The sequence below is a fragment of the Rhodospirillum rubrum ATCC 11170 genome, from assembly GCF_000013085.1.
Lineage (GTDB): Bacteria > Pseudomonadota > Alphaproteobacteria > Rhodospirillales > Rhodospirillaceae > Rhodospirillum > Rhodospirillum rubrum.
This window is the reverse complement of record NC_007643.1, coordinates 2,400,037-2,457,707: the sequence shown is the minus strand read 5'-3', so window position 1 is coordinate 2,457,707 and position 57,671 is coordinate 2,400,037. Positions and strand designations below refer to the sequence as shown.

Genomic DNA, 57,671 nt, shown 5'->3' with positions numbered 1-57,671 from the left:
TGACCGACGCCATGAACGCCCAGATCAAGGACGTTCCCTTCCATGGCCTGCGCTATGAGGGCGCGCGCTATGACTGCGGCGACAAGGTGGGCTTCCTGCAGGCCAATATCGCCTTCGCCCTGGAGCGGCCCGATATGCGCGACGCCGTGAAGGCCGTTCTCGCCGATTTCGCCAAGACCATCTGATCTCTCTTCCGGGCGGCGGGTTCCGCCGCCCGTTTCGCTGTTCAAGGGGAGCCTCCCATGCGTATCGCGATGATCGGCACCGGCTATGTGGGTTTGGTGTCGGGCGCCTGTTTTTCCGAATTCGGCGTTGATGTGGTCTGCGTCGACAAGGACGTCCGCAAGATCGACGGTCTGCGCGAGCGCGGCGAGATCCCCATCTACGAGCCGGGTCTTGATGCCCTGGTGGCATCCAACACCGCCGCTGGACGGCTGTCGTTCACCACCGACCTCAAGGAGGCGATGGCCGGAGCGGACGCGGTGTTCATCGCCGTGGGAACGCCAAGCCGGCGCGGCGATGGTCACGCCGATCTGTCCTATGTCTATAACGCCGCCCGCGAAGTCGCCGAGCATATGGACCGCTACACGGTGGTGGTGACCAAATCGACGGTGCCGGTGGGTACCGGGCGCGAAGTGGCGCGGATCATCCGCGAAGCCAATCCCGCGGCCGATTTCGACGTGGTCTCCAATCCCGAATTCCTGCGCGAGGGCTCGGCGATCAACGATTTCATGCGCCCCGACCGCGTGGTCATCGGCGCCGAGACCGAACGCGCCCAGGCGGTGATGCGCCAGCTTTACCGGGTGCTCTATCTGATCGAAACGCCGATCCTGTTCACGGCGCTTGAAACCTCGGAACTGATCAAATACGCCGCCAATACCTTCCTCGCCACCAAGATCACCTTCATCAACGAGATCGCCGATCTGTGCGAGAAGGTCGGGGCCGACGTTCATGACGTCGCCCGCGGCATCGGTCTGGATGGGCGGATCGGCCGCAAGTTCCTGCATGCCGGCCCGGGCTATGGCGGGTCGTGCTTCCCCAAGGATACCCTGGCGCTGGTCAAGACCGCCCAGGATTTCGGCGCGCCGCTGCGCATCATTGAAACCGTGGTCTCGATCAACGACCAGCGCAAGAAGGCGATGGCGGACAAGGTGGTCCAGTTCCTGGGCGGCGACGTCACGGGCAAGACCATCGCCGTCCTCGGGCTGACCTTCAAGCCCAATACGGACGACATGCGCGACAGCCCCAGCCTGGACATCGTTCCCGCCCTGCAGCGGGCCGGCGCCACCATCCGCGCCTTCGATCCCGAGGGCATGCACGAGGCGGCCAAGCATTTCACCGATGTTCTGTATGCCGAAAGCGCCTATGACTGCATGGCCGGCGCCGATGCCCTGGTGATTTTGACCGAATGGAACGAGTTCCGCGCCCTTGATCTCGACCGGGTCAAGACCCTGCTCAAGGCGCCGGTGCTGATCGATCTGCGCAACATCTATAACCCCGACGACATGGAGGCCCAGGGCTTCCGCTATAGCCCGATCGGCCGCCGCTCGGTGGGCTGATCCGTCGGGAAGCCTGTCTTTTCCAGGGGGAGTGCTGTTCCATGACCGTCACGGTTCTGGAGGTTCCAACCACGCCGTTCGCCGGGCAGAAACCCGGAACCTCGGGTCTGCGCAAGAAGGTCGGCGTTTTTCGCCAGCCCCATTATCTCGAGAACTTCGTCCAGGCGGTCTTTGATAGCCTGGACGGCTTCCAGGGCCAGACCCTGGTGGTGGGCGGCGACGGGCGCTTCCATAACCGCGAGGCGGTGCAGACCATCTTGAAGATGGCGGCGGCCAACGGCTTTGGCCGGGTGCTGGTCGGCCGCGACGGTCTGCTGTCGACGCCGGCGGCCTCTTGCGTGATCCGCGCCCATAAGGCCTTTGGCGGCATCATCTTGTCGGCCAGCCATAATCCCGGCGGGCCCGAGGGCGATTTCGGCATCAAATACAACATCGGCGCCGGCGGACCGGCCCCCGAAAAGATCACCGACGCCATCTTCGCCGCCACCGCCTCGCTCTCGCGTTATCGGACGCTGGAGAATGCTCCCGAGGTCGATCTTGGCCGGATCGGCGAGACGGATCTGGGCGGGATGCGGGTGGTCGTCATCGATCCGGTGGCCGATTACGCGGCGCTGATGGAAACCTTGTTCGACATGGAGGCCATTCGCCGCCTGTTCCGCGACGGCTTCACCATGTGTTTTGACGCCATGCACGCCGTCACCGGCCCTTACGCCCACGCCATCTTGGAAGGCCGGCTGGGCGCGCCGGCGGGAACCGTCATCAACGGCACGCCGCTTGAGGATTTCGGCGGTGGCCATCCCGATCCCAATCTGACCTATGCCAAGGATCTGGCCGATCTGATGATGGGCGACCGGGCGCCCGATTTCGGCGCCGCCAGCGATGGCGACGGCGATCGCAACATGATTTTGGGCCGGGGCGTCTTCGTCAATCCCTCCGACAGTCTGGCCGTTCTCGCCGCCAATGCCGAACTGATTCCGGGCTATCGCGGCCGGATGACCGGGGTCGCCCGCTCGATGCCGACCAGCCGGGCCGTTGACCGGGTGGCGGCCAAGCGCGGCTGGGAATGCCACGAGACGCCGACCGGCTGGAAATTCTTCGGCACCCTGCTCGATGCCGGGCGGGCGACGCTGTGCGGCGAGGAAAGCTTCGGCACCGGTTCGGACCATGTGCGCGAAAAGGATGGGCTGTGGGCGGTGCTCGCTTGGCTCAACATCATCGCCGCGCGCGCTCAGACCGTTCGTCAGATCCTGGCCGACCATTGGGGCAATTACGGCCGCACCTTCTATTCCCGCCACGACCACGAGGGGCTGGACGCGGCCAAGGCCGAGGCGCTGATGGCCGATCTGCGCGCAGCCCCGCTGCTTGGCCAGACCCTTGGCGGGCGCAAGGTCGCCCTTCACGATGATTTCGCCTATACCGATCCCATCGACGGGTCGACCAGTCAGGGGCAGGGTATCCGCATCGAGTTTGAAGATGGGGCGCGCATTGTCGTCCGGCTTTCGGGAACGGGAACGGAAGGCGCCACCTTGCGGCTATACCTCGAGCGCTTCGAGCCCGATCCCGCCGCCCATGATCAGGATGCCCAAGTCGCCCTGGCCGATCTGATCGCCACCATCCGCGACCTGACCCGCCTCAAGGACCGCTTCGGATCGGAAGATCCGACGGTCATCACCTGATCCCTTTCGGATCTTGATTTGATCCCTTTGGGATCTTTGGCAAGGTCGCCCTTTCGGAAGCAGTACGCCCGTGACGCCAAACGCTCCCCCCCGCCCATCGACCGTTGTTTTTGGGGGGGGGCGCGATTGGGCGGCGCTGGCCGCCCTGGCCGCCGTGCCGCTGACGGCGGCGCTGACCCATAGCCAATTGGTCATCCCCGTTGGGCTGATCGCCCTGCTTGGTCTGGTGACGGTCGCTCTGGAAGATCGGCCGCTATCGGCCCGTCTGCCGCTGCGCTCGCCCTTTCTCGCCCTTGGCGCCCTGATCGCCCTATGGGGTCTGCTCAGCCTGGGATGGACGCCGACGGGCAAGGCGGCGCCGCGCGACGCCTGGACGGTGGTGGCGATCGTTCTCGGCACGCCGCTGTGCGCCCGCCTGCTCGCCCGCCCGGTTGGGGAGGGGCCCTGGGGGCTGATGCCACGGGTGATGGCCACCGTTCTTGGCCTCTGCGCCCTACTGGTCTTCATCGAAACCTACAGCCTGTGGGGTCCGCAGGTGCTGATCCAAGGCGCCGATGCGCCGGTCGCCAAACGCGTTCTGGCGATGAACGGCGTGATGTCGGTGCTGAGCTTGCTGGTTTGGCCGACGGCTTTGGCGCTGTGGATCCAGGGACGGCGGCGGTGGGCGATCGGGCTGGCTGTGGTCGTCGCCCTGGCGGTGGCGCGCGGCACCTCGGAAGCCTCGCTGCTCGGGCTGTGTGTCGGCGGTCTGGCCTTCGCCCTGGCCCTGCTGGCGCCGGTGCTGGTGGTTCGGCTGGTGAGCTGGGGCATGGCGGTGGTGATGGTGGCCTCGCCTTTGGTGATCAAGGCCGTTTTCGCCAGTGGCCTGTTCACCCTGATCGCCCCCCATCTGGGCTTCTCGGTGCAGCATCGCTTGCTGATCTGGCGCTTCATCGCCGACCGTCTGGCGGAAAAACCGTGGATGGGCTGGGGGATCGCCGCCAGCCGCAGTTTCCAGGATTTGCGGGTGCCGACGGCGTTTCACGACGGCGCGCTGGGCTGGGTGGTGCGCGATCTGCAGATCGTGCCGATCCATCCCCATAACATGCCGCTGCAGCTGTGGTTCGAACTGGGCGTGGTTGGGGTGGTGCCGGTGCTGATCGGCCTGGGGCTGCTGGGCTGGCGCCTGGGCAAGCTGGCCGACGGCCGCTTGGCAACGGCGACGGTCGCCGGGCTGCTGGCCAGCGGTCTGACCATGGCCATGGGCACCTATAACCTGTGGCAGGGCTGGGTGCTCTGCGCCGCCGCCGTCGCCGGCTGCCTGATGGCCGGCGCCCTGGCGACCGGGCGCCAGGGCCGGTGTTAGGGGCCGGCGCCAGAGTTCGGGGGCGCTATTTCTGCGGGGCGACGACCAGACAGGAATGGTCGTTGCGGACGAGGGTGGCGCAGGCGGTGCGGGCCGCCGCCTCGTTGGACAATCCGGTCAGCCGTGCCCGATAAATGGTCCCAGATCCGCTTTTGCGCTGAACGACGACGGGCGAAACCTGCCTGCGGGCCTCGGCGGCGAGAAGGCCGATGGCCTTATTGGCCGCCGCCGTCGCCGCCGCCGATTTGGCATAGGCGCCAACCTGAATGCCCCAGTCCCCCTTGGCCGCGCCCTTGCTTGGGACGGGCGTCGTGCGGGCGATGGGGGTTGGCCGGGGGCCGGGGGCGCTCTTGGCCGAGGGAGCGGGCGAGGAGCGCATTGGGGTGGCCAGGGCCATCTGCTGGGTCCGTCCGCCGCTGACCGAGGCGGTCAGCGAGCCGGGCTTGTAGGCCGGGGGCATCGGCGCGTCGTCGGCCGAGCCCATATCGGCGGCCGGCGGTTCCTTGGCTTTGATGATCGAGGCGATGGCATCGGGTTTGCGCTTGGCCTGAACGACGCTGCCGCCTTCGCGGGCCAGGGTGGCGAAGCCCTCGTCCAGCAGGGCCATCATCTGGGTGTCGCGGGCCCGCGCCGTCTGTCCGCCGAAGACCACGGCGACCAGACGACGGCCATTGCGCACCGCCGAGGAGGCGACATTGAAGCCCGAGGCCTGGATATAGCCGGTCTTCAGGCCATCGGCCCCGGGGTATTCGCGCACGACATGGTTATGGGTGGTGATCGTCCGGTTGCCAAAGCGGAAGGACTGGGTGGCGAAGAAGCGGTAATGGTTGGGAAAATGGCGGATCAGCGCCATCGACAGCACCGCCATGTCACGGGCGGTGGTCATCTGGCCGTTGTTGGGCAGGCCCGAGGCGTTGCGAAAGGTGGTCTGGCTCATGCCGAGCGCCGCCGCCTTGCGGGTCATCAGGGCCGAGAAATTGGCTTCGGTGCCGCCCAGGGCCTCGGCGATAACCACGGCCACGTCATTGGCCGATTTGGTGACCAGGGCCTTGATCGCGTGTTCAACCTTGATGCCGGTCCCCGCGGCCACCCCCAGCTTGGACGGCGCCTGATTGGCCGCCCATTTCGACACGGGCAGCCGGCTTTCCAGGGTGTATTTGCCGTTGTCGATCGCCTCGAACAGCAGATAAAGGGTCATCATCTTGGTCAGCGAGGCGGGGTAGTTGCGCATATCGGCGTTGCGCGCCTGCAAAACCCGGCCCGTCGACGCGTCAACGACGATCGAGGCGTAGCCGGCGAAGGCCTGGGTGGGCAGGCCGAGCAGCAGGAAAACAACGGCAAGCATCGCCAGGATCCGAAGGCGCCCCGCCGCCGGCTCCGTCGCGCCAGAGCCGGCACGGCCGGATGACGGAAGTTCCGGCAAATGGTTCATCGCTACCCCATGATCAGTGTTGAACGCGGCGTCGTTCGGGTAAGAATGGATGGATAGAATATGGCAAGGACGAGTCGGTGTCCACGCTTGAAGCCCGAATTATGCCATGGAATTCGCGTTGTTTCGATGGGTTTTGACGTAAATCCTCACCTGATTGGCGAGTAAAGGAACCATTAAAATGTCAAGGGCGAAACGTTTCCTCTGTGTGTTGGCGCTTGGACTCGTTACGGGTTGCGCCTCTTCCGGGGACGTCACCAATCCGCTTGTGCGCAAGACCAGTTGGTACTCTTTCCTCAATGGCGACGATCTTCGGGCCTCGTGCATGGCCGGCGCCCCTGATCGTATGAGGTTGGTGTTCAACGCCGTCTACTCGGAACAGGTGCGGGTTTATGACGTCGCCCGTCCCGACTCGGCAAAAGGCGCGACGCTGTCGGCCCAGGTCTTCGGCGAGGGGGATCTACTGGAACTGCGCCACGTCACCGGGGTTGACTCCCTGCTTGATCCTTGGCGCGGCCGCAAGGCGGTGACCGAACTGACGGCCGACCAATGGGCCACGCTGCTTGCCACCCTGCGTCAGGACGGCTTGGATCAGCCGCCGCCCCAGGGCATGGAACTGGACTCCACCGATTTCTATTGGGTCGCCACCGGCTGCCTGGGGGGCAAGACGGTGTTCAACGCCTGGCAACGGCGCTCGCCGCGCTACGAGGCTCTGAAGGTCGATGACCTGCTGTTTGCGTGGGATGCCACGGGCGTGCCGGTGGCCCGCTGGCAGGCGGTTCAGCGCGGCAGCTTCGAGGCGATGCGCCGCGAGCAGTTTCGCTTCGCCCTGCGCGTCGGTCCCACCGGGTTGATCGATGGTCCGGCCCTGGGCGGCCTGGGGCAGGGCTTTTGATCGCCCTGCGACGGCGCTGAAGGGGGCGTTGAAGGAAGGGGTGTCTATATTACAGGTTGTTCCTTTCCTTTAACTTGACTTGAACGGGCTCGGCTCTCATCCTGGTTTTGTTGCGGTGCGGTATTATAAGGCGGGGATCCGGGCCGTGGTCCGTATCCCTCCTCCTGTCCATGTCTTTTGGGGGCACAACCAGAAGCGGAAAAGGAGCGAGAGCAATGACGACCCCCCCTAAGAAAAAAGCCGGAGACGATCCGGATCTTCCCGACGACCCGTCGTCGGTCGACCCATCCTTGGCGACGCGGTCTGAAGGTTCGAGCCGTGAGAGCCGATCTGCCACCGACGAGACGGCGGAACGCCGCGCGTCGGAGAAGTCCTCCGATGACGACCCCGCGATTCAGCGGGCGCGAAAAGTGCTTGAAGATCCCATCCCCTTTTCCCTCGCCGCCTTCGAAGAAGTCCTGGCGGCGAGCCGGATCGGCGTGGAAGGGGCGGTGACGGCCAGTATCCGCTCGCTGGGGATCTTTTTCTCCCTGGCTGAATCCGTGTTCGACGCCGCCAGCGCCACCTTCGATCAAACCTACGGCACCCTGGCTTCGGCCTCGGCCAACCGCAGGGGTGTCGATGGTCGCGGGCCCGACGAGAAGAACCGCGACGCCGCCGCCATTGATCGGGCGGGCGAGGAGGGCCGCGAACGCGTCGCCGAGGTGCGCAGCGTGGTCGGCCGAACTTGGGGGGCCTTGGGAGAAAGCGCCTCGGAAGCCCTGCGCGGCTTCCAGGACGTGGCCTTCCTTGGCTTCGATCTGATCGAACAGAACGCCCGTGACAGCGCCAATCTGACCCGGGCCCTGGCGGCCAAAACGCGGCGCATCGCCACCGAGGTCGATGGCAAGACGGGCGCTCACCACCTGCTTGACGTCGAAGACCTTCAGAACCTGGAACAGGAGGCCGCCGAACAACAGGCCGAACTGCTGGGCACCATCGCCAGCCGGGTGGCCGAAACCTCGAGCGTCGGCATCGAGCGATCGTGGAAGGCGGCGGAAGGGGCCCTGACCCCGCTCGCCCGTCAGGCGGAAGCGGCGGCGCGTCTGTTCACCCGCCGGGGTGATGGAGCGGGCGCCGGCGCCGCCGGTTAGGGGCCTTTCCCCGTAAGGGGCGGGCACTTGGCCGGGCACGACCTTCGGTCGAAAAAGGCTTCCCCAGGGCCTCCTGTGGGAAGCCTTTCCCTTTTCTCGCTCCCGCTTGCTGGCCGTCTTGCCGGGCCTTGCGGGACGACCCGCCGATTTGGCCCTTTATCGCCGGCAAAAATTACCAATATGATGCAGAGACGATCCCAGGGATATGAACACCGAAAGCCAAAGCGCAAAGATGACCACACGCGATCATGACATGGCTCCCCGCCTCGGGCAGGGCGGGGACGATCAAAACGACGACGACCGCGGTGGCCAGGGTCCTGGTCAACCGGGAACGGGCGTGGTCGTCAAGGCCAAGCCGAAGACGAAGAAGCCCTCGATGTATAGGGTTTTGATGCTCAACGACGATTACACGCCGATGGAATTCGTCGTGCATGTCCTCGAACGGTTCTTTGGCAAGACCCACGAGGAAGCGACCAATATCATGCTCCACGTTCATCAGCGCGGGGTGGGACTTTGTGGGGTTTATACCTATGAAGTCGCTGAGACCAAGGTCAGTCAGGTCATGGATCTGGCCCGGCGGTCCCAGCATCCCCTTCAATGCACGCTGGAAAAGGAATAGGCCGCGCCTTGTGGTCGGTCAAAAGGCGGTGCCTTTGGGCCGGTTAGGGTCCGGGGCGCCGCGGCCCGGTCGGGGATGGATCGGGACCTAAGTTTGAGCCTTGCGTTTCCAAGATGAAATCCGCTCGCGGGGGGCGTTGTCGCCGGAGAGATCCGGCATCCGGGTGGCGGTCCGGCACCAACCTCAGATCGCGGCCCGTCCTGGTCGTGGTCGAAACCGGTTTAAGAAAGGAGCGGGCATGCTGTCGCGTAATCTGGAACAGACTCTCCACCGGGCCCTCGCTCTCGCGTCCCAACGTCGACATGAGTATGCGACTCTCGAACATCTTCTTCTTGCCCTGGTCGATGATCAGGACGCGGTTTCCGTGCTCAAGGCCTGCTCGGTGGATGTCGAGAAACTGCGCAAACAGCTTGCCGAGTTCGTCGAACACGAATTGACCGGTCTGGTCGTCGCCGCCCCGGAAGGGGATCCCAAGCCGACCGCCGGCTTCCAGCGGGTGGTCCAGCGCGCCGCCATTCACGTTCAGTCGTCGGGGCGCGAGCAGGTGACCGGCGCCAATATTCTTGTCGCCCTGTTTAGCGAACGGGAAAGCCACGCGGTCTATTTCCTGCAAATGCAGGATATGACCCGGCTCGATGCCGTCAATTACATCAGCCATGGCATCGCCAAGGCCCCCGGCCACGGCCAAGCCCGCGCTCCGCGCGGCGCCGACGAGGAAACCAAATCCGAGGAGACGGCGACGGTGAAAAAAGGCCGGGAGGCACTCGATGCCTATTGCGTCAATCTCAACGAGAAGGCCGCCGAGGGAAAGATCGACCCGCTGATCGGTCGCGATCAGGAAGTCGAGCGGACGATCCAGATCCTCTGCCGTCGCAACAAGAACAACCCGCTGCTGGTTGGCGACCCCGGGGTTGGCAAGACGGCCATCGTCGAAGGGCTGGCCCGGCGCATCGTCCACAAGGAGGTGCCCGAGGTTCTGCACAACGCCACGATCTTTTCGCTTGATATGGGCGCCCTGCTTGCCGGAACCCGCTATCGCGGCGATTTCGAAGAGCGGCTGAAGGCCGTGGTCGGCGAATTGGAGGCCTATGAGGGCGCGGTGCTGTTCATCGACGAGATCCACACGGTGATCGGCGCCGGCGCCACCTCGGGCGGCTCGATGGACGCCTCCAATCTGCTCAAGCCGGCCCTGGCCCAGGGTCTGCTGCGCTGTGTCGGCTCGACCACCTATAAGGAATTCCGCAACCACTTCGAAAAGGACCGGGCGCTGGTCCGCCGTTTTCAGAAGATCGACGTCAACGAGCCCAGCGTCGAGGATACGGTCAAGATCCTGCGCGGCATCAAGTCCTATTACGAAGATCACCACAAGGTGCGTTACACCAACGACGCCGTGCGCGCCGCCGTCGAGCTATCGAACAAATACATCAATGATCGCAAGCTGCCCGACAAGGCGATCGACGTCATCGACGAGGTCGGCGCCGCCCGCATGCTGTTGCCCGAAAGCCGTCGGCGCAAGACGGTGACCGTGCGCGATATCGAAGAGATCGTCGCCAAGATCGCCCGCATCCCGCCGAAATCGGTGTCGCGCGACGATCAGGCGGTTCTCAAATCCCTGGAGCGCGACCTCAAGACCATGGTCTTCGGTCAGGATCAGGCCATCGAGGCTTTGGCCAGCGCCATCAAGCTGGCCCGGGCCGGCTTGCGCGAACCGACCAAACCGATCGGCAATTATCTGTTTAGCGGCCCGACCGGCGTTGGCAAGACCGAGGTGGCCCGCCAGCTCGCCCGCATCCTGGGCATCGAACTGGTCCGCTTCGACATGTCCGAATACATGGAGCGCCATTCCGTTTCGCGGCTGATCGGCGCCCCGCCGGGCTATGTCGGCTTCGACCAGGGCGGCCTGCTGACCGACGCGGTGGACCAGCAGCCCCATTGCGTGCTGTTGCTTGATGAAATCGAAAAGGCCCATCCCGACCTTTTCAATATTCTTCTTCAGGTCATGGATCACGGCAAGCTGACCGATCACAATGGCAAGCACGTCGACTTCCGCAATGTCATCTTGATCATGACGACCAACGCGGGGGCCCAGATGCTGGCCAAGAACGCCATGGGCTTTGGCCGCGAAACCCGCTCGGGCGATGACACCGAGGAAATCGAGCGCTCGTTCTCGCCCGAATTCCGCAACCGGCTTGATGCCATCATTCCCTTTGCCAATCTGGCGGCGGAAACCGTGGGCATGGTGGTCGACAAATTCGTCATGGAACTGGAAGCCCAACTCGCCGACCGCAATGTCACGATCGAGCTGACCGACAAGGCGCGCAGCTGGTTGGCCGAAAAGGGCTACGACCGCCGCATGGGGGCGCGGCCCTTGGCGCGGATCATTCAGGAAACGATCAAGAAACCTTTGGCCGAAGAGCTGTTGTTTGGAAAACTGACCAAGGGCGGCAGGGTCAAGGTTGGCGTCAAGGATGGAAAGCCCGATTTCGCCTTCTTCGATCTGCCGCCCAAGGACCTTCTCGAGAAAGAGGGGGAACGGGGCGATAACGACGAGTCACCCACCGAAGAGGTCGCTGACTGATCGACCTTATTGTCTCAGGGCTGCTAAGGTCTTTTCTTGAACTTGCGAGAGGCCCGTTTCTCCTAAGGAGAACGGGCCTTTTGTGCGCGAAGGGATCGGAAACTACGCGCTTGTAAAGATCTCCGATCATGAGCACTTTGTTTAAACAGCTTCTTTGCTCGTATCCGACGGGGATAGTGTGAACCGGGACCGATTGCCGACTTTCCTGTCCGATGGCGCGAGCCGCGGGGTTCTGGCCTCGGGGGTGGCCTTTGGTCTGATCATTACGCTGTTGGTCGGCTTCTGGGGTTGGATCTCCTATCGGGATTCTCTGGCCCGCGCCGCTTCGGTGACCGAAGGCTATACCCTGACCTATAAAGCCTTTTCCGAGCAGGTGTTCGGGCGGATCGCGGGAGTCGTCGACGAGGTCGACCATCGGTTCGAATCCTCCGCCGACGATCAGGCGAAGCTTGGCCATTACGTCCGCGAGCAGGCGATCCTTTTTCCGGTGCTCAGCGATGTGGTCATCCTTGATGCCCGGGGGCGGGTTCGTCTGGCCGGCAAGGCCCCCCCGCGGCTGACCGACCGGGTTTTCCCGATGGCCGATCGCCTGCTTGGCGGGCGCGATGAACCGGGCATGGTGGTCACGCCGCTTTTCCGGAGCGATACCGACGGCGGACCCTGGGTTTTCGCCGTCGGCCGCACCCTGGTCGGCGCCGACGGCACCGTGGCCGGCGCGGTGGCCGCGGTGATCGACCAGAAGCGGTTCAATGACTCCTTCGCCGTCTTGCTTGAAAACGACATGGCGACCGTTGTCCTTGCCCTTGCCGACGGCAAGATCCTGGCCCGGGCGCCCGAGGCGGGGTTCCATCCCGGCGCGGCGCTTCTCAGCGTGGCCGAACGCCAGGGCGTGGTCGTCGAGCGGCGCAGCGGCATCACCCGATCCAGCCTGGATGGGGTGATGCGCATTTTCAATGAGCGGCGGCTGTCGGGTTATCCGCTGCTTGTTATCGGTACGATCGCCAAATCCGCCGCGCTCAGCGACTGGTCCGGCTGGATGGTCCTGGGGGGATTGCTGGTGGCGACCGTGCTGATCGCCGATGGCTGGGTGACCATTCAGCTGATGCGTCAGCTTGGTCGACGGCGCACGGCCGAAGCGCGGTTGTCGCTGCAAAACGCCGTGCTCACCTCGCAGCGCGAAACCTCGCCCGATGGCATTCTGGTCGCCGATCTATCGTGGCGGCTCATCTCGTGGAATCAGCGCTTCCTTGATATCTGGCGGGTATCGGACGATCTGATGCGCCAGGCTGATGGGCGGACCCTGCTGACCCAGATCGAGCCGCTGCTGGAAGACGCGCCGGTCTTCCGCGCCGATGTCGTCGATCAGATGACCCAGGCCGCATCGCAGTTCCTGGCGGTGATGAGCCATGAGATCCGCACGCCGATGACCGGCATTCTGGGGATGGGCGACCTTCTGCTGACCTCGGGTCTGAACGAGGAACAGGAAAAATATGGGCGAACCCTGATGCGTTCGGCGCGTACCCTGCTTGGCCTGCTTGATGATGTTCTTGATTTCTCCAAGATAGAGGCTGGGCAATTGGAACTCGAGGTGGTCGACTTCAGCCCGGTCGAGGTGCTTCAGGACGTGATCGGCCTGTTCTTGCCCAAGGCCTCGGAACGCGGCCTGGTGCTGTCGTCCAGGCTGCCCGAAGGCCCCCCGCCCATTCTGCGCGGTGATCCCACCCGTTTGCGTCAGGTTCTGTTCAATCTGGTGGGCAACGCCGTCAAGTTCACCGCCCGGGGCGGGGTCGAGGTCCGCATGGATGTGGGAGAGGCGGTGGGCGACCAGATCCCCCTGACCCTGTCCATCATCGATTCCGGCGTGGGGATGGATGCCCGCCAGCGCGCCCGTCTGTTCAACCCCTTCACCCAGGCCGATGTCTCCACCACCCGGCGGTTCGGCGGCACCGGCCTGGGGCTGACCATCTGCAAGCGTCTGGTCGAGATGATGGGCGGAACCATCGAGATCGATAGCACGCTGGGCGAGGGCTCGACCTTCCGGGTGCGGGTGACGCTGACCCGGGGCGATGCCAGCAAGGTCGTCTCCCTGGAAGGCCATGGCCTGGGCCATCCTTTGGATCTGCCCGGCCCGCGACCGGCCGGGCGCCGGATCTTGCTGGTCGAGGACAACGACACCAACCGCCTGCTGATCGCCACCGTTCTCGAGCGGTCGGGCCATAACGTCGATACCGCCGCCGACGGTCGCCAGGGCGTGGACGCGGTGAGCGCCGCGACCGAGCCCTATGACCTGATCTTGATGGACATGCAGATGCCCGAAATGGATGGCCCCGATGCCACCCGGGCCATTCGCGCCCTGTCCGGCCCGGCGGCGCATACGCCGATCGTTGCCTTGACCGCCGATGTGCGGGCCGAGGATCGCGACCGCTATCTGGCAAGCGGCCTTGATGATCTGCTGACCAAGCCGGTGGACTGGACGCGCCTGCGCGAGGTTATCGAGCGCCTGACCGGGCCGGGCCAGACCAGACCCCAGGTCCGACCCGGCGGCGACGAGGTCCTTAAGCGCGCGGCCTGGGAGGAGGAGCCGGCCTTTGATGGCAGCGTCCTCGCCTCCCTGGCCGAGCAATTGGGCACCAACCGCCTGCGGCCGCTGATCACCTCGGCGATGGCCAATCTGTCGCGCCATTTCGATCTTTTGGAAAAGACCATGGCTAATGGATCGGCTCAGGATGTCAGGCGCAGCGCTCATGCGCTCAAAGGCATGGCCGGCCAGTTCGGCGCCCGTCGCGCCCAGGCCCTGTCGCTGGCGATCGAAGAGGAGGCCGACCGGCCGCAGGCGGCGCGCGCCCTGCTGCCCTTCCTGCGCATCGCCATCGAAGGGGCGCGCGGCGGCCTGGAAGCCCTGGTCGATCCAACCACCGCCCCGGGCGAAAAACGCGGCCGCGAGGCCCGGTAAAGCAAATCCCCAGCGCTCTGGAGCAGAGCGCGCCGACGGGGTGCTTGATTATCAAGATCCGAGAGCGGCCTCCCTCCCCCGAAAGGGCGGGAGGCCGGCGTCGCGCGGTCAGCCCCGGCTGAAGCGGGCGACGACCTCGACGTGGTGGGACCAGGTGAACTGGTCGACCGGGCGCACCCAGTCGATGCGATAGCCACCATCGACCAGGGCGCGGGCGTCGCGGGCGAAGCTGGCCGGGGCGCACGACACCAGGACGATGACCGAGGGGCCGGTCGCCGCCGCCGCCGGCGCTCCGCCGACGATCCCCAGAATGCTCGGCCGCACCGGGGCGCCAAGCGGGCCCGGACCGGCCGCCGCCAGGGCTTCGACCTGGGCCTTGGCTCCGGCGCGCGGCGGATCGAGAACGACCCCCGACCATCCCGCCAATTCCTCGGCGACCAGCGGTCGGCGGAAGAGGTCGCGGGTGGTGGCCTGGACCTTGCCGGCCCGGGCCGGGGCGGTGGCGCCAAGCGCGCCGATGGCCGAGCTTTCGATATCCCAGCCGCGCAGCTTGAAGCCCCGGGCGGCCAGCGGCAGGGCGAAGGTTCCCAGGCCACAGAACAGATCAGCGATCACCGCGCCGGCGGGCAAGTCCTCGAAGGCGGCAAGCACCAGATCGGTCAGGGCCCGCTCTCCGTCAACGCTGGGCTGAAGGAAGGGACCGGGCGGCGGCAGAACCGGCGTTCCGCCCAAAGTCAGCTTGGGGGCGCGGCGCAGGGCGACGGGTTCTTCCGATCCACCGGCGATGGTCAGGGTCAGCCGGGCGAGATCGGCGTCCTCGGCCAGGGCGGCCAGGGCCTCGCGCCCGGTCAGTTCGGGCGCGGTCGGCAGATCAAGGCGCAGGTCGATGCCGGTCTCGGTTTCGGTCATCAGGGCCGTGCCCTCGGCCGCCGGGGCCAGAAAACCGGGCAGGGCGCGGCGCAGGTGCTCCATCAGCGCCGCCAGCGGCGGGGTGGGCAGCAAACAGTGGGGGGTGTCGATCAGCCGGTGGCTTTCGCGGGCGAAGAAGCCGCAGACTCCGTGACGGGCGCGGCCGCGCAGGCCCACCGACAGCCGGCGCCGGGTGCCAGCGGGCAGGCTGAGCGTCTGGTCGACGGTGACCGTGCCCAGCCCGCGATGGGCCAGGGCGCGCACCACCTTGTCGCGCTTCCAGTCCGCCAGGGCGGGCGGGTCGAGGTGCTGAAGATCGCAGCCGCCACAGAGCGCGGCATGGGGGCAGGGGGGATCGACGCGCTCGGCGCTGGCCTCGATCACGGCCTCCAGCTCGGCGATCTCGCCGTCGCCCTTGCGGCCCTGGGGGCGCAGGCGAACCCGCTCGCCGGGCAGGGCCCCGGCGACATAGAACAAGCGCTCGCCGCCGCTTGCCGGACGGGCCAGACCATCGCCGCGATCCCCCAGGGCATGGACGATGGCCTCGAGGGGCGAGGAGGAGGGGCGCTTACGGGACTTACGCGGGGCGGCGGTCATTCTTGGGGAAATCCATCGACAAAAGGAGGTGATATGGCTAAAGCGGCAAGCGGAACGGCCGATGGCGGCTTTTCCGCGGGGGGTACCGCTCTAATTTATTGACTCTCGTTCAAAGTCTTGGCGCTAAAGGGTGCTCAATGAGCGCCGTTTGATCTAGCACGCTTGACCGGCGAGGGCCACCTCGGGCACCGTACCGCTCCGCTCCGTCGCGCACTATGGAGAACTCCATGCGTCCGCTTTCCGTTATCGCCGCCGCCTGTGCTCTTGCTCTGGGCTTGGCTCCCGTTTCCCAGGCCGGTGCGGCGGATGTCAAGCATGTCGCCGTGACCCAGATCGTTGAGCATCCCGCCCTTGACGCCGCCCGCGAGGGGGTTCGCGAAGCCCTGGCCGAAGCCGGCTGGAAGGTTGGCGAAAACCTGACCTGGACCTTCGAGTCCGCGCAAGGATCGGTGGGGACGGCGGCGCAGATCGCCAAGAAGTTCGTTGGTTTACAACCCGATGTGATCGTCGCCATCGCCACGCCCTCGGCGCAGACCGCCGTCGCCTCGGCCAATGGCATTCCGGTCATCTTCTCGGCGGTGACCGATCCGGTCGGGGCGCGGCTGGTGCGCTCGCTGGAAAATCCCGGCGTGCCGGTCACCGGCAGCAGCGACATGCTGCCCTTGCCGCTCCATCTGGCGATGATCCGCCGGGCCCTGCCGCAGTCCAAAACCGTCGGCGTGCTTTATAATGCCGGCGAGGCCAATTCGGTGGCCCTGGTCGAGACCCTGAAGACGGTCGCCCCCGCCCAGGGCTTCACCATCGTCGAGTCGACGGCGCCGCGGTCGAGCGACGTGCTGGGCGCCGCCCGCAATCTGGTGGGCAAGGTCGACGCCATCTATGTTCCGACCGACAATACGGTGATTTCCGCCCTCGAGGCCGTGGTCAAGGTCGGCATCGACAACAAGCTGCCGGTTTTCGCCGGCGATACGGCCTCGGTCGCCCGGGGCGCCGTGGCGGCGACCGGCTTTGACTACCACGATCTTGGCCTGCAGACCGGCCGCATGGTCGCCCGGGTGCTGGCCGGCGCTGATCCGCGCACCATGCCCGTCGAGACGATCCAAAAAACCGACCTTTACGTCAATCCGGCGATGGCCGAGCGCATGGGCCTGACCCTGCCGCCCGACATGATCGCCGACGCGGCCAAAATTATCGAGTAATCACGCCGCTTCACCATCCGTGACGGTGGATCGCGGTCTTTACCGGCCATGATCCCCCGTACCGCCGTTTGATCCGGGCGGGTCGCCGTTCCTTTTGGCAAAAGCGGCCCCTCTGGTCCTTGGGAGAGTCCCCCGGTGAGTCTTATCGCCTTTCTCGGCGCCGTCGAGTCCGGACTGATTTTCGGTCTTGTCGCGCTGGGCGTTTTCCTTTCTTTCCGCATCCTCGACTTCCCGGACCTGACGGTGGACGGCAGTTTCCCCTTGGGCGGCGCCGTTTCGGCCACTTTGATCGTTTCGGGCTGGGACCCCTTCCTGGCCACGGCGATCGCCATCGTCGCCGGGGCGATGGCCGGGGCGGTCACCGCTCTTCTTAATGTCAAGCTGCGGATCTTGCATTTGCTGGCCTCGATCCTGACGATGATCGCCCTTTATTCGGTCAATCTGCGGATCATGGGGCGGCCCAATGTCGCCTTGCTGATGGAGCCGACGGTCTTCTCGCTTGTCGAGGCGCCGGGCATGCCGTCCCGGTCCTGGATGATTCCGGCCGTTCTGCTGGTGGTCATCGTCCTCGCCCTGATCGCCTTCAACCTGTTCATGGCCTCGCGCGCCGGTCTGGCCATGCGCGCCACCGGGGCCAATGCCCGCATGGCCGGAGCGCAAGGGGTGTCGACGGCTGGCGCCATCGTGCTTGGCATGGCGATGAGCAATGGTCTGGTCGCCCTGGCCGGGGCGCTGTTCGCCCAATCCCAGGGCGGGGCGGACGTGACCATGGGCGTCGGGGTGATCGTCGTCGGTCTGGCCTCGGTGATCGGCGGCGAGGCGGTGATGCCGACGCGCACGGTGCTGCTGGCCTCGATCGCCTGCGTCATCGGCGCCATCATGTATCGTCTGGCCGTGGCCCTGGCCTTGAACGCCGATTCCATCGGGCTGCAGGCCCAGGATCTCAATTTAATCACCGCCGTGCTGGTGGCGGTGGCCATGGTGCTGCCCGGGTCGCGCGCCTCGTTGCGCCGCAACTTCCGCCGGGTGCTTGGTCTTGGCGACGGCAATGGTGGCGGAGGAGCGCGGCCATGATCATCGCCGATAATCTGCATGTGGTGTTCAACGCCGGAACGCCCCTGGAAAATCCCGCCCTGCGCGGCCTTACCCTGGATATCCCCGAAGGCCAGTGGGTGACGGTGATCGGCTCCAATGGCGCGGGCAAAAGCACCTTCTTGAACGCGCTGTCGGGCGAGATCAGCCTGTCGAGTGGGCGGATCATGATCGGCAGCGAGAACGTGACCCGCCTGCCGGTCTGGCGTCGCGCCGGTCTGGTCGCCCGCGTCTTCCAAGATCCCTTGGGCGGCACCTGCGAGCGGCTGACCGTCGAGGAGAACATGGCTCTGGCCTTGCGGCGGGGCGGTTTGCGTGGCCTGCGCCCGGCCCTGGCCCGGGGCGAACGCGCCCTGTTGCGCGAACGGCTGTCGCGCCTGGGATTGGGCCTTGAAGACCGGCTTGGCGATCGCATGGGGTTGTTGTCGGGGGGGCAGCGTCAGGCGGTCAGCCTGCTGATGGCGACCATGGCGCCTTTGCGCATCCTGCTGCTGGACGAGCACACCGCCGCCCTTGATCCGCGCACCGCCGATCTGATCTTGCGGTTGACCGAGGATCTTGTGCGCGAACAGAAGCTAACGACGCTGATGGTCACCCATTCGATGAAGCAGGCGCTCACCCATGGTGATCGCACGGTGATGCTGCACGAGGGGCGGGTAGTGCTTGATATCCAGGGGCCGGAACGGGCAGGGATGACGGTGGAAAAGCTGCTGGCCGAATTCTCGCGCCAGCGCGGCGAAGAGATCGACGACGACAAGCTGCTGCTGGGATAGGACCCTTATCTGACGGGGGAGACGATCATGCTGGGGGACGTCCTCAAGGACATGCGGGTGATCGACATGGGGCAATATATACCCGGTCCCTTCGCCTGCCTGCTGCTCTCCGACCTTGGCGCCGAGGTCATCAAGATCGAACCGCCCGGCGGCGACCCCATGCGGCTTTTCGGTCCGCTCGATCCCGATGGCGTCAGCCCGCTCTACAAGGTGCTCAATCGCAACAAGACGGTGGTGACCCTCGATCTGAAAAGCGCCGAGGGCAAGGCCGGCCTCGCCACCCTGATCGGGCGCTCCCATGGCCTGGTCGAAAGCTTTCGGCCCGGGGTGATGGAGCGGCTGGGCTTTGGCGAGGCGGCCCTGGACGGACTGAACCGGGCGTTGGTCCATGTCATGGTTTCGGGCTTCGGCCAGACCGGTCCCTGGCGCGATCGCGCCGGTCACGACATGACCTATCTGGCGCTGAGCGGCGCCTTGGCGATGAGCGGCACGGCCGATCAGCCGGTGGCGCCCTTTCCGCCGCTGGCCGATCACGCCGGGGCGATGATGGCGGTGGTCGCCATGCTCGCTGGCTTGCTGCGGCGGTTGCGCAGCGGGCGCGGCGGTCATTACGACCTGTCGCTTTATGAAAGCGCCCGCGCCCTCAACGCCATGGGGTTGGCCCTGGCGGCCCGGGGGGCGCCGACCGCCCGCGGCCACGATCTGCTCAATGGCGGCGCGGCCTATTACAAGATCTATGGCACGGCCGATGGCGGCCATCTCGCCGTCGCTCCGATCGAACCCAAGTTCTGGGCCGCCTTCTGCGCCGCCCTTGACCGGCCCGATCTGGTCGCCCGCCAGAGCGAGCCTTTGCCGCAGACGGCGCTGATCGCCGAGCTTGAGGCGCTGTTTGCCACCCGCGATCGCCAAGCCTGGATGGCCGTGCTGGGGCCGGCGGATTGCTGTGTTGAACCCGTATGCCGTCCCGACGAGGTTCTGGCCGGGGTTCTGGAGGCGCCAAGGGGCATGGTCCATAGCGGAACGGATGGACTTATAGACCTTTTGTTGCCTATTCTCCTGGCCGAGTCGGGGGCCGCGCCACGCCAACCCCTGCGCGAGGCGACGATCGACGAGGCGATCGCCCTGTGGGATCGGGTCGGGCATTAGGCGGAGCCGGCGCTAAGTCCCCGGTTGACTGTGGTTTTATCAATTTCCACCCAACCGTGTTTCCCAATCCCGTCGAAAAAGGCGCTTTTTCACGGCCTTCGCCTTGAATTCGCCTTTTCCTCTTCATACTGTCCACCGGCGCCGGGTTATCGACCAACCCTGCGTTTTCCTTTATGGATGCCCGGTAAACCAAGAAGCGAAAGCCCAAGGCTTTTGGGGACGTGTGATGATTGAACTTTTTTCGGTTGTCTTTCTGGTCGCTTTGATCATCCGCTTTCTCGAATCCCGCTTTGAGCGTCGGCAGAAGCGTCTGGACAAGGCCTTCCGCCGCGCCCGCTATTTTTCGATCTCGGGAATTTCCCGGTAAGGTTGAAGAAAAAGGCAGGGTTCGTCGGTTCGGGCAAGGTGGTATCTATATACCAAAGGCCTACAGCCCTCGACCGAAAAGGGCCCGGCCGCGGAACTCCCTTGCCCGCAGGCGGCCTATCACCCGTCCATCCCTGAAACGACTCCTAAGATCTCCCTTGGCGCGAGGCGACGATAGACGTGGCTTCGGGCGACGGCTATGGTGGACGCAACCCATGATTAGGGGGTCACGGTAAGGGATCGAAGGGTCTTTGGCGTCCATGCACCGTATCTTGATGGTGGAGGATTCGCCCTCCAACGCCGAACTTTACGCCACCTATCTGAGGGCGTCGGGGATGACCGTCACCTTGGCCGGGACGGGAGGGCAGGCCCTCGACTATCTGGTCGCCGATGCCAGCGCCTTCGATCTGGTGGTGCTCGATCTCGGTTTGCCTGATATGGACGGCCTGGAAATCCTGCGCAAGCTGGGCGGTCCGGCGGCGATGCCGCCGACTGTCGTGCTGACCGGGTCGGGATCGGTGCGCCGCGCCGTCGAGGCGATGCGCGAGGGGGCGATCGATTTCCTGGTCAAGCCCTGCGGCGCCGACAAACTGCGCACCGCCGTTGAAGAGGCTTTGGAGCGGCGCACGCCCACCGCCGAAGGCCGGGCGCCGGCCGCCGATCCGACCCGGGCCAAACGCGGCCCCTCGGGTTTTCTGGGCTCCTCACCGGCCATGTCCAACGTCTTTAGCTTGATCGAGGCGGCGGCGGCCAGCAGCACCGCCAGCGTGTTCATCACCGGCGAGACCGGGACGGGCAAGGAACTCTGCGCCAACGCCATCCATAATCTGTCGGACCGTCGCAACGGCCCCTTCGTCGCCATCAACTGCGGCGCCATTCCCCGCGAATTGATGGAAAGCGAGATCTTCGGCCATCGCAAGGGCGCCTTCACCGGGGCGATCAACGACCGCGAGGGCGCGGCCAGCCGGGCCGATGGCGGAACCCTGTTCCTTGATGAACTGTGCGAGATGGACCTCGATCTTCAGGTGAAGCTGCTGCGCTTCATCCAGACCGGCACCTATCGCAAGGTGGGCGACGGCGCCGATCGTCAGGTCAATATCCGCTTCGTCTGCGCCACCAATCGCGATCCGCTGGTCGAGGTCAAGGCCGGGCGCTTCCGCGAGGATCTGTATTACCGGCTTTATGTGGTGCCCATCCACCTGCCGCCGCTTTCGGCGCGCGGCGATGACATCATCTTGCTGGCCCGGCGGTTTCTCGCCGATTTCTCCAAGCTCGAAGGCAAGCGCTTCCAGGAGTTCTCGGCCGATGCCCTGGGGCGGATCATGGCCTATCGCTGGCCGGGCAATGTCCGCCAGCTTGAAAACGTCGTGCGCAATATCGTCGTGCTCAATGACGGGGTGACGGTCGAGCCGACCATGTTGCCACCGCCGCTTGACTGCGTCGAAGCCGTGGTCAGCCTGCCCGTCGACCCGCAAAGCGCCACCGGGGCCGTTGTTGGCGGGGGAACGCTGTCGCTTGATGAGATCCTCGCCCGCCCCTTGGCCGAACTGGAAGCCATGGCCATCGACGCCGCCTTGCGGTTGTCGGACAACAATGTGACGCGGGCGGCGCGGCTTCTTGATGTCTCGCCCTCGACCATCTATCGCAAGCATTCCGCCTATAAATCGGGCGGAACGGGCGGAAGCGCCGGGCGCTGAGGCTTGGGGCCGGTCCGGGGCTTGCAACCGGGGCGGCGTCGGGGTCTTATCGAGATCAGCCCCCCGCAAGGTCGCCACGCGCGAACCCGTCCCGGAAAGCCCGCTTATGCAGATTTACCTGCCGATCGCCGAGATGTCCGTCAACGTTCTGCTCATCCTTGGCATGGGGGGGGTCGTTGGGTTCCTATCGGGGCTGTTCGGGGTTGGCGGCGGCTTCCTGCTGACGCCGCTTTTGATCCTCTATGGTGTTCCCCCCGCCGTCGCCGTCGGCACCCAGGCCAATCAGATCGTCGCCACCTCGGTCGCCGGCGTCCTCGCCCACATGCGGCGCGGCAATGTCGACTTCAAGATGGGCTTCGTGCTGCTGATCGGCGGTCTGGCCGGATCGGTGGTCGGCGTCTGGCTGTTCGCCCTGTTGCACCGCCTGGGCCAGATCGATCTGGCGATTTCGCTAAGCTATGTGATTTTCCTGGGCGCGGTCGGCGGCTTGATGTTCGTGGAAAGCGCCACCGTGCTGATCCGCCGGCGGCGCTCGCCCGGCGTGCCCGTCGCCCGTGGGCCCGGGCGCCACACTTGGATGCATGGCCTGCCGCTCAAGATGCGCTTTCGGCGCTCCAAGCTTTACATCAGCGCCATTCTGCCGCTGACCATCGGCTTTCTGGTTGGCATCCTGGCGGCGATCATGGGCGTGGGCGGCGGCTTCGTCATGGTGCCGGCGATGATTTATCTGCTGGGCATGCCGACCCAGGTCGTGGTGGGAACCAGCCTGTTCCAGATCATTTTCGTCGCCGCCTCCACCGCCATCCTCCAGGCGGCGGTCAATCAAACGGTGGATGTCGTGCTGGCCCTGCTGCTGCTGGCCGGGGCGGTTTTTGGCGCCCAGGCCGGGGCCAAGGCCGGGGCCCGACTGCGCGGCGAGCAACTGCGCGCCCTGCTGGCGGTGATGGTTCTGCTGGTCTGCGGCAAGCTGGCTTACGACCTTATGGCGACCCCGGGCGAGATGTTCTCGTTTGGCGCCCTGCTCGATTGAGCGCTTAACCCCCGTATCCTCTGGATTTTTTTGCGACCAATCGCCCCGCTGCCGGCATCCCTCCCGCCTGTGGAACGTTGCGTTTCGGTCAAACGGGTTCCATCTTTTGTCGAGGGGGATAGCCGATGGGGCCTGCGGGCAAGGGGATTTATCGCAGTATGATAAAGGCGCGCCCGGCGACACGCGCCCTGGTGGCGGCCGCCTTTGTCGCCCTGCTCGCCCGCTCGGGCCTTGCCGCCGGTGATCCTGAACCCGGCACGAGCGAGGCCGAAAAGGCCGCCGTCAATCGCCCCGGGTCGGGGGCGGGGTTTCCCTATCGGGTCACCATCACCGTCGCCAATGATCCCGAGGACCTGACCCCCTGGCTACGCGAGGTTTCCCAACTGGCCGCCCTGGAAGGCGATCCGCCCTTTACCCGCATGGGTTTGGAGCGCCGCATCCAATCCGATCTCGATCGCTTCCATAAGGCCCTGCGCTCGCGCGGCTATTACGATGCGGACTTGAGCGCCGATGTCCGCGACTCCGCGCCCGGGCCGGCCATGGTCGAGGTTCGCGCCGATCCCGGCCCGGTTTATCAGGTCGCCAAGGTCGCCATGGACTACCGGGGGGCAAGCGATGTCGACGGCCTGCCCCAGGGGGCCGACGCCGTCGGGCTGAAGCTGGGGCAGACGGCGCGCGCCGATGACGTGCTGGCCGGCGAGAAGCGGCTGAGCGAGGACTTGCGCAAATCCGCCCGGCCGCTGGCCAAGGTGGTCGACAAGGTGGTGGTGGTCGATCACGCCGGCCGGACCATGGAGGTGACCTATGTGGTCGAGCCCGGGCCCGTCGCCGATTTCGGCGCCTTGCGGGTCAGCGGCCTTGATCGGGTGAAAGAGTCCTTCGTGCGCAAGATGGTGCCCTGGCGCGAGGGTGAGGCCTATGACGAGGACCAACTGCGCGCTCTGCGCAAGCGCCTGTCCGACAGCCGGCTGTTTGCCACCGTGCACCTGACGCCGGCGGCCGAGGTTGGCGCCGATGGCCGCATTCCCATCGATTTAACGGTCAGCGAGGGGGCGCACCGCACCATTTCCGCCGGCGTCAGCTATGCCACCGATACGGGGGCGGGGGCGACGCTGCGCTGGGAACACCGCAATCTGCTGGGGGCGGGCGAGAAGTTCCGCGCCGATGTCGTCGCCGCCCAAAAAGAGCAATCCCTCGACCTCACCTTTCGCAAACCCTATTTCCTCGATCCCCGCCAGACCTTGACCATGAACGCCAGCGTTTCGCGCGAGGATGGCGAGGCCTATAGCGGCGAGGTCGGCGAACTCGGCATGGGCCTGGAACGCGAGGTTTGGGAGCACTGGCGCCTCAGCGGCGGGTTGGCCTTTGAATACGGCCAGTTGGTCTGGGAGGCCGATCCCTCCGACGCGCGCCGCCGCCATATGCTGGCCGGCGTGCCGCTGTCGGCCATCCGCGATGGGACCGACGATCTGCTCGATCCCACCACCGGCACCCGCCTCGCCCTGGCCGCCACTCCTTTCGCCGGACAGGTCGATGGCGCCGGCACGACCTTTCTCGTGCTTGAAACCACCGGTTCGGCCTATTACCCGGCGATCGAGAACCGCCTTGTGCTGGCCGGGCGGGCCCGGCTGGCCAGCCTGACCGGGGCCGATCTCACCAATGTGCCGCCCAATCACCGCCTGTTCGCCGGTGGCGGCGGATCGGTGCGCGGCTATGGCCATAACCTGATCGGTCCGCTCAATGGCGACGACGATCCGACCGGCGGCCGCTCGGCCGCCGAAATCGGCGTCGAGGCCCGCATCAAGATCACCGAGACCATCGGCATCGTGCCCTTTCTCGATGGCGGTCTGGTAACCACCGAATCCTGGCCGAGCTTCAGCGAGGATATCCGCTGGGGCGCCGGTTTGGGGGTGCGCTACCACACCTCGTTCGGGCCGCTGCGCGCCGATGTCGCCATGCCGCTCAATCCGCGCGGATCGGACGACAGCTTCCAGGTTTATATCAGTCTCGGGCAGGCGTTCTGACATGGCGACAACCGATCCTCTTCCTCCGCCCTCCCAGGCACCGGGCGCGCAGCTGGCCCGTGGGCTGGCCTGGGGTGTTTCCGGGCTGCTTGCCCTGCTGGTGGTGATCGTTGGCGGGCTGCTCGCCCTTGGTCAGACCGATGGCGGCCGTTCGTGGCTGAAAGAGACGATCGAAAGCGCGGTCAGCGCGCCCGATGGTCTTGGCCTGCGCATCGGCGCCCTGGAAGGCGCCTTGCCCGGCCAGATCATCTTGCGCGACGTGGCGCTGAGCGATCCGCAAGGGGTGTGGTTGACCCTGGGGCGGGCCGAGGTGCTGTGGTCGCCCCTGGCCCTGCTTGGCGGCCGCCTGTCGGTCGAGGCCCTGCGGACCGAGGGGTTGGCGATCGCCCGCCCCCCCGCCTTGCCGTCCTCTCCCGAAGACCCGGACGCTGAGGGCTTTGATTACCGCCTGCTCGCCCGGCTGCGCATCGGCGAGTTGGCCGTTCCCGATCTGTCGCTGGGCGAGGCGCTGGTCGGCGAGGCGGTGCGCTTGGCCCTGACCGGGCGGCTGGAGCCTGCGGGCGCGGCGATCTCCGGGGTGTGGCTGACGCTTGATCGCACCGATGGCAAGCCGGCCCATCTCGGGCTGGTCGCCGAGGCCGGCGGCGCGCCGCTGGCCTTGAGCGTCGATCTGGCCGCCCATGAACCCGAAGGCGGGATCGTTGCCCGGCTGCTTGGCCTTGAGGAGCGGACGGCGCTGGCCCTCGATCTGAAAGGGCAGGGGCCTTTGGCCGACTGGCGGGGGCGGATCACCCTGCGGGCCGAGGATCTGCTGGCCGTCGAGGGCCCGCTGACCCTGGCGCGCGACGAAACGGGCGCCCTGGCCGCCGGCGCCGATCTTCGCTTTCGGCCTTTGGCCAAGGCGCCGCCCCGGCTGAGGGCCGCCCTCGCCCCCGAGGCGACGGTAAGCCTGCGCGCCCGCGATGATGGGAACGGCGGCAAGGCCCTTGATCACCTTGGCGCCAGCGGGCCGGGCTGGACCCTTACGGCCCAGGGCGCTGTGGGCAAGGAGGGCGCCCTTGATCTCGTCCTTGATGGCGCTCTGCACGGTGCCGGCGCCTTGGGCGGCCTCGTTCCCGACCTTGGGCTTGGCACGGCGCGGGTGAGCCTTCGGGCCGGCGGCAGCCTGGAGGCTCCGACCGCTCGGGCCGAGGCGACGATCAACGCCCTGGACCTGCCCGGCGCCGTCACGGCGAAAACCCTGGCCCTCACCGCCACCGCCCAGCCCGAGGGGGCCAAAACCGCCCTGTCGATCACCGTCGGCGGCGAAGATCTATCCCTGACCGCCGGTGGTCCGGCCCTGGCCGCCGCCCTGGGGCCTTCGCCGTCCCTGGCGATCAAGGGCCTGTTCGATGCCGAAGAAAGCCGGCTGACCCTGTCGGATCTCGTGCTGTCGGGGGCGGCGGTCGGGCTGGGGGGAACCGCCGATCTGGATCTTGATGGCGCGCAAGGCGGTGGTTTGCTGGTTCCTGCCGCCGATCTGACCCTGACCTTGCCCGATCTGGCGCCGCTCGGCGACGCGCTGGGCCGACCGCTGGCCGGGCGGCTTGACGCCCATCTGCTGGCCGAGGAGGTCTCGCTTGAGCCGCGGCGCGGTCGCCTGCGCCTGGAGGCGCGCGGCAAGGATCTGGCGTTCGGCGGGGGCCCCGCCGACCGGGTCTTCGGCCCCGCCCCGGGGTTGATCGCCGGGTTGAGCCTGGGCGAGGACGGCGCCATCACCCTTGACTCGCTCGCCCTTGACGCGCCGGGGGCGACGCTGACGGGGCAGGGCGGTCTGGCGACGGACGGCACCCTGGATGCCAGTCTTGGCGCCTCGCTCTCCGACCTTGGCGCGGTTCTTCCCGGCTTCAGCGGATCGCCCTCCCTGGAGATCACCGCCTCGGGGCCCTTGGCCGATGCGGCGCTGTCGCTGTCGCTGCGGGCCGATCGGCTGGCCGGGGCGGGGATCGAGGCCCGGGCGCTTGATCTGACCCTGGCCATGGGCGGCCTGGGGAGCGAGCCGGCCGGGGTGCTCGAAGGATCGGCCAAGCTTGGTGGCCAACCGGTGACGCTGTCGCTGCCCTTCGCCCTGAAAAACGATTTCGCCGCCCTGGAGCTGTGGCAGGCCGAGCTGGCCCTGGGATCGGCGCGGCTTGGCGGCGATCTTGCGGTTGATCTGGAAACAAAGCTGAGCGAAGGCGCGCTGACCCTGGCCGTCCCCTCGCTGGCCGTGTTGAAGGCCGTGGGGGCGCCACCGATGACCGGTTCGCTCACCGCCAAGGCCACCTTGGATCGGGCGGGCGGGCGCCAGGGGGCGGTTGTCAGCCTGCGCGCCCCGCAAGCCACCTTGGACTCCCTGGCCGTCGGCCGCCTGACCCTGGACATGAAACTGGCCGATGCCCTGGGCAAGCCGACGCTCAAAGCCGAGGCCGGGGCGAGCGGCGGAGCGGCGGGCGGCGTCGCCTGGAACCGGCTGAGCGTGAAGGCCGAGGGGGCTTTGAGCGATCTGGCGCTGACCTTGGCCCTTGATGGGTCGATGGCGCGCGCCGTTTCGGCCAAGGCCCCGCCCGCCAGATCCGCCCAGGCGCCGCCGGCCAAACTGACCAAGACGCCCCCCGTCAGCGGCCCGCGCGATCCCTTGAGCGCCCGTCTCGTCGCCCGCCTTGCCATCACCGAGGGGACGACGAAGCTGCGGCTGACGACCCTGGACGCCAGCTTGCGCGATCGCCGCCTGAGCCTGCTGGCCCCGGCCACCCTGACGATGGCCGGCGAGGATATGATCCTTGATCGCCTGCGGCTGAGCCTTGCCGGCGGCGAGCTGCAGGCGAGCGGGTCGCGGCGCGGCGGGGCGGTGAAGGCCACGCTTGACGCCCGGGCGATCCCCCTTGCCTTGGCCGATCTGGTGGCACCCGATTTGGGGCTTGAGGGCCGGCTCGATGGCCGGGTGTCTTTAAGCGGATCGGCAAGCCGCCCAACCGGCGAGGCGGCGATCACGCTGTCGCGGCTGAAAACCAAGGCCGTCCCCGACCGCGCCCTGGAGGTCCGCCTGGATGCGACGCTGGGCGCGCGCAGCCTGGATGGCACGCTGAGCGTGGCCGGGTTCGCCGGTCAGCCGCTGCGCGCCACCGCCAGCCTGCCGCGCGGCGCCGGACTGGCGATCGACCGCACCAAGCCTTTGACGGCGCGGGCCGATTGGCGTGGCGATGTGCGGGCCCTGATGGATTTCACCCCGCTGATCGACCATCGTCTGAGTGGCGCCACGGTGATCGATATCCTGGTGACGGGGTCGATCGATGCGCCGATCGTCAGCGGCGGGGTTTCCCTGAAGAACGGCGCCTATGAGAATTTGTCGACCGGCACCGTGCTGCGCGAGATCGCCCTGGCGCTGCGGGCCGATGGCGGGCGCACCGTTACCATCGATCTGGACGCCCGCGATGGCGGCAAGGGCCGGGTCAGCCTGAAGGGGCGGGTTTTACTGGTCGATTTGACCCGGCCGATCGGGCGCATCGATCTTGATATCACCCAGGCGGTGGTGGTGCGCCGCGACGATGCCGTCGCCGAGATCTCGGCCGATCTGGCCATGGTGCTGGCGGCCGATCAAATGACCGTGAGCGGCACCGTCACCACCGGCCCGGTGGAAATCCGTCTGGTCGGCGGCGGCGGTCCCAGCATTGCCGAGCTTGATGTGGTGGAGATCGGCGGCAAGGGTCAGGCGACCAGCGCCACCCAGGCGGTGGCCGATCGCGAGGCCCTGCGAATGGCCGCGCAAACGCCGATCCCGGTGCTGCTTGATATCACGGTCAGCTTGCCGCGCCGGGTTTATGTGCGCGGCCGGGGCGTCGATTCCGAATGGGAAGGCAAGCTGAACGTGGGCGGAACGGCGGCGGCGCCCAAGGTGGTGGGAACCATCACCACGTTGCGCGGGCAGGCCGATGTGCTTGGCCGCACCTTCTCCCTGCGCAAGGGCGAGGTGCGGTTTGATGGCGGCATGCCGATCGATCCGCTGCTTGATGTGGTCGCGGCCAATGATACGGGCGAGGTGGTGGCGCTGGTTTCGGTCAGCGGCACCGCCTCGGACCCGCAAATCGGCTTTTCTTCCGAACCGGCCCTGCCCAAGGACGAGGTGATTTCGCAGATTTTGTTTGGCAAGACCTCGGGCGAATTGTCGGCTTTCGAAGCCATCCAACTGGCCGAGGCGGCCAGCCAATTGGCCGGTGTCGGCGGGGGCGGCGGGGTGATCCAGTCGCTGCGGGCGATGACCGGGCTCGACGTGCTCAAGCTCGGCGAGGGGGCGACGGGCGGGACGACACTGGAAGCCGGGACGTATCTGCGCGAGAATGTCTATATTGGCGTCGAGCAGGGCCTGGGACTGCAAGACAGCGCCATCGAGGTTCAGGTGGAGCTGACCCCGTCGATCAATCTGGAAAGCAAGGTTGGGGCCACCGGGGCCAGCGAGGCCGGTGTGTTCTGGAAGAAGGATTATTGATAGGATTGAAAGGGTTTGGATCCATCCGCCAGGGAACCCTTGCAATCGCGTCCTCATTCTCGGATAACCACATGAGATTAAACACCAATATCGTCTTCGGGCGGAAAGAGTCATGAGCGCGACCAATTTGGCACCAATGCTGCGGCATCCAGAATTGAAACGCCTTTACGGCAAATGGTCCGATCTGCGCGGCGAGGGTGAAATTCCCATGGCCGTCGATCTTGACCCGGCCGTGCTACGCCCCTGGCTTTCTCACCTCGTTGTGATCAATGTCGAGGACGATGGGCGTTTCATCTATAGTTTCTACAGCACGGAATATGCCGAACTGTTCAATGGCGATCGGGTGGGGCAGTCGATCGATACCCTGCCGGCCAGCCAGCGCGATCTTCTCAAGCGCGAATATGAACAGGTCTGCCTTGAACAACTTCCGGTTTCGCGGGTCTATACCGGGAGCTTCGGCGGCGAGGAACAAATCTGGGAGCGGCTGGTGCTGCCCTTCCTGTCGCGGGACGGAGAGGTCACGAAATTGATGGTCGCTGCCTACAGGTTATCGTGATGAGCGCACAGGTGTTTCAGCCCGGCGTCGATACCGCGCCGATGACTTCGGCCCAGGGAACGAAGGCCGAGGAGTTCAATCTGTGGTGCGCCATGAACAACCGGCCCTTCGCCCTGCGCCTGTCGGGCTGGCAGGACGGGTCGCGCGAATGGTGCATCGAAGCCGATCGCGGCCGGCCGGAAGCCGCCGCCATCTGGGGAACGGGGACCGACGAGGAGGCGGTGGCCACCGCCATCGCCTATGCCTTCGTCGCCGGGATCGAATGGGCCGAAGCCGAGCGCGCCTTGCAAGACGCCGATGACGAGGCCGAAGAGGGGCGCGGCGAGCCCGAGGTCGAATGGCTTGACGAGGACGAGTTCGAAGAGCGCACCGATGCCCTGCGCGCCGGCCCGCCGCCGCTTTCCACCAAGATCGCCGGCAGCCGCGTCGCCGGACAGATCACGGTTCGTCTGCCCGAGCCCGATCGGCCCGACTTCGGCGTGACCGAGTCCTCTGTGCCCGAAGCCGAGGCGTTGGTCGTAGACGACCTTGAGCCCGCCCCCGAGGAGATCCTTGAGCCCGCCGTCGCCCAGCCGGTGATCCGCTCGCCGCTGGCCCTGGAGGCCGAACCGCTTCCCGATGCCATCTTGCCGCCCTATCACCTGCCCGCCGTCGATCTGCTGGGCGGCGGCGATCCCAAGGACGCCATCGAGGAAGAGAGCAACGAGAACGAACTGGCCGAACAGGCGGCCAAGCTTGAAACCGTTCTGCGCAATTTCCGGGTGCGCGGCGAGATCATGGAGGTCCGCCCCGGCCCCTGCGTGACGCTGTTCGAATTGGAACCGGTTCCGGGCACCAAATCCTCGACCATCATCAATCTGGCCGACGATATCGCCCGCTCGATGAGCGCGGTGACGGCGCGTATCGCCCTGGTTCCCGGCCGCAGCGTCATCGGCATCGAATTGCCCAATGCGGTGCGCGAAACGGTCTATCTCAAGGAAATCCTCGCCTCGGAAGCCTGGAAGACCTCGAAGGCCAAGCTGCCGATGGCTTTGGGCAAGAATATCGGCGGCGAGCCGGTGGTGGTCGATCTGGCCCGCATGCCCCACCTGCTGATCGCTGGCACCACCGGTTCGGGCAAATCGGTGGGCATCAACGCCATGATCTTGTCGCTGCTTTATCATCTGCCGCCCGAGCAGTGCCGGCTGATCATGGTCGATCCCAAGATGCTGGAGTTGTCGGTCTACGACGACATCCCCCATCTGCTGACCCCGGTGGTGACCGATCCGCGCAAGGCGGTGGCGGCGCTGAAGTGGGTCGTGCGCGAGATGGAAAGCCGCTACAAGGCGATGTCTCTGCTCGGCGTGCGCAATCTTGATGGCTATAACGCCCGCGTCACCGATCTGAACGCCCGGGGCGAACAGGTGACCAGCCGGGTACAGGTTGGCTTCGACAAGGAACGCCGCGAGCCGGTGTTCGAAGATCGCATCGTCACCTTGCTGCCGCTGCCCTTCATCGTCGTCGTCGTCGACGAGATGGCCGATCTGATGCTGGTCGCCGGCAAGGAAATCGAAACCCTGATCCAACGCTTGGCCCAGATGGCCAGGGCGGCGGGCATCCATCTGATCATGGCCACCCAGCGGCCTTCGGTCGATGTCATCACCGGCACGATCAAGGCCAATTTCCCGACGCGGATCAGCTTCCAGGTCACCAGCAAGATCGACAGCCGGACCATTCTCGGGGAATCGGGGGCCGAGCAACTGCTCGGGCAGGGCGATATGCTGTTCATGCAGGCCGGCGGCCGGATCAGCCGCGTCCATGGCCCCTTCGTCTCCGATCAGGAGGTCGAGGAGGTCGTGGCCCATCTGCGCACCCAGGCCCAGCCCGATTACGTCTATTCGGTGACCGAGGAGGACGACGACGAGGAGGCCGACTACCCCGGCGCCGGCGCCATTGACGAGGCGATCAGCGAAGAAGGCGACGACGGCGATCTCTATAGTCAAGCCCTGGCTGTCATCCTGCGCGAAGGCAAGGCTTCGGTCAGTTTCATCCAGCGCCACCTGCAAATCGGCTATAACCGCGCCGCCCGTCTGGTCGAAAGAATGGAAAACGAGGGGGTGATCAGTCCGCCCAACCACGTTGGCAAGCGTGAGATCCTGGTTTCGGCCCGTCAATACTTTGCCGGTCGCGGCGACGATTAAGCCGCCAGCCTTCCTGCGGCCGCATTCTTACCGTCTTGTCACTTGACGGATCCGCACCCAAAGCCGATGCGTAGAGACCAACGAGCATTGACCAAGGGCAAGGCGCCGCCTTTTTTTCGAAAAAGGCGGGCCGGGCGGAACAAAAGGAAGGGTGATGAGGATTCTGCGGCAGGCCGTTCTGGCGACCGTCCTTGTTCTGGGGGGGGGCGCGGCCTTGGTCGGGCGATCGTGGCTGATGCCCGATGCCGATGGCAAGCAGAGCGCCCCCGCCCTGCGGGCCCTGCCGGTCGAGGTGGCGGCGGTGCGGCGGGCGCGTGTGGCCGATCGGGTGGAAGCCGTGGGCACCACCCGCGCCCATCAGGCGATCGCCGTGGTCCCTTTGGCCTCGGGCCGCATCGTTGAGATGCCCTTTCCCCCCGGTCGCAAGGTCAATAAGGGCGATGTTCTCGTCCGTCTGGACGATGCCGCCCAGCGCGCCGATGTCGAGGAGGCCGAGGCGACGCTGACCCAGGTCAGCCGGGCTTTGGAGCGCGCGCGGTCGCTGCGGCGGACCCAGGCGGTGGCCCAGGCGACGGTCGATGACCTGCAAAGCAACCGCGCCGCCGCCGCCGCCCGCCTGGATCGAGCCCACAAGGATCTGGCCGACCGGGTGATCGCCGCGCCCTTCGCCGGCATCGTCGGCTTCCGCGAGCTTGATGTCGGCGCCCGGGTTTCCGAGGGCGAACGCCTGACCACCCTTGATGATCTGTCCAGCGTCGATGTCGAATTCGCCGTGCCCGAGATCCATTTCGGCCGCCTGCGCCCGGGCATGGCCATCGAGGCGACTTCGCAGGCCTTTCCCGGACGGATCTTCACCGGCGCCATTGATCGCATCGATAGTCGCATTGGCGAGGTGTCGCGGGCCTTCCGCGTGCGCGCCACCCTGCCCAACCCCCAGGGCCTGTTGCCGTCGGGGTTGTTCCTCAATGTCTCCATCGTCATCGAGGAGCGCCCGGCCCTGATGGTGCCCGAAGAGGCCATCCAAGCTGAAGCCGGGGGCAGCGTGGTCTATGTGATCCAGGGCGGCGCGGTGCGACGCCAGCCGATCGTTTTGGGCCAGCGCACCGGCACCGCCGTGGAGGTGCGCGACGGCTTGGCCGAGGGCGATCAGGTGGTGAGCCGGGGCATCCAGCGCCTGCGCGACGGCTCGCCGGTGACGGTGATCGGCTCGGCCGGTTAGAGCGATGGGCGTTAACCCTAAGTCCTCGCGCATCGCTTTAACAGACTGATATTGACTCAAATCCTTGTCGCATTCTGATGCGGAATGCTTGCGGGATTTGCTCTCATCCGACCCCAGGGGAGCGAGCGGCCATGGACGTCAGCAGCCTTTTTATCCGCCGCCCGGTTTTCGCCACCGTGCTCAGCTTGTTGCTGGTGGTCATGGGCATCGCGGCGATGACCCGGCTGGCGGTGCGCGAACTGCCCGATATCGATTCCGCCGTGGTCAGCGTCACCACCCCCTATACCGGGGCGGCGCCCGAGATCGTCGATACCGATATCACCGAGGTCATTGAAAACGCCGTCGCCGGCGTCTCGGGCATTCGCACCATCACCTCGCAAAGCCGCCGTGGCCAGGGGCGGACGGTGATCGAATTCGAAAGCGGCGTGTCGATGGACGAGGCGGTCAACGACGTGCGCGACGCCGTGGCCAAGGTGCGCGGCGATCTGCCCGACGATATCGAGGAGCCGCGCATCGCCAAAAGCGACACGGATTCCGATCCGGTGATGCGCCTCAGCCTGACCAGCCCGCGGATGACGCCGATCGAGCTGACCGATTTCGCCGATCGCTACATCGTCGACCGGCTGGCGACCATCGATGGCGTCGCCCAGGTCGATCTCTATGGCGAGCGCCGCCAGGCCATCCGCCTGTGGCTGGACCGCCGGGCGATGGCCGCCCGTCAAGTGACGGTTCAGGATGTGGAAGCGGCCCTGCGCCGGGCCAATGTCGAACTGCCCGCCGGCGAGATCGAAAGCGCCTCCCGCCTGCTGACCGTGCGGGCGGCGACCCTGTTGACCAGCCCCGAGGCCTTTGGCAGCACGGTTATCAAGGTCGTCGACGGCTATCCGCTGCGGGTGCGCGATGTCGCCCGCGTCGAACTGGGAGTGGAGAACGACGACACCACCGTGCGCGTCGAAGGCCGCGACGCCCTGACCATGGGCGTGCTGCGCCAGTCCCAGGCCAATACGGTGGCGATTTCCAATCGCATCCGCGCCGAGATCGACCGCTTGCGTCCCAGCCTGCCCGAGGGGATGAGCCTGGAGGTGTCGTCCGACGACGCCCTGTTCATCAACCGCTCGATCCACGAGGTGATCTTGACCCTCGGCCTGTCGGGGCTGATCGTCATCATCGTCAATTTCGCCTTTCTCGGCTCGATCCGCGCCACCTTGGTGCCGACGGTGACCATCCCGGTGGCGGTGATCGGCACCTTCATCGGCATTTTGCTGCTGGGCTTTTCGATCAACCTGCTGACCTTGCTCGCCTTGATCTTGTCGATCGGGCTGGTGGTCGATGACGCCATCGTCGTGCTTGAGAACATCCAGCGCCGCATCGAGGCCGGCGAGCCCAAGCTGGTGGCGGCGGCGCGCGGCACCCGGCAGGTCACTTTCGCCGTGGTCGCCACCTCGTTGACCCTGATCGCCGTCTTCGTGCCGATTTCCTTCATGGAGGGCACGGTCGGCCGGCTGTTCACCGAATTCGGTTTCGTGCTGGCCTGCGCGGTGGCGATCTCGATGCTGGTCGCCCTGACGCTCTGCCCGCCGCTGGCCGCTGGCGTGCTGGCCGAGGGCAAGGCCGAGGGCCGGCTGGCCCATGCCCTCAATTACGCCTTCGGCACCCTGAGCCGGGGCTATCAGCGGGCCCTGTCGGCGGTTCTCGGCCTGCCGATGGTCGTGTTGACGGTCGCCCTGCTCTGCGGCGGCGCGTCGTTCTGGCTCTATCAGGGGCTGCCCAAGGAATTGGTTCCGGTCGAGGATCGCGGGGTGGTGGTGGTCAGCCTCAACGGACCGCAAGGGGCCAATACGCGTTATACCGATACCCAAATCCGCGCCGTGGAGGCCGCCGTTCAGCCGGTGCTCGATCGCGGCGAGGCGGTGGGGGTTCTGGCCCAGGTCGGCCAATGGAACCGCCCCCATCGTGGCTATGTCGTCATCCGCCTGGACGATTGGGAAAACCGCGGGCGCACCGCCTCCGCCCTGGCCGAGAGCCTGCGCAAGGACCTGGGCAAGCTGGCCGGGGCGACGGCGACGCCGGTGGTGCCCGCCGGCCTGGGGCTGCGCGGCAGCCGCACCCCCTTGCAGGTGGTGATCGGCGGCCCCGATTACGCCGAGGTCGAGGTCTGGGCCAACGCCCTGCTCAAGCGGGCCGAGGAATTGCCCGGGTTGATCAATCCCGAACTCGATTTCGAACAAAACCAACCCCAGCTCAGCGTCGGCATCGACCGCGACCGCGCCGATGATCTGGGGGTCGGGGTGGAGGCCATCGGCCAAACCCTGCAGACCATGCTGGCCTCGCGCGAGGTGACGCGCTTCGTTGATCGCGGGCGCGAGTATCAGGTGGTGGTCCAGGCCCGGCCCGAGGATCGGCGGACACCCTCGGATTTGAGCAATACCTTCGTGCGCGCCGAAAAGGGCGGCGCTCTGGTGCCGCTCGATGCCCTGGTGATCCTCAAGGAAACCGCCGGCGCCCCCGATCTCAATCGCTACGCCCGCCTGCCGTCGATCACCTTGCAAAGCGCGCTGGCGCCCGGTTACGACATGGGGCAGGCGATCGACGACGTGATGGCGCTCGCCAGCCAAACCGTGCCGCCCGAAGCCCGGCTTTCCCTGGCCGGGCAATCCAAGGAATTCCTGGAAACCTCGGGGGGGGTGCTGTTCACCTTTTTGATGGCCCTGGTCATCGTCTATCTGGTGCTGGCCGCCCAGTTCGAAAGCTTCCTCCATCCTTTGATCATCATGCTGTCGGTGCCGCTGGCGGTGTCGGGGGCTTTGCTGTCGCTATGGGCGACGGGCAATTCGATCAATGTTTACAGCCAGATCGGCATCGTTTTGCTGATCGGCCTGACGGCGAAGAATGGCATCTTGATCGTGGAGTTCGCCAATCAGCTGCGCGACGAGGGGCGAAGCGTGCGCGAGGCCATCCTTGAAGCCGCCAGCCTGCGCCTGCGGCCGATCCTGATGACCGTCATCTGCACCATTCTTGGCGCGGTGCCGCTGGCCTGGTCGTCGGGGGCGGGGGCGGAAAGCCGCGAGGCGATCGGCATCGTCGTCATCGGCGGTCTGGGGCTGGCCTCGCTGCTCACCCTGTTCGTCACCCCGGTTCTCTATGATCTGCTGGCGCCCTTCACCCGCTCGGCCGGCGCCGTGGGCCAAGCCCTTGACCGCGCCCTGGCCGAAACCCCCGAGGGCGCGGGCAAGCCGGCGGAATAAGCCGGCTTTTTTAGAAAAACTCGGGCAGGTCTTTTTTGACGCAGACGATGTTTTGAAAGGCGAAGATTTCGCAGAACGAGGGGATATAGGTCTTTATCTCGATCGAGCCGTGGGGCAGCAGCCGGAAGAAGCGGTAATCGGGCAGGAAATCCCAGAAATCCTTGAAGAAGCAGCGCGAAATGACGTTCATCTCGTTGAATTCGAACTGAATGACATCGATCGCCCCGGAACGGATCAGGCGTTCGGCCCCCTGAAGGGCCGCCAGTTCGTGCCCCTCGGTGTCGATCTTCAAAAGCGCGATGTGAGGCAGGCCAAGCTCGGCGCAGACATCATCCAGGCGACGGATGGAAACGCGATGGCTGGTTGACGGGCGGTGATGGATGTCTTCGATCACCTCCTTGTAGAGCGAGGCGTGGGAACTGCCGTCCTCGTCGCGGTAATCATAGAAGTCCAGCGTTTCCTCTTTGGCGCCAATGCCGATATTCAGGGCGTGGAAGCGGTCTTCCGCGGTGTCTTTCGTAAGGTTTCCAAAGGTGATCGGGTGGGGTTCGAAGGCGTAAACCCGGGCCGAGGGAGATTCCCTGAGAATGGCCTTGGAATAGCCGCCTATATTGGCGCCGACATCAAGGATGGTTGGCGAGGATAACGAAGGAAGATATTTGCGAAGAAACGCGTTTTCTCCGCTTTCATCCATGGTTCTGTAATTCAAAATTCCAATTTTACCCAGAGAAACATAGTAATCGTCAATCACGTTCATGGGCGCAGTCATGGGATTTCCATTCTGGAAAATGAGCCGATCTCTCACTCCCCACTCTGTCGGAGGGGGCGCTCTGGGCGAAGAAAGCCAAGCCTCTCTCGCCGAAAGAGAAAACGGTAGCCCTCCGACCTCCACCCTGTCAACGCCGCCTGATTGTGCCGCCAGCGGTGGGCACCGGCCTTGCGGTGGCTGAACAGGGGTAAGCGGGCGGACCCCGGCATCCCGGTCTCCGCCCGCCGCTCCCTATAAAACCCGCCGGATCAGGATCAGGCGAAGATCGGCCGGTCGAGATGGTCGCTTAAGGAATAAGCGCGGTTTCCCCGGCTGACCAGGGTCGGCGGCGCGGTGCCGTCTTCGAAGCCAAGCCAATCGCCTTCGTTGAAAGCCCGATCCCGCGAAGCCGCCGTCAGCGGCGACTGGTCGGCCGAGAGGGGAGGGCGCTGACTGCTGGCCAGGGCGGTGCGCGGCAGGCTGCGGGGGGCGATGGCGGCGATCAGGGCGGCGGCAAAAAGATCCTGGGGCGATACCGGCATCCCGGCGCTGGCTTCTTCCGAGCGCGGGGGATCGGGAGCCAGGGGATTGGCGAGCGGGACCCAGGCGGTTGCCGAGGTCACGCCGAAGGATTTGAACAGACCGGTGCTGGCCGAAGCCAAGGGGGCCGAGGGAAGCGGGATTTCAGCCATGGCGAGTCCCTTTTTCCGTGAGCGTGGGGGAAAGGCCGGACGGGGGTCCGGCCTTATCCGCGTCAGCCGATCGGTTGACCGGGCTGGTTGGGGTAAAGCGGCGGCTTGCCCGGAGGGGCGGGGGGCATTTCGCCGGGCTGGGGAAGCGGGGTGGACCCGGGCTGCGGATTGGGCGCTTCGCCGCCATGGTCCTTGGTCAGGGCCGAGTGGGAGTCGTTCTTCTGCGCCTGATCGGTCTTGTAGAGCTGATAGAGGGCGACGACGATGCCCGCGAGCAAGGTGAGGATGGCCAGAAAGAAGATGATCGAGGATCCTGCCATGGGTCTTTTCTCCAGAACGTGTGTCTCGAAGTGAGCATGTTGAACAGTTAACGACGACCCGTGACTTCGGTTCCGCAAGTTTTCTGATTGGTTCTTCAGTACCGCACGGCGGGATAGCGCGGATAAACGGACTTTTTGGATGGTTTTTATAAGATGAAGACATAAAAAACGGGCGCCGAAGGGGGGTATCCCCTTGGCGCCCGCGTGGTAATCGGTTCTTGTCCTTGCCGGAGAGGCGCTCCGGCCTGGGAAACGCTTAGTGAACGAGGATCTTTGACAAAAACTGTTGTGCCCGGTCGCTGTGCGGGGTGTTGAAGAACGCGTCCTTGGCGCTGTCTTCAACGATCTCGCCGCGATCCATGAAGATCACCCGATGGGCGACCTTGCGGGCGAAGCCCATCTCGTGGGTGACCACCATCATCGTCATGCCCTCGCGCGCCAATTCGACCATGACGTCGAGAACCTCGTTGATCATCTCGGGATCAAGCGCCGAGGTCGGCTCGTCAAACAGCATGGCGATGGGGTCCATCGCCAGGGCGCGGGCGATCGCCACGCGCTGCTGCTGCCCGCCCGACAGCTGCCCGGGAAATTTCCGGGCATGGGCGGCGAGATCGACGCGCTTGAGCAGGGCTTCCCCCTTGGCCATGGCTTCGTCGCGGCCGCGCCCCAGCACCTTTTGTTGGGCCAGACACAGGTTGTCGAGCACCGAGAGATGGGGAAACAGCTCGAAATGCTGGAAAACCATGCCGACGCGGGCCCGCAGCTTGGGCAGCGAGATCTTGGGATCGGTGACGCGGACGCCATCGACGGTGATATCGCCCTTCTGAAAGGGCTCCAGGGCGTTGACGCATTTGATCAGGGTCGACTTCCCCGATCCGGACGGGCCGCAGACAACGACGACCTCGCCCTTGGCAACCTGGGTGGTGCAATCCTTCAGAACCTGAAAGGTCCCATACCATTTATCAACGTGGGTGATTTCGATCATCTCTGGGGCCTTCATCAGCGAATGATAGCGGTGCGCGCCTGAATGCGCTTGACCAACAGCGAGGCGGCGAACGAGATGGCGAAATAGACGACGGCGGCGAAAAGGTACATTTCGACCAGCCGGCCATCGCGCTGCGCCACTTTGCTCGCCGCACCAAGGAAATCGGTGATCGACAGCACATAGACCAGCGAGGTGTCCTGAAATAACACGATCACCTGGGTCAGAAGCACCGGCAGCATGGCACGGAACGCCTGGGGCAGCACCACATGGCCCATCGACTGGAAATAGGTGAGGCCAAGGGCCTGGGCCGCCGCCGTCTGCCCGCGCGAGACCGATTGGATGCCCGAGCGCATGATCTCGGCGAAATAGGCCGCTTCGAACAGGGTGAAGGTTAGCAGCGACGAGGTGAAGGTGCCGACCTGCATCGGCCGATCGGTTCCCAAGATCCATTGCCCCAGATAGGGGACCATGAAGTAGACCCAGAAAATCAACAGAACCAGCGGCATCGAGCGCATCAGATTGATATAGAGCGTCGCCAGATGGGGAAGAACGGGCAGGCTGGACAGCCGCAGCATGGCCAAGGCCGTGCCAAGCAGCCCGCCGGCCAGGGTGCCGAGCAAGGTCAGCCCCAGGGTGAAGGTCATCCCGTCATAGAACAGATAGCCGATCGAGCGGGCGATGACATCGAAGTCGAGGGTTGCGAACATCGGCGTTTTCCTTACTTGCCGACGTTGAAACCGGGCACCGCGACACGATGCTCGATCACACGCATGACGGCGACCACCACCACGTTGATCAGAACGTAGATCAGGGTGGCGGCGGCGAAGGCTTCGAAGACCTGGAACGAGAATTCCTGCATCGCCCGCGTTCGCGCCGTCAGTTCCATCAGGCTGATGGTCAGGGCGACCGAGGTGTTCTTGACGGTGTTGAGGAATTCCGAGGTCAGCGGTGGCAGGACGATGCGCAGGGCCATCGGCAGCAGAATATAGCGGTAGGTTTGGGGCAGGGTCAGGCCAAGGGCCGTCGAGGCCATGGCTTGTCCGCGCGGCAGGGTGGTGATCCCGGCGCGGATTTGCTCGGCGACGCGGGCCGAGGTGAAGCAGCCGATGCCGACGACCGAGGTATAGAAGGGGGCGTCGGGAATCTGCTTGAGCCACAATCCCCAGGACGGCGGCAAGAGTTCCGGCAGCACGAAGTACCAAAGGAAAAGCTGCACCAGCAGCGGGATATTGCGAAACACTTCGACATAGGCCGCGCCAAGGCGCTGCAGGCCCTTTGAAGGCAGCGTCCGCATGATGCCGATCATGCCGCCAAGCACCAGGGCCAGGGCCCAGGCGGCCAGCGCGGTCGCCATCGTCCAGTAAAGGCCCGACATCAGGGTATCGAGATAGGTGCCGTTGCCTTCGGGCGAGAGTTGCCAGAAGATCGACCAGTTCCAGGTATAATTCACGGGGTCAGTCTCCGTCGGAGCGCGGGGGCGCGCGGAGGGGGCCCACCGGGCGGGGCGCGAACCGCCCCGGTGAGCCCGGTGAGCCTTATCCTAGGGGCCTTGACCGGCTTTACGGGGCCAGATAGGCCTTGGGGTCGGCCGAATCGCTGGGATGGGCGAGGGCGTTCTTCATGGCGCCGGCCAAAGGCAGGTTGACGTTGAGGCCCTTGGGCGGAATGGGGTTCTCAAACCACTTGGCAAACAGCTTGGGGCCTTCGGGGCTGGTGTAAAGCGCCGCCGTGGCCCGATCGACCACCGCCTTGAAGGCGGGGTCATCCTTGCGCAGCATGATGCCGTAGGGCTCGGGCAGCGAGAAGGCGTCTTCCGAGATGACATAGGCCGACGGGGTCTTCGATCCGGCGACCAGGGTGGCGAGCAGGATGTCGTCCATGGCGAAGGCGACGGCGCGATCGGTTTCGACCATCAAGAAGCCCTCGGCGTGATCCTTGGCCGGGATGATCTTGATGCCGAGCCCGCGGGCGGTGTTGAGCTCGTTGACCTGCTTGATGTTGGTGGTGCCGGCGGTCGACACCACGGTCTTGCCCTTCAGGTCGTCGATCGACTTGAGATTACTGGTCTTCTTGGAAACAAAGCGGCTGGCGGTCAGGAAATGGCTGTTGGTGAAGCTGGCCTGCTGCTGGCGATCGAGGTTGTTGGTGGTCGAGCCGCATTCCAGATCGACGGTGCCATTGGCGATCAGCGGAATACGGGTGGCCGAGGTCACCGGCGTCAGCTTGACGGCCAGGGTATCGAGCTTCAGTTCGGCCTTCACCGCCTCGACGACATGGGCGCAGATGTCCATGGCATAGCCGATCGGCTTCTGATTATCGTCGAGATAGGAGAAGGGGATCGAGGAATCCCGGTGACCGATGGCGATTTCACCGGTTTCCTTGATCTTCTTCAGCGTTCCAGTCAGTTCCTCGGCGCTGGCCGAGCCGGCCAGCAGGCCGAAGGCGGCCGCCAGGGCCACAACGTGTTTGAACGACATCTTGGTCTCCTCATGCTCGTTGAAATCCGGCCACGATTGAGCGACGCGGCTCGAGACTTTGGATCGATGACAAAAATAAAGCCCCGCCGACAGGCTGCCGACGGGGCTTTATCAAAAAAGGTCGGGGCCAGGGAGGGGCGGTGACGCCCGATATCCCTGGACCCGAAAGAGCCCGATCAGACCGAGTAGTACATCTTGTATTCGATCGGGTGGGGAGCATGCTCGAGGTTGTAAACCTCTTCCCACTTCAGGGCGACATAGCCATCGATCATGTCGTCGGTGAAGACGCCACCCTTCTTCAGGAAGTCACGGTCGGCGTTCAGGCTGTCAAGCGCTTCGCGCAGAGAGCCGCAAACCGTGGGGATGCCCATCAGTTCTTCGGGGGGCAGGTCGTAGAGGTTCTTGTCCATCGGGTCGCCCGGATGGATCTTGTTCTCGATCCCGTCGATGCCGGCCATCATCATGGCGGCGAAAGCCAGATAGGGGTTGGCGGCGGCATCGGGGAAACGAACCTCGACGCGCTTGCCCTTCGGGCTCGCCACATAGGGGATACGGCAGGAGGCCGAGCGGTTGCGGGCCGAATAGGCCAGCAGAACCGGGGCTTCGAAGCCGGGGATCAGGCGCTTGTACGAGTTGGTCGACGGATTGGTGAAGGCGTTCAGCGCCTTGGCATGCTTGATGATGCCGCCGATGTAGTAAAGGGCCATTTCCGACAGGTCGGCATAGCCCGAACCGGCGAACAGCGGCTTGCCATCCTTCCAGATCGACTGATGGACGTGCATGCCCGACCCGTTGTCGCCGGCGATCGGCTTGGGCATGAAGGTCGCGGTCTTGCCATAGGCATGGGCGACCATGTGAACGACATACTTGTACTTCTGCATGTCGTCGGCGGCTTCGATCAGGGTGTTGAAGCGAACACCCAGTTCATGCTGCGACGGCGCCACTTCGTGGTGGTGCTTTTCGACGGGCATGCCGATCTCGGCCATGGTCGAGAGCATTTCGGCGCGCAGGTCCTGGGCGCTGTCCACCGGCGGAACCGGGAAATAGCCGCCCTTGATCGGCGGACGGTGGCCGTAGTTGCCCTCGTCGAAGATCTTGCCGGTGACGTAGGGGCCTTCTTCGCTGTCGACTTCGTACATGACGCGGTTCATCGACACGTCGAAGCGCACGTCGTCGAACACGAAGAACTCGGCTTCCGGGCCGAAGTACGAGGTGTCGCCGATGCCGGTCGAGGCCAGATAGGACAGGGCCTTCTTGGCGATCGAGCGCGGGCAACGCTCATAGGGCTGCCCGGTCGAGGGCTCGAGCACGTCGCAGAACAAGACGAGCTGCGGCTGAGCCGAGAACGGATCCATGAAGGCCGACTTCAGGTCGGGCTTCAGGATCATGTCGGACTCGTTGATGTCCTTCCACCCGGCGATCGACGAACCGTCGAACATGATGCCTTCGACCAGGCTTTCCTCGTCGATGGTGGTCACGTACTGGGCGGTATGCTGCCACTTGCCCTTGGGATCGGTGAAGCGGAAATCGACGAACTTAACGTCGTTTTCCTTAATCATTTCGAGAATGGTCTTAACGTCGGACATGACCTTAGTTCCCAGTTTGTCGTGCTGCCTGACTGAAAGCGGCGATCCGGTTCGTATTCGCTCCGAACCGCCGGCGAACCGGCCCGAAGGCCGGAGCCGGGCGGGCAAGCCCCCCCAGAATGACGGGCGGTGGCGCTAGATCGCGTCGCCGCCCCGCTCCCCTGTACGGATGCGGATGGCCTCTTCGATGGCGTAGACGAAGATCTTGCCGTCGCCAATGCGGCCCGTTTGCGCCGCCTGCTGGATGGCCTCGATCGCGCGTTCCACAAGCGCATCCTCGATCACCAGCTCGATCTTGACCTTGGGCAGGAAATCCACAACGTACTCCGCACCGCGGTACAGTTCCGTGTGGCCCTTTTGGCGGCCAAAGCCTTTCGCCTCGGTGACGGTGATCCCCTGCAGGCCGATTTCGTGAAGGGCTTCCTTCACCTCATCGAGCTTGAAGGGCTTGATGATCGCTTCGATCTTTTTCATGAAATCCGGTCGCTCCGGCTGGTTGGTCGGCACCCGTCCTTTGCGGGACGATGGGGATCCCTTATCACGCCTCGTGCCACTGGTTCAATGATCACCCAAGTGGCTGAAAAAATACTTCTTTTTCCCTGGGACGGACAGTCGTTTCCCCCTTGGGGGTTGCCTGGAAGGAAGGCAGTCTGCCCGAAATATAGGCATGCGCCAAGCCGCATGGCGCGCTAGTCTGGGTTCGCCTTCCCCCGCTTGGGGACTCGGATGGCGGATCTTTTCCCCGCGCCCCCGCCCGGGGCGCATCTTTCCCCACGTCCCCGCCCGGGGGGACGCCTTTCTTCCTATCATCTCTCTCAAGGACATCTTTTCGATGAAAGCGGCCAACAGCCTGTTCAGCGGCCTGGGAACGACGATCTTTTCGGTGATGTCGCACCTTGCCCAGGAGTATGGGGCGATCAACCTTGGACAGGGCTTTCCCGAAGGGCTGGAGCCGGCCGATGTGATCGCCGCCGCCGCCCGCTCGCTGGCGGCCGGCCCCCACCAATATCCGCCGATGATGGGGCTGCCGGCCCTGCGTCAGGCGCTCGCCGCCCATGAAAAGCGCTTTTATGATCTCGATATCGACTGGCAAACCGAGGTGATGGTGACCTCGGGGGCCACCGAGGCCCTGGCCGACGCCCTGTTTGGGCTGATCGAGCCCGGCGACGAGGTGGTGCTGATCGAGCCGCTCTATGACAGCTATCTGCCGATCATCCGCCGCGCCGGCGGCATTCCCCGGCTGGTCCGCCTGGAGCCGCCGCGCTGGTCGCTGCCGCGCGAGGCCCTGGCCGCGGCCTTTTCGCCGCGCACCAAGCTGATCTTGGTCAATTCGCCGATGAACCCCTGCGCCAAGGTGTTCAGCGCCGACGAGATGGCCTTCATCGGCGACCTGGCCATCGCCCATGACGCCTATATCGTTTGCGACGAGGTTTACGAGCATCTGGTTTTCGATGGTCAAAGCCACCGGCCCCTCATGGCCCAGCCCGGCCTGCGCGAGCGTTGCGTGCGCATCGGGTCGGCCGGCAAGACCTTTTCGCTGACCAACTGGAAGGTCGGCTATGTGATCGCCGCGCCCGAGGTGCTGGATCCGATCGCCAAGACCCACCAATACATCACCTTTACCACCCCCATCCCGCTGCAGCAGGCGGTGGCCGAAGGGCTGGCCAAGGATGACGCCTATTTCGCCGGCCTCGCCCACGACATGGCGGCGCGGCGCGATCGCTTGGGCGCGGGCTTGCGACGGATCGGCTTCGAGGTGCTCGACTGCGCCGGCACCTATTTCCTGACCGCCGATTTCCGCCCCCTCGGCTTTGCCGGCGACGATTTGGCCTTCTGCCGGCATATCACCTGCGAGGCCGGGGTGACCGCCGTGCCGGTCAGCGCTTTTTATCAGCCCGGGCAGGGCGGAATCCCCACCTCTTTCGCCCGGTTCTGCTTTGCCAAGCGCGACGACGCCCTCGACGAGGCGGTCGCCCGCCTGGAGCGCCATTTCGCGGGCGGCCGACGAAACGCATAAGAAAATCATTCGGGCTGACGACCTTCGACTTGACGCTGCTGTGGGGAAGCGGTAAATACCCCGCCTCCAGCGATGGCGGGCGTAGCTCAGTTGGTTAGAGCGCGTGGTTGTGGTCCATGAGGTCGTCGGTTCGATTCCGATCGCTCGCCCCACCGTTTTGAAGGCTCTCCGAGCCTTGGCTGATCAGGGGCTTTCGGGTGATTTCCTCCCCGAAAGCCCCGATTTGTTTCCCCCAAAAGTACGTGACGAAAGCTATTGAATGTGGGACGGGCTGGATTCCGCCGTGAATCCGGCCTTTTGTTCGTCTACCCTTTCTAACCTTCCATTTCGGCCTTTTCGTCAGGGGACCCCGTCATGACCGTTCGCTCGCTAGTGTTCGCCACTCTCGCCCTTGCCGCTTGGCAGGCCGCCCCGGCGGCGGCCGAGGAAATCGGCTGCGTTTCCACCGTGTTCAAGATGGTGGGACCCAACCACAAGATCTGTATCGAGGCCTTCGATGATCCCAAGGTCAAGGGGGTGACCTGCCATCTCACCCGGCCCGAAACCGGCGGGTTGTCGGGCATGGTCGGATTGGCCGAGGATCCGTCGGATAGCTCCATCGCCTGTCGGCAGGTCGGACCGATCGAAATCCTTGAGAAATTCGATGCCGGCGAGACGGTCTTTTCCGAGCGCCGCTCGGCCCTGTTCAAGAAGATGCGGGTGCTGCGCTTCCTGGATGCCAAGCGCAACGTCCTGATCTATCTGGTGGTCAGCGATCGCATCATCGAAGGCAGCCCCAAGCATTCGGTCAGCAGCGTGCCGATCATGCCCTGGCGCAACTAGGGCATAGCCCGAGCACTCTAAAACCAGAGTGCGACGACGTTTTGCGTGACGATCAAGCTCTGAGAGCGGCGAGCGGGAACCGGATTTCCCGCTCGCCGCTTTCGGCCGTCTTGGCGACGCGAGGGGGGCCTTGTCCGGTCAGGGGGCGGGGGGCTCGTGGCGTTCGAACAGGGCATGCGCTTGGCGGTCGAAGCGCTCGAAGCGCTGGCGCAGGCGGGTGGATAGGGCCTGTTCCAGGGCTTCGGCGATTTCGCCCCCTTCGGTGAGCAGCGCGGCGAATTGGATCACCGCGTCGCGCTTCTCGGCGGGCACATGGACCGTTAGTTCCGTCAGCGCCGGCTTTTCCAGGCTGTGGGGCGTGCCGGTGGCCTCGCCGGTCACATAGGGCAGGTATTCCATATCCTTGACCAGGATATGCTCGCCGATCCAGCGGTTGAGGAAGCGGGTCACCCGGCCAAGGTCGACGCTGTCGGGGCTTTGGCCTTGAAAACGCGCCAGGGCGTCGACCAGGGCGCGGAAATCCTCGTGGATGCGGTGGTGGCGTTCGAAATCGGGGAAATGGGCCTTGCGCATGAAGCGCTCTTCGCGGGCGAAATGTTCGGCGGCGTAGACCTGAAGCGCCGCGATGGTCGCGGCGACCAAAGAGGAGCCCGAGGCTTTCTCGTGGTGTTCCTCCAGGGCGTCGACCAATTCGAACAGTCCCCGGTGGTCATCGTCAATCGCCCGCAATCCCGTGGCGTAGCGGTTTGACCAACTGTGGGGCGCCATGATGCTAAGTCCTTATTATTAGTTTGTGATCCCTTTCAGCGCAGCATGCGAGGTTTTCGGGCATCCTGCAAGGTTTTGAAAATTGGTCGCATTTTAACTAAATTACGGGTGGTTTTCTTGGCGGCCGGCCCGTCCAAATCTTTCAAAGGATTTGGAGAAAGGGGGCGATCACCCGCAGGGCGCCGGTCATCAGCAAGAACACCAGCGCCAGCGCGAGAACGACCGAGCCGACGATCAGGAACTGCTTGACGATGCGCAGGGAGTCGCGGCGCCGCTGGCGACGGGCGGCGCGATCAAGGCGGCGCAGCCGCCCCCGATAGACCAGGAACTGCCGGCGGCGGCCGTCTTCCGAGGCGGGACGCCTCAAGCTGTCTTCTGAGGCGGGACGCCTCAAGCCGTCTTCCGAGGCGGGACGCCTCAAGCTGTCTTCTGAGGCGGGACGCCTCAAGGCGTCGTCAGGCGTAGGACGCCTCACGGCATCGCCAGGACGGCGATCGGACTCATCGGGCATTATCAGCCCCGGGCGTTGGCCGATGAAGACGGAGACGGCGAGGACGGCGAGGGCGCGCTTGTCGGAGCCGGAGCCGGAGCCTGGGGCGGCGGCGGCGGCGTGGCCTCGGTGGCGGTGCCCGGGGTATGGCGGGCGCGCAGGGTCATATCGCGGCGATAGGCGGTTTCCTGCTCGAGGCTCGAGATCCGGCGATCAAGCAGGCCAACGCGATCGGCCATGGCGGCGATGGCGGTCAGATCGGCGTCGCGGGCCTCGACCACGGCGCGCAGCAGCGACTCGCGCAGCGCCGAAGTCCGGTCATTGGCTTGCTGGGTCAGGGAATCACGGATCTTCGCCGTTTCCTCGATCATCTCGCCTTTGGCCCATTTCGCGCGCCTGTCAATGTCGTCGCGCATGCTTTGCAGGCCGCTTTCCAGATCGGCCCGCAGTTCGATCTTGATCTGGTAAGCGCTTTTCACCAAGGATGACATATAGTTGATCATCGCCCCGATAAGGACGATCGCCAAGCCGGCGACAACCAGGATGCCGATCAGGGTAACCATGTCCATGGGCTCAAGCCTCGCGGGGTCTGAAAACAGCTCCCCGGGGTGGAGGCCGGGCCGCCTCATCGGCCATCCCGCGCCAAATATCCGTCCGAATGGCCGTGACTTAAACCTACGCCGCTCGGCCGGGCGAAAGCAACAGCCCACCTTTGGTGGCGGCTTCCCGCCTCCTAACCTTCTAATCTGGCCCTCACATGAAAACCGCAGAACCGCAGACTATCGACGATCTCGAACGGTGGATCAAAAGCCGTGGCATCACCGAGGTCGAATGTCTCGTGCCCGATCTATCGGGAATCCCCCGGGGCAAGATCCTGCCCGCGCGCAAATTCCTCTCGTGCTTGCGCGACCGGGGGTTGCGCTTGCCCGAGTCGGTCTTCACCCAGACGGTGACCGGCGAATACCCCGAGGATGATCCGGTCGATATCGCCGATTCGGACGTTTACCTGCGCCCCGACCCCCGGACCATCCGCGTCGTCCCCTGGTACGAGGAGCCGACGGCCCAGGTGATCAACGATTGCTTCCACCGCGATCGCTCCGAGGTGCATTGCGCCCCCCGTCAGGTGTTGCGCAACATCCTGGCGCTTTATGAAAAGCAGGGGTGGAAGCCGGTGGTCGCGCCGGAACTGGAATTCTATCTGGTGCGGATCAACGCCGATCCCGATTATCCGCTGGAACCGCCGATCGGCCGCTCGGGCCGGGCCGAAACCGGGCGTCAGGCCTATGGCATCGACGCCGTCAACGAATTCGATCCGTTGTTCGAGGACATCTACGATTACGCCGAGGAACAGAACCTCGACCTTGATACCCTGCACCATGAATCGGGCTCGGCGCAGATGGAGATCAATTTTCTCCATGGCGATCCGATGGAACTGGCCGATCAGGTGTTCTTGTTCAAGCGCACGGTGCGTCAGGCCGCCCTTCGCCATAACGTCTATGCCACCTTCATGGCCAAGCCGCTGGCCGGTCAGCCGGGCAGCGCCATGCACCTGCACCAAAGCATCACCGATGCCGAAAGCGGGCGGAATATCCTGGTCAAGAAGAACGGCGAGGATTCGGATCTGTTCCGCTGGCACATCGGCGGCCTGCAGAAATACCTGCCCCACTGCATGCTGATGCTGGCGCCCAACGTCAACAGCTACCGGCGCTTCCTGCCCGATCAGTCGGCGCCGATCAACATGCATTGGGGCCATGACAACCGCACGGTGTCGTTGCGCGTGCCCTATGCCGACGCCAGCGCCCGCCGGGTTGAAAACCGCCTGTCGGGGGCCGATGCCAACCCCTATCTGGCGATCGCCGCCTCATTGGCCTGCGGCTATCTGGGGATGATCGAAAAGATCGAACCCACCGCGCCGATCACCGGCAGCGCCTATACCCGTGCCCACAACCTGCCGCGCCATCTGCCCGATGCCATCGAACGCTTCGAACGGGCCCGGCCGCTGCATGAATTGCTCAACGCCGATTTCGTCCGCGTCTACGCCTCGGTGAAATGGGCGGAATGGGATGCCTACCAGCATGTGATTTCAAGCTGGGAACGCGAATACTTGCTGCTTAACGTCTGACGTCGGCCCCGCGCCGCCCTGCCGATCTCGCCTCGGTCGGGACGGCGGCGCGGGCCTTGGCCTTACAGGGCGCGGACCTTGTCGAGGAAGGTGGTCACCAGCGTCTGCATGGCCGCGGATTCGTCGCGCAGCCGGGTGGCGGCGTTAAGAACCTCTTGGGCGGAGTGCCCCGTATCATCGACGGTCCGGTTCACCCCGTGAATGTTGCGGGTCACCTGATCGGTTCCGGTCGCCGCCTGTTCGACGTTGCGGGCGATTTCCTGGGTCGCGGCGCCTTGCTGTTCCATCGCCGCGGCGATATTGGCCGAAATCTCGTTGATTTCGCCGATGGTCGTGGCGATTTCATTGATCGCCTCGACCGCCGCTCCGGTCGCCGTCTGCACCGAGCCGATCTGCTGGGTGATATCGTCGGTCGCCCGCGCCGTCTGATTGGCCAGCGACTTCACCTCGCCGGCGACGACGGCGAAGCCCTTGCCGGCGTCGCCGGCCCGCGCCGCCTCGATCGTCGCGTTCAGCGCCAGAAGATTGGTCTGGCTGGCGATGTCGTTGATCATGGCGACAACCTCGCCAATGCGTTTGGCCGCCTGTTCCAGGCCGCCGACGATGCCGGTGGTATGGGCCGCCTGATCGACCGCCTTCTGGCTGACCTGGGAAGCCTGGGCGATCTGGCGGCTGATCTCGCCGATCGACGAGGTCAGTTCCTCGGCGGCGGCGGCGACGGTCTGCACATTGGTCGAAGCCTCTTGGGCGGCGGCGGCGACGGCGGTGCTTTGCTCGGCGGTGCTGTCGGCCGCCTGCGTCAGCTGCGAGGCGGTGACTTGCATGGCGCCGGCGGCCTCGGCGACATCATTGATCACCGAGCTGGCCTGGGTGTCGAAGTCGTGGGTCAGAACGGCCAGGGTGTTGGCCCGCTCCTCCTTGCCGATGCGCTCGGCGTTTTCGCGCGCCCGCAGCCTTTCGCTTTCGATCATGCCGTCCTTGAAGACCAGGACGGCGCGGGCCATGGCGCCAACCTCGTCCTTGCGCTCGTGGCCGGGGATCTCGACGGCCGTGTCGTCGCGGGCCAGACGCTCCATGGTTCCGCGCAGCGCCAGCAGCGGGGCGGCGATGGTCTGGCGCAGCAGCGCGCCGGCGATGGCGGCGATGATCAGAACGGCGATCAAGGCGGCGATGATGCCGATGCGGGCGACCTTGTTGGTGTGGTCGATATTCGCCGAAGCCTTGGCGGCCTGGGTCTGGCTCAATTCGGTCAGGCGGTCGGTCGATTGGACCAAAGCCAGATAAAACGGCTGGGTCTCGCCCCAGGTCAAAGCGCGGGCCTCGTCGATCCGTCCCGCCTGGCTGAGTTGGGCGATGCGGGTCATACCGGCCGAGAAGCCGGCGAAATTATCGGTAAAGACGCCATAGGCCTCGCGTTCCTCGGGCGAGGACATCAGCTTTTCATACGATTCGCGGGTGTCGTAAACGACTTCTTCGATGGTCTCGACGGCCTCGCGGGTGGCATCGAAGTCGTCGCCCTGGGCGACCATATAGGCCATCTGATTGGTCCGCAGACTAGAGACCAGGAATTGCAGGCTGCGGGCTTTTTCGACGGCGGGAAGCCGCGTTTCCGTAACATCGGTCGCTGCCCTGTTCATATCGGACAACGCCTTGATGGCGAAACTTCCCAATCCCGCTACCATAAGAAAGATGATCGAGAAGACCAGGATAAGCTTGCGGCCAACAGAGAGATTGTTCAGAGAAGTCATGTGCCCCCCGATTTTGTTACGATAATCAGCTCAGCTACGCAGAAATAGGACTGTATTTGATCTAATTTCAAAGGGATCGCGTGGTGCGCCGATTCTTTGGTCGAGGTACTAGCATAAGTGGCGAAAGGGGGGGGAGGTTATTATAGAGCGTCGTTAAATTTATTGTTAGCCGTTTGTTTTTAAAAGATAAAATGACCCTAGTGGACGAAGGGATGTCGCCCACCAGGGGAATGCCTTGTCTTGTTTTTCCCCTCAGCCGTCGTGGAGTCACGCGATCAGGGCGAGGGCCTGCTCAAGGTCGGCGATCAGATCGGCGGCGGTCTCGATGCCCACCGACAGGCGGATCACCTCGTCGCCGGCCCCGGCGGCTTGGCGTTGGTCGTCGGAAAGCTGGCGATGGGGGGGGGCTGGTGGGGTGGAGGATCAGCGAGCGGGTATCGCCGACATTGGCGAGATGGCTGAACAACCGCACCCCCTCGACGGATTTCAAGCTGGGAACGCGAATATTTGCTGCTTAACGTCTGACGTCAGCCCCGCGCCGCCCTGCCGATCTCGCCTCGGTCGGGACGGCGGCGCGGGCCTTGGCCTTATAGGGCGCGGACCTTGTCGAGGAAGGTGGTCACCAGCGTCTGCATGGCCGCGGATTCGTCGCGCAGCCGGGTAGCGGCATTCAAGACGTCTTTGGCGGATTGCCCGGTATTATCAACGGTTTGATTGACGCCGTGAATGTTGCGGGTCACCTGATCGGTTCCGGTCGCCGCCTGTTCGACGTTGCGGGCGATTTCCTGGGTCGCCGCGCCTTGCTGTTCCATCGCCGCAGCGATATTGGCCGAGATTTCGTTGATCTCGCCGATGGTCGTGGCGATCTCGTTGATTGCCTGAACCGCCGCGCCCGTCGCCGTCTGCACCGAGCCGATCTGCTGGGTGATATCGTCGGTCGCCCGCGCCGTCTGATTGGCCAGCGATTTCACTTCGCCGGCGACCACGGCGAAGCCCTTGCCGGCATCACCGGCCCGCGCCGCCTCGATCGTCGCGTTCAGCGCCAGAAGATTGGTCTGGCTGGCGATGTCATTGATCATGGCGACAACCTCGCCAATGCGTTTGGCAGCCTGTTCCAGGCCGCCGACGATGCCGGTGGTATGGGCCGCCTGATCGACCGCCTTCTGGCTGACATGGGAGGCCTGGGCGATCTGTCGGCTGATCTCGCCGATCGATGAGGTCAATTCCTCGGCGGCGGCGGCGACGGTCTGTACGTTGGTCGAAGCCTCTTGGGCGGCGGCGGCGACGGCGGTGCTTTGCTCGGCCGTGCTTTCGGTCGCCTGCGTCAATTGCGAGGCGGTGGTTTGCATGGTGCCGGCGGCCTCGGCGACATCATTGATCACCGAACTGGCCTTGGTATCGAAGTCCTGGGTCAGCAGGGACAAGGTTGCGGCGCGCTGTTCCTGGCTGGCGCGTTCGGCGTTTTCGCGGGCGCGCAGCCCCTGGCTTTCGATCATGCTGTCCTTGAAGACCAGAACGGCGCGGGCCATGGCGCCAACTTCGTCCTTGCGGTTGTGGCCGGGGATATCGACGGCGGTGTCGTCGCGGGCCAGACGCTCCATGGTGGCGCGGAGCGCCAGCAAGGGGGCGGCGATGGTCTGGCGCAGCAACGCCCCGGCGACGGCGGCAACGATGAGAACGGCGATCAAGGCGGCGATGATGCCGATACGGGCGATGCGATTGGTGTGGTCGATATTCGCCGCCGCCACGGCGGCCTGAATCTGGCTCAATTCGGTCAACCGGTCGGTTGATTTGACGAGCGCCAGATAGAAGGGGCGGGTTTCCCCCCAGGTCAATTCGCGGGCTTCGTCGATGCGTCCGGCCTTGCTGAGATCGGCGATGCGCACCAGTCCGGCGGCAAAGCCGGCGTAATTGTCGGCGAAGGTCTTATAGGCTTCGCGCTCTTCGGCCGAGGACATCAGTTTTTCATACTCGGCCCGGGTCGCGGCGAGGACCTTCTCCGTCTGCTCGACGGTCTTGCGGGTCGTTTCCAGGCCGCTGCCCTGGGCGACCATGTAAGCCATCTGGTTGGTGCGTAGGCGGGAGATCAGGAACTGCAGGCTGCGCGCCTTGTCGATGGCCGGCAAACGGGTCTGCGAAACATCGGTCGCCGCCCCATTCATGTCCGATAGCGCCTTGATCGAAAAACCGCCGAGACAGGCAACCATCAGGAAGAGAAGGGAAAAGACCAGGATAAGCTTACGGCCAACGGAAAGATTGTTTAGAGAAGTCATGAGTATCCCCCATTTTATAAAGACAATCGCTCCTGCCCAGTAAAAAAGAGCATTTTATTCAATTTTGTAGAAAAAGACTTTGCAGGGCGATTGATCTATTAAAATACTATCATGGGTGGCGTGGTATGCAGAAAATATTATCGCCTGGTCTTTTGAATTCAATTAAAACATTGATTTAAAAAGATAAAACAAAGACGAGTGCTTTTCTGGTATACCATGAGGGGGAAGGGGAACGAGAAGACTTTCCCCTTCCCCCTCATGGCTGAGGAGTCACGCGATCAGGGCGAGGGCCTGGTCAAGGTCGGCGATCAGATCGGCGGCGGTCTCGATGCCCACCGACAGGCGGATCACCTCGTCGCCGGCCCCGGCGGCTTGGCGTTGGTCGTCGGAAAGCTGGCGATGGGTGGTGCTGGCGGGGTGGAGGATCAGCGAGCGGGTATCGCCGACATTGGCGAGATGGCTGAACAGCCGCACTCCCTCGACCACCTTCTTGCCGGCTTCGAAGCCGCCGACGACCCCGAAGGTGAACACCGCTCCGGGGCCCTTGGGCAGATATTTGCCGGCAAGCCCGTGGAAGGGGCTGTCGGGCAGTCCGGCATAGCTGACCCACGACACCTTGGGATGGGCGGCGAGGAAGGCCGCGACTTTTTTGGCGTTTTCCACGTGGCGATCCATGCGCAGCGGCAGGGTCTCGATGCCGGTGAGGGTCAGAAAGGCGTTTTGCGGCGCCATCGCCGGACCGAAATCGCGCAGGGCGACGGCGCGGGCCTTGGTGGTGAAGGCGAAATCGCCAAAGGTCTCGTGGAAGGTCATTCCGTGATAGGCCGGTTCGGGCTGCGACAGCCCGGGGAATTTATCGCTGGCCGACCAGTTGAAACGGCCGCTTTCGACGACCGCGCCGCCAACCGCATTGCCGTGTCCCGACAGGAACTTGGTGGTCGAATGAACCACCAGATCGGCGCCCCAGTCGAAGGGGCGGCACAGATAGGGCGTGGCCAGCGTGTTGTCGACGATCAGCGGAATGCCCGCCTGCTGGGCGACGCGGGCGACCTGTTCGACATCGACGATCACCCCCCCCGGATTGGCCAGCAGTTCCAGGAAGATCGCCTTGGTGCGCGGACCAATGGCGGCGCGGAAGGCGTCGATATCGGTGGGATCAACGAAGCTGCACTCCCAGCCCAGCTTGCGGAACGACTGGCCGAACTGGGTCAGCGATCCGCCATAGAGGGCGCGCGAGGCGACGAAATGATCGCCCGGTTCAAGCAGGGTGAAAAAAGTCAGGAACTGCGCCGCATGGCCCGAGGCGCAACAGACCGCCGCCCGTCCGCCTTCCAGGCTGGCGATGCGTTCCTCCAACACGCTGACCGTCGGATTGGTCAGTCGCGAATAGAGATAGCCGAAGGTATGCAGGTTGAACAACGCGGCCGCCTGATCGGTGTCTTCGAACACGTAAGAGGTGGTTTGATAGATCGGCGTGGCGCGGGCGCCGGTGGTTGGATCGGGGGCGGCGCCGGCGTGAACGGCGCGGGTTTCAAAGCCGAAGGGCGCCGGCTTGTCGGCGGGATCTTGCCCTGGCGGCGGCGATTGGCGGCGGTCTTGGGCGGTTTCGCGGCCGGGCGCCCGGCGCACCTTGCTGGAAATGATCCCCGAATTCACCCCTTGCCAGGATAACTCGCCGCCCAGGCGGCCGAATTCGATCTTGGGGCAGCGGTCCATGATCACCTCAAGCCCAGCGGCGGCGCCGCGTTCGGCCGCGGCGTCGTTGCGCACGGACAACTGCATCCAGACGGTGCGGATGCCCTTGTCGGCTTGCAGGGCGACGGCCTCGTCAAGGATCGCCCCGGCGGCGTCCGAATTGCGGAAGATGTCGACCATCTCGAAGGGGGCGGGAACATCGGCCAACCGGGCATAGACCGTCTCGCCCAGGATCTGCTGGCCGGCGAGGCCGGGGTTGACCGGGATCACCCGAAATCCCCTTGATTGCAGATACTTCATCACGAAGAAGCTTGGACGGTTCCAATTGGCCGAGGCCCCGACCATGGCGATGGTCCGGGTTTCGCCAAGAATGCGGCGGAGCAGGGCATCGGGATAGGAAAGGGCGTCGGTCATGGGCGATCCTTATCAAACGGCGAAGGGAATTGTAGACAAACCCGCTGGAGTTTACTGTTCTAAGGGCCCCAGGGGGAAGGATAGCGATGGCGACGACGCGAAACGAGGCGACAGGGAAGATCCGGGCCTGGGGTGGCCTTATCCTCCGTCTGTCGATCATGGTCCTGCTGATCGGTGCCGCCCTGTGGGTTGTCGCCGACACGCCAAGCCGGGCCTTGATCAATGTCTCCTATGATCCGACCCGCGAGTTCTACGCCGATTTCGATGCCGCCTTCACCGCCGCCTGGAAGCGCGAGACCGGCCAGACCGTGGTGATCCGCAGCCTGCACGGCGGCTCGGGCGCCCAGGCCGACAGCGTCATCGCCGGCGAGGAGGCCGATGTGGTGACCCTGGCCCTGGCCCAAGATATCGACACGCTGAGCGCGGCGGGGCTGGTGGCCAAGGGCTGGCAGGCGCGGCTGCCCTATGACAGCTCGCCCTATACCTCGACCATCGTTTTCCTGGTGCGCAAGGGCAACCCCAAGGCCATCACCGATTGGGACGACCTGCTGCGCCCGGGGGTCGGCGTGGTCACCGCCAATCCCAAAACCTCGGGCGGCGGGCGCTGGGCCTTCCTCGCCGCCTGGGCCTGGGCGGCGCGGGCGGCGGCAAACGGCGAAGACCCCGATCGGGCGGCCGAAGCCTATGTCAGCGCGCTGTATCGCCATGTGGTGGCCCTCGACGACGGCGCCCGGGGAGCGACCTTGTCCTTTACCGAGGGCGGGCTTGGCGACGTGTTGCTGGCCTGGGAGAACGAGGCCTTCCTGGCGCTTGAAGAGCACGGCGACGAGGCGGAGGGCGGCTTCGAGATTGTCGTGCCCAGCCTCTCCATCCTGGCCCAGCCGACGGTGGCGGTGGTCGATCGCAATGTCGATCGCCACGAGACCCGGCCGCTCGCCGAGGCCTATCTCGCCTATCTGTATTCCCCCGACGGCCAGCGTCTGGCCGCCCGCCACCACTACCGGCCGCTGCGCCCCGAACAGGCCGATTGGGACGACCGCGCCCGCTTCGCCAGCTTGCGGTTGGTTACGGTCGGCGAAGCCTTCGGCGGGTGGAAAGTGGCCCAGCCGCGGTTCTTTGACGAGGGCGGGGTGTTCGACCGCATCCACGCCGCCATCGGCCCCATTCCTCCAAAGGAATAGGGCAAATCCCGAGCACTCCGAATCAGAGTGCGACGACGATTTGCTTGACCATCAAGATCTGAGAGCGGTGAGCGGGAACCAGAGTTCCCCGCTCACCGCTCTCAGGCCGCGAAAGGCGGCCGGCCGCTTTGGGAGCGGGCGGCTTATTAGTTGCTGAGCGGGATGACGCGCAGGCCCTGGCCGTCGGCGGTTAGGGCGATGGCGAGGTGGCCGTGCTTAAGGCGCAGGGCGTCCTCGCCAAACAGGGCGCGGCGCCAGCCCTCCATCGCCAGGACATCGGCGTTGTCATCGGCGGCGATGCGTTCAAGGTCGTTCATATTGGCGACCAGCTTCTGCGCCACCCCGGCCTCCTCGCACTTCATTTTCAGAAGCACCTTGAGCAGATCGACCACCGGACCCAGCCCCTGGGGCAGGTCTTCGCGGTCGGGCGGGTGGGGCAGGGCCTTTTCGGGGATCGCCTGGGCAAGGCGCACGGCCTCCAGGATCCCCAAACCCATGGTGCCTTCGGCCATGCCCTTGGACACGCTGCGCAGCTGCGACAGGGCGTCGGGGGTGGTCGGGGCGCTGGCGGCGATTTCCAGCAGGCCTTCGTCGCGCATCACCCGGTTG

At 65.0% G+C, this 57,671-nt stretch carries 44 protein-coding genes, 1 tRNA gene and 1 pseudogene (2 of these 46 only partly in view); 27 read left to right on the top strand and 19 right to left on the bottom strand.

Annotation, left to right across the window (positions count from 1 at the left end):
* The 4 genes from galU to RRU_RS10955 form a co-directional block, all read left to right on the top strand.
* A protein-coding gene (gene galU / locus RRU_RS10970) for a UTP--glucose-1-phosphate uridylyltransferase GalU (protein WP_011389966.1) crosses the window boundary here: on the top strand, positions 1–185 show its 3' portion. 694 nt of this gene lie to the left of the window's left edge; only the last 185 of its 879 coding nucleotides appear in the window; the start codon falls outside the window, past its left edge; its stop codon occupies positions 183–185.
* 57 nt (positions 186–242) lie between these two features.
* Complete coding sequence (locus RRU_RS10965; protein WP_011389965.1) at positions 243–1,559, top strand: UDP-glucose dehydrogenase family protein; 1,317 nt, start codon at positions 243–245, stop codon at positions 1,557–1,559.
* A 41-nt stretch (positions 1,560–1,600) separates the two neighbouring features.
* On the top strand, positions 1,601–3,235 hold the full coding sequence (locus RRU_RS10960; protein ID WP_011389964.1) for an alpha-D-glucose phosphate-specific phosphoglucomutase: 1,635 nt from the start codon (positions 1,601–1,603) through the stop codon (positions 3,233–3,235).
* A gap of 70 nt (positions 3,236–3,305) precedes the next feature.
* Positions 3,306–4,580, top strand: coding sequence for an O-antigen ligase family protein (locus RRU_RS10955; protein ID WP_011389963.1), 1,275 nt, complete (start codon positions 3,306–3,308; stop codon positions 4,578–4,580).
* 25 nt (positions 4,581–4,605) lie between these two features.
* Here RRU_RS10955 and RRU_RS10950 read toward each other — a convergent pair whose 3' ends face one another.
* Positions 4,606–5,925 (bottom strand): D-alanyl-D-alanine carboxypeptidase family protein, encoded by a 1,320-nt coding sequence (locus RRU_RS10950; RefSeq protein WP_014626309.1) that lies wholly within the window; start codon positions 5,923–5,925, stop codon positions 4,606–4,608.
* 265 nt (positions 5,926–6,190) lie between these two features.
* Between RRU_RS10950 and RRU_RS10945 the strand changes: the two genes are divergently transcribed.
* From RRU_RS10945 to RRU_RS10925, 5 genes are all read left to right on the top strand, one after another.
* Positions 6,191–6,904, top strand: coding sequence for a hypothetical protein (locus RRU_RS10945; protein ID WP_011389961.1), 714 nt, complete (start codon positions 6,191–6,193; stop codon positions 6,902–6,904).
* A 410-nt stretch (positions 6,905–7,314) separates the two neighbouring features.
* The gene (locus RRU_RS10940; RefSeq protein ID WP_237703756.1) at positions 7,315–8,037 is read left to right on the top strand and encodes a hypothetical protein; all 723 of its coding nucleotides are present in this window, start codon (positions 7,315–7,317) and stop codon (positions 8,035–8,037) included.
* 253 nt (positions 8,038–8,290) lie between these two features.
* Positions 8,291–8,656 carry an ATP-dependent Clp protease adapter ClpS gene (clpS, locus tag RRU_RS10935; protein WP_042440419.1) on the top strand — a complete coding sequence of 122 codons (366 nt, stop codon included), beginning with the start codon at positions 8,291–8,293 and terminating at the stop codon, positions 8,654–8,656.
* Positions 8,657–8,894: 238 nt separating this feature from the next.
* Positions 8,895–11,234 carry an ATP-dependent Clp protease ATP-binding subunit ClpA gene (clpA, locus tag RRU_RS10930; protein ID WP_011389862.1) on the top strand — a complete coding sequence of 780 codons (2,340 nt, stop codon included), beginning with the start codon at positions 8,895–8,897 and terminating at the stop codon, positions 11,232–11,234.
* 178 nt (positions 11,235–11,412) lie between these two features.
* Complete coding sequence (locus tag RRU_RS10925; protein WP_011389861.1) at positions 11,413–14,187, top strand: ATP-binding protein; 2,775 nt, start codon at positions 11,413–11,415, stop codon at positions 14,185–14,187.
* A 108-nt stretch (positions 14,188–14,295) separates the two neighbouring features.
* On the opposite strand, the gene RRU_RS10920 is transcribed toward RRU_RS10925, so the two are convergent.
* Positions 14,296–15,693, bottom strand: coding sequence for a class I SAM-dependent RNA methyltransferase (locus RRU_RS10920; protein ID WP_011389860.1), 1,398 nt, complete (start codon positions 15,691–15,693; stop codon positions 14,296–14,298).
* A 227-nt stretch (positions 15,694–15,920) separates the two neighbouring features.
* On the opposite strand from RRU_RS10920, the gene RRU_RS10915 reads away from it, so the two are divergent.
* From RRU_RS10915 to RRU_RS10855, 13 genes are all read left to right on the top strand, one after another.
* Entirely contained in the window at positions 15,921–16,892 is a 972-nt protein-coding gene (locus tag RRU_RS10915) for an ABC transporter substrate-binding protein (protein WP_011389859.1), read from the top strand.
* Positions 16,893–17,027: 135 nt separating this feature from the next.
* Entirely contained in the window at positions 17,028–17,966 is a 939-nt protein-coding gene (locus tag RRU_RS10910) for an ABC transporter permease (RefSeq protein ID WP_011389858.1), read from the top strand.
* Complete coding sequence (locus RRU_RS10905) at positions 17,963–18,757, top strand: ABC transporter ATP-binding protein (protein ID WP_011389857.1); 795 nt, start codon at positions 17,963–17,965, stop codon at positions 18,755–18,757. The genes RRU_RS10910 and RRU_RS10905 overlap by 4 nt, the downstream gene beginning before the upstream one ends.
* Before the next feature lie 27 nt (positions 18,758–18,784).
* On the top strand, positions 18,785–19,903 hold the full coding sequence (locus tag RRU_RS10900; protein WP_011389856.1) for a CaiB/BaiF CoA transferase family protein: 1,119 nt from the start codon (positions 18,785–18,787) through the stop codon (positions 19,901–19,903).
* Positions 19,904–20,129: 226 nt separating this feature from the next.
* On the top strand, positions 20,130–20,270 hold the full coding sequence (locus tag RRU_RS10895) for a hypothetical protein (protein WP_014626306.1): 141 nt from the start codon (positions 20,130–20,132) through the stop codon (positions 20,268–20,270).
* A 259-nt stretch (positions 20,271–20,529) separates the two neighbouring features.
* Entirely contained in the window at positions 20,530–21,966 is a 1,437-nt protein-coding gene (locus RRU_RS10890) for a sigma-54-dependent transcriptional regulator (protein WP_011389854.1), read from the top strand.
* A 106-nt stretch (positions 21,967–22,072) separates the two neighbouring features.
* Positions 22,073–22,996 carry a sulfite exporter TauE/SafE family protein gene (locus RRU_RS10885; RefSeq protein WP_011389853.1) on the top strand — a complete coding sequence of 308 codons (924 nt, stop codon included), beginning with the start codon at positions 22,073–22,075 and terminating at the stop codon, positions 22,994–22,996.
* A 158-nt stretch (positions 22,997–23,154) separates the two neighbouring features.
* A complete protein-coding gene (locus RRU_RS10880) occupies positions 23,155–25,020 on the top strand; it encodes an autotransporter assembly complex protein TamA (RefSeq protein ID WP_014626303.1) in 1,866 nt (621 codons plus the stop codon).
* A gap of 1 nt (position 25,021) precedes the next feature.
* The gene (locus tag RRU_RS10875; protein WP_011389851.1) at positions 25,022–29,524 is read left to right on the top strand and encodes a translocation/assembly module TamB domain-containing protein; all 4,503 of its coding nucleotides are present in this window, start codon (positions 25,022–25,024) and stop codon (positions 29,522–29,524) included.
* Between the two features lie 112 nt (positions 29,525–29,636).
* Positions 29,637–30,080, top strand: coding sequence for a PAS domain-containing protein (locus RRU_RS10870; protein WP_011389850.1), 444 nt, complete (start codon positions 29,637–29,639; stop codon positions 30,078–30,080).
* Positions 30,080–32,260, top strand: a complete 2,181-nt coding sequence (locus RRU_RS10865) for a DNA translocase FtsK (protein ID WP_011389849.1) — start codon at positions 30,080–30,082, stop codon at positions 32,258–32,260. The genes RRU_RS10870 and RRU_RS10865 overlap by 1 nt, the downstream gene beginning before the upstream one ends.
* Positions 32,261–32,414: 154 nt before the next feature.
* Complete coding sequence (locus RRU_RS10860) at positions 32,415–33,479, top strand: efflux RND transporter periplasmic adaptor subunit (protein ID WP_011389848.1); 1,065 nt, start codon at positions 32,415–32,417, stop codon at positions 33,477–33,479.
* Between the two features lie 131 nt (positions 33,480–33,610).
* A complete protein-coding gene (locus RRU_RS10855) occupies positions 33,611–36,724 on the top strand; it encodes an efflux RND transporter permease subunit (RefSeq protein WP_011389847.1) in 3,114 nt (1,037 codons plus the stop codon).
* A 10-nt stretch (positions 36,725–36,734) separates the two neighbouring features.
* Here the strand turns inward: RRU_RS10855 and RRU_RS10850 are convergent, their stop codons facing one another.
* The 9 genes from RRU_RS10850 to RRU_RS10810 form a co-directional block, all read right to left on the bottom strand.
* Positions 36,735–37,418 carry an FkbM family methyltransferase gene (locus tag RRU_RS10850; protein ID WP_014626302.1) on the bottom strand — a complete coding sequence of 228 codons (684 nt, stop codon included), beginning with the start codon at positions 37,416–37,418 and terminating at the stop codon, positions 36,735–36,737.
* Between the two features lie 329 nt (positions 37,419–37,747).
* Positions 37,748–38,164, bottom strand: coding sequence for a hypothetical protein (locus RRU_RS10845; RefSeq protein ID WP_011389845.1), 417 nt, complete (start codon positions 38,162–38,164; stop codon positions 37,748–37,750).
* A 62-nt stretch (positions 38,165–38,226) separates the two neighbouring features.
* On the bottom strand, positions 38,227–38,484 hold the full coding sequence (locus RRU_RS10840) for a hypothetical protein (RefSeq protein ID WP_011389844.1): 258 nt from the start codon (positions 38,482–38,484) through the stop codon (positions 38,227–38,229).
* 256 nt (positions 38,485–38,740) lie between these two features.
* The gene (locus tag RRU_RS10835) at positions 38,741–39,469 is read right to left on the bottom strand and encodes an amino acid ABC transporter ATP-binding protein (protein WP_014626301.1); all 729 of its coding nucleotides are present in this window, start codon (positions 39,467–39,469) and stop codon (positions 38,741–38,743) included.
* A gap of 14 nt (positions 39,470–39,483) precedes the next feature.
* Positions 39,484–40,176, bottom strand: a complete 693-nt coding sequence (locus RRU_RS10830; protein WP_011389842.1) for an amino acid ABC transporter permease — start codon at positions 40,174–40,176, stop codon at positions 39,484–39,486.
* Positions 40,177–40,187: 11 nt separating this feature from the next.
* A complete protein-coding gene (locus RRU_RS10825; RefSeq protein WP_011389841.1) occupies positions 40,188–40,919 on the bottom strand; it encodes an amino acid ABC transporter permease in 732 nt (243 codons plus the stop codon).
* A gap of 109 nt (positions 40,920–41,028) precedes the next feature.
* A complete protein-coding gene (locus RRU_RS10820; RefSeq protein ID WP_011389840.1) occupies positions 41,029–41,946 on the bottom strand; it encodes an amino acid ABC transporter substrate-binding protein in 918 nt (305 codons plus the stop codon).
* A 176-nt stretch (positions 41,947–42,122) separates the two neighbouring features.
* Positions 42,123–43,532, bottom strand: a complete 1,410-nt coding sequence (gene glnA, locus RRU_RS10815) for a type I glutamate--ammonia ligase (RefSeq protein WP_011389839.1) — start codon at positions 43,530–43,532, stop codon at positions 42,123–42,125.
* A gap of 135 nt (positions 43,533–43,667) precedes the next feature.
* Complete coding sequence (locus tag RRU_RS10810) at positions 43,668–44,006, bottom strand: P-II family nitrogen regulator (protein ID WP_011389838.1); 339 nt, start codon at positions 44,004–44,006, stop codon at positions 43,668–43,670.
* Positions 44,007–44,364: 358 nt separating this feature from the next.
* Between RRU_RS10810 and RRU_RS10805 the strand changes: the two genes are divergently transcribed.
* From RRU_RS10805 to RRU_RS10795, 3 genes are all read left to right on the top strand, one after another.
* Positions 44,365–45,549 (top strand): aminotransferase, encoded by a 1,185-nt coding sequence (locus RRU_RS10805; RefSeq protein ID WP_011389837.1) that lies wholly within the window; start codon positions 44,365–44,367, stop codon positions 45,547–45,549.
* Positions 45,550–45,624: 75 nt separating this feature from the next.
* Positions 45,625–45,701, top strand: a tRNA-His gene (locus RRU_RS10800).
* Positions 45,702–45,903: 202 nt separating this feature from the next.
* Complete coding sequence (locus RRU_RS10795) at positions 45,904–46,371, top strand: CreA family protein (RefSeq protein WP_011389836.1); 468 nt, start codon at positions 45,904–45,906, stop codon at positions 46,369–46,371.
* 138 nt (positions 46,372–46,509) lie between these two features.
* Here RRU_RS10795 and RRU_RS10790 read toward each other — a convergent pair whose 3' ends face one another.
* The 3 genes from RRU_RS10790 to RRU_RS10780 all read right to left on the bottom strand — a co-directional run bounded on the left by RRU_RS10790 (position 46,510) and on the right by RRU_RS10780 (position 48,198).
* Complete coding sequence (locus tag RRU_RS10790) at positions 46,510–47,139, bottom strand: bacteriohemerythrin (protein WP_011389835.1); 630 nt, start codon at positions 47,137–47,139, stop codon at positions 46,510–46,512.
* 142 nt (positions 47,140–47,281) lie between these two features.
* On the bottom strand, positions 47,282–47,506 hold the full coding sequence (locus RRU_RS10785; protein WP_014626300.1) for a hypothetical protein: 225 nt from the start codon (positions 47,504–47,506) through the stop codon (positions 47,282–47,284).
* Positions 47,507–47,652: 146 nt separating this feature from the next.
* Positions 47,653–48,198: a hypothetical protein gene (locus RRU_RS10780; RefSeq protein ID WP_014626299.1), complete on the bottom strand. Its 546-nt coding sequence runs from the start codon at positions 48,196–48,198 to the stop codon at positions 47,653–47,655.
* A gap of 188 nt (positions 48,199–48,386) precedes the next feature.
* Between RRU_RS10780 and RRU_RS10775 the strand changes: the two genes are divergently transcribed.
* Complete coding sequence (locus tag RRU_RS10775) at positions 48,387–49,751, top strand: glutamine synthetase family protein (RefSeq protein ID WP_011389832.1); 1,365 nt, start codon at positions 48,387–48,389, stop codon at positions 49,749–49,751.
* Positions 49,752–49,813: 62 nt separating this feature from the next.
* Here RRU_RS10775 and RRU_RS10770 read toward each other — a convergent pair whose 3' ends face one another.
* The 4 genes and pseudogenes from RRU_RS10770 to RRU_RS10755 form a co-directional block, all read right to left on the bottom strand.
* Entirely contained in the window at positions 49,814–51,499 is a 1,686-nt protein-coding gene (locus RRU_RS10770; RefSeq protein WP_011389831.1) for a methyl-accepting chemotaxis protein, read from the bottom strand.
* A gap of 267 nt (positions 51,500–51,766) precedes the next feature.
* Positions 51,767–51,986: pseudogene (locus RRU_RS10765) on the bottom strand (PLP-dependent transferase); the annotation flags it as partial.
* Positions 51,987–52,086: 100 nt separating this feature from the next.
* Positions 52,087–53,772 carry a methyl-accepting chemotaxis protein gene (locus RRU_RS10760; RefSeq protein WP_011389829.1) on the bottom strand — a complete coding sequence of 562 codons (1,686 nt, stop codon included), beginning with the start codon at positions 53,770–53,772 and terminating at the stop codon, positions 52,087–52,089.
* A gap of 270 nt (positions 53,773–54,042) precedes the next feature.
* The gene (locus RRU_RS10755) at positions 54,043–55,881 is read right to left on the bottom strand and encodes an O-acetylhomoserine aminocarboxypropyltransferase (protein ID WP_011389828.1); all 1,839 of its coding nucleotides are present in this window, start codon (positions 55,879–55,881) and stop codon (positions 54,043–54,045) included.
* Positions 55,882–55,967: 86 nt separating this feature from the next.
* On the opposite strand from RRU_RS10755, the gene RRU_RS10750 reads away from it, so the two are divergent.
* Positions 55,968–57,062, top strand: coding sequence for a sulfate ABC transporter substrate-binding protein (locus RRU_RS10750; protein WP_011389827.1), 1,095 nt, complete (start codon positions 55,968–55,970; stop codon positions 57,060–57,062).
* 146 nt (positions 57,063–57,208) lie between these two features.
* Here RRU_RS10750 and rnd read toward each other — a convergent pair whose 3' ends face one another.
* Positions 57,209–57,671, bottom strand: the end of a protein-coding gene (gene rnd, locus RRU_RS10745) for a ribonuclease D (RefSeq protein ID WP_011389826.1). It continues 698 nt past the right edge of the window; only the last 463 of its 1,161 coding nucleotides appear in the window; its start codon lies beyond the right edge, outside the window; the stop codon is at positions 57,209–57,211.

What these genes read in the sequence shown, in the direction of transcription:
- RRU_RS10805 (WP_011389837.1), top strand. Translation starts at nt 44,365, where the DNA reads ATGAAAGCGGCCAACAGCCTGTTCAGCGGCCTGGGAACGACGATCTTT.
- RRU_RS10795 (WP_011389836.1), top strand. Translation starts at nt 45,904, where the DNA reads ATGACCGTTCGCTCGCTAGTGTTCGCCACTCTCGCCCTTGCCGCTTGG.
- RRU_RS10845 (WP_011389845.1), bottom strand. Translation starts at nt 38,164, where the DNA reads ATGGCTGAAATCCCGCTTCCCTCGGCCCCCTTGGCTTCGGCCAGCACC.
- RRU_RS10840 (WP_011389844.1), bottom strand. Translation starts at nt 38,484, where the DNA reads ATGGCAGGATCCTCGATCATCTTCTTTCTGGCCATCCTCACCTTGCTC.
- RRU_RS10945 (WP_011389961.1), top strand. Translation starts at nt 6,191, where the DNA reads ATGTCAAGGGCGAAACGTTTCCTCTGTGTGTTGGCGCTTGGACTCGTT.
- RRU_RS10885 (WP_011389853.1), top strand. Translation starts at nt 22,073, where the DNA reads ATGCAGATTTACCTGCCGATCGCCGAGATGTCCGTCAACGTTCTGCTC.
- RRU_RS10750 (WP_011389827.1), top strand. Translation starts at nt 55,968, where the DNA reads ATGGCGACGACGCGAAACGAGGCGACAGGGAAGATCCGGGCCTGGGGT.
- RRU_RS10880 (WP_014626303.1), top strand. Translation starts at nt 23,155, where the DNA reads ATGATAAAGGCGCGCCCGGCGACACGCGCCCTGGTGGCGGCCGCCTTT.
- RRU_RS10770 (WP_011389831.1), bottom strand. Translation starts at nt 51,499, where the DNA reads ATGACTTCTCTGAACAATCTCTCTGTTGGCCGCAAGCTTATCCTGGTC.
- RRU_RS10780 (WP_014626299.1), bottom strand. Translation starts at nt 48,198, where the DNA reads ATGGACATGGTTACCCTGATCGGCATCCTGGTTGTCGCCGGCTTGGCG.
- RRU_RS10890 (WP_011389854.1), top strand. Translation starts at nt 20,530, where the DNA reads ATGCACCGTATCTTGATGGTGGAGGATTCGCCCTCCAACGCCGAACTT.
- RRU_RS10850 (WP_014626302.1), bottom strand. Translation starts at nt 37,418, where the DNA reads ATGGATGAAAGCGGAGAAAACGCGTTTCTTCGCAAATATCTTCCTTCG.
- glnA (WP_011389839.1), bottom strand. Translation starts at nt 43,532, where the DNA reads ATGTCCGACGTTAAGACCATTCTCGAAATGATTAAGGAAAACGACGTT.
- RRU_RS10810 (WP_011389838.1), bottom strand. Translation starts at nt 44,006, where the DNA reads ATGAAAAAGATCGAAGCGATCATCAAGCCCTTCAAGCTCGATGAGGTG.
- RRU_RS10790 (WP_011389835.1), bottom strand. Translation starts at nt 47,139, where the DNA reads ATGGCGCCCCACAGTTGGTCAAACCGCTACGCCACGGGATTGCGGGCG.
- RRU_RS10775 (WP_011389832.1), top strand. Translation starts at nt 48,387, where the DNA reads ATGAAAACCGCAGAACCGCAGACTATCGACGATCTCGAACGGTGGATC.
- RRU_RS10895 (WP_014626306.1), top strand. Translation starts at nt 20,130, where the DNA reads ATGATTGAACTTTTTTCGGTTGTCTTTCTGGTCGCTTTGATCATCCGC.
- RRU_RS10865 (WP_011389849.1), top strand. Translation starts at nt 30,080, where the DNA reads ATGAGCGCACAGGTGTTTCAGCCCGGCGTCGATACCGCGCCGATGACT.
- RRU_RS10875 (WP_011389851.1), top strand. Translation starts at nt 25,022, where the DNA reads ATGGCGACAACCGATCCTCTTCCTCCGCCCTCCCAGGCACCGGGCGCG.
- RRU_RS10950 (WP_014626309.1), bottom strand. Translation starts at nt 5,925, where the DNA reads ATGCTTGCCGTTGTTTTCCTGCTGCTCGGCCTGCCCACCCAGGCCTTC.
- RRU_RS10760 (WP_011389829.1), bottom strand. Translation starts at nt 53,772, where the DNA reads ATGACTTCTCTAAACAATCTTTCCGTTGGCCGTAAGCTTATCCTGGTC.
- RRU_RS10870 (WP_011389850.1), top strand. Translation starts at nt 29,637, where the DNA reads ATGAGCGCGACCAATTTGGCACCAATGCTGCGGCATCCAGAATTGAAA.
- RRU_RS10820 (WP_011389840.1), bottom strand. Translation starts at nt 41,946, where the DNA reads ATGTCGTTCAAACACGTTGTGGCCCTGGCGGCCGCCTTCGGCCTGCTG.
- RRU_RS10920 (WP_011389860.1), bottom strand. Translation starts at nt 15,693, where the DNA reads ATGACCGCCGCCCCGCGTAAGTCCCGTAAGCGCCCCTCCTCCTCGCCC.
- RRU_RS10855 (WP_011389847.1), top strand. Translation starts at nt 33,611, where the DNA reads ATGGACGTCAGCAGCCTTTTTATCCGCCGCCCGGTTTTCGCCACCGTG.
- RRU_RS10915 (WP_011389859.1), top strand. Translation starts at nt 15,921, where the DNA reads ATGCGTCCGCTTTCCGTTATCGCCGCCGCCTGTGCTCTTGCTCTGGGC.
- RRU_RS10830 (WP_011389842.1), bottom strand. Translation starts at nt 40,176, where the DNA reads ATGTTCGCAACCCTCGACTTCGATGTCATCGCCCGCTCGATCGGCTAT.
- RRU_RS10755 (WP_011389828.1), bottom strand. Translation starts at nt 55,881, where the DNA reads ATGACCGACGCCCTTTCCTATCCCGATGCCCTGCTCCGCCGCATTCTT.
- RRU_RS10905 (WP_011389857.1), top strand. Translation starts at nt 17,963, where the DNA reads ATGATCATCGCCGATAATCTGCATGTGGTGTTCAACGCCGGAACGCCC.
- RRU_RS10960 (WP_011389964.1), top strand. Translation starts at nt 1,601, where the DNA reads ATGACCGTCACGGTTCTGGAGGTTCCAACCACGCCGTTCGCCGGGCAG.
- RRU_RS10835 (WP_014626301.1), bottom strand. Translation starts at nt 39,469, where the DNA reads ATGATCGAAATCACCCACGTTGATAAATGGTATGGGACCTTTCAGGTT.
- RRU_RS10965 (WP_011389965.1), top strand. Translation starts at nt 243, where the DNA reads ATGCGTATCGCGATGATCGGCACCGGCTATGTGGGTTTGGTGTCGGGC.
- RRU_RS10900 (WP_011389856.1), top strand. Translation starts at nt 18,785, where the DNA reads ATGCTGGGGGACGTCCTCAAGGACATGCGGGTGATCGACATGGGGCAA.
- clpS (WP_042440419.1), top strand. Translation starts at nt 8,291, where the DNA reads ATGGCTCCCCGCCTCGGGCAGGGCGGGGACGATCAAAACGACGACGAC.
- clpA (WP_011389862.1), top strand. Translation starts at nt 8,895, where the DNA reads ATGCTGTCGCGTAATCTGGAACAGACTCTCCACCGGGCCCTCGCTCTC.
- RRU_RS10860 (WP_011389848.1), top strand. Translation starts at nt 32,415, where the DNA reads ATGAGGATTCTGCGGCAGGCCGTTCTGGCGACCGTCCTTGTTCTGGGG.